The following is a 57671-nucleotide window of genomic DNA, read 5'->3' as shown; positions in this document are numbered from 1 at the left end:
GCTGGGACCACATCTGGAACGCGTACGTGGAGAAGAACCCCTTCCCCGCCGGCACCCCGGGCCTGCTCATCGAGCACACGCTGACGACGCCCGTCATCGAGGTGGCCGGTGACGGCCTGACCGCCAAGGGGGTGTGGATCTCCCCGGGGCACGAGACCTTCCCGGTGCCGGATGGCCTTCCCGCCGCCCACTGGTCATGGGGCCGCTACGGCGTCGACTTCCTCAAGGAGGGCGGCGCCTGGCGGATCTGGCACCTCCACGTCTACACCACTTTTCGCACCCCGTACGAGCAGGACTGGGTCGAGACCTCGGTCAACCGCCCCGCCCATCTCCCGGAGGAGGGAGAGGTCGTTCCCGGCATGCCGGTGGTGGACCGGGCGGTGACCTTCAACCAGCCGTACACGCTCGGCGCGGTCCCCGTTCTGCAGCCCCCGCCGCCCGCACCGTACGGGACCTGGCACGAGACCACCGGCTACACCGACCCGCCGAAGGAGGCCTGAGGTGACGACATCGACCGGGACCCCGACGACCCTGACCAAGGCCCAGCGGCTGCACCGGATCAGGGCGGTGCACGAGATCCACAACCTCATCGGCCGCCACGCCTACTTCAACGCGGCCGGCCACTACGACGACCTCATCGGCGCCTTCGCCTGCCACACCCCCGGCGTGACGGTCGAGCTGGCCGACTGGGGTGTGTACGAGGGACTGGACGGAGCCCGCGCCGCGCTGGTCGGGCCGCTGCTGGAGATGGCCCGCCGCAACGGGGAGGGCATGCGAGCCGAGTACCCGGAGCTGGACATCCAGGACGACCGCGCGGGGATGCTGCTGGAGAGCGCGTTCACGACCCCAGTCATCCAGGTCGCCGAGGACGGCGGCTCGGCCCGCGGCGTGTGGATGGTGATGGCCGCGCAGACGGGCTTCAACCCCGACGCGGGACGGCCCGAGGCCGGCTGGGCGTGGGTGCACTACGCCGTCGACTTCGTCCACGAGGAGGACGGGGAGGACGGCGCCTGGCGGATCCTGCGTCTGCGGGTCGTGCCGCGCTTCCGTACCGCCTACGGCGTCAGCTGGGTCGAGAGCTCGCCGCGCGAGCAGGCGCCGCCGCCGCTGACCACGACGTCCGACCGGCCGTCCACCGCGCCCCTCAACGACTACTCCGTCACCCGCGTGGCGACGTACGACCCCGTCCCCCCGGAGCCGTACCGCACCTTCGACGACCTCCCGCCCCTGTAAAGGACCGCCACATGGCACAGGACCAGGACGACTTCGACAGGCGGCTGCGACGCCTGGAGGACATCCACGAGATCAACAACCTCATGGGCATGCACGAGTACCTGCACGCCGCGGGGCGCAACGGCGAGGAGTTCGAGAAGCTCTTCGCCAAGGACGCACCCGGCCTGACCTTCGACCCCGAGGACTGGGGCGTCTTCGAGGGCGCGGAGACCGTCAAGGGCTGCTACGTCGACGGCGCCCCGCCGGAGATGCCGGGGCTCATGACCGAGCACGCCGCCACCACCCCCGTGATCGAGATCGCCGAGGACGGCCTGACCGCCAAGGGCGTGTGGATCTCCCCGGGCCACGAGACCTTTCCCCTGCCGGACGGTCCGCCCATCGCCCACTGGTCGTGGGGCCGCTACGGCATCGACTTCGTCAAGGAGAGCGGCGCGTGGAAGTTCTGGCACTTCCACATCTACACCACCTTCCGCACGCCCTATCACCAGAGCTGGGTCGAGTCCTCGATCCACCGGCCGCCCTACTTCCCCGAACCCGGGCAGCTCATGGAGGGCATGACGCCCCCGTCGCGCCCGGTCAGCTTCAACCAGCCCTACCGCGTCGACACGGCCCAGGAGCCGGCGCCGGTCCCGCCCGTGCCGTACCGGACGTTCGGCGAGACCTGGTCGTACACCGACCAGCCCATCTGAGCCCCCGTCAGCGAGTCCCATCAACGAGGAGCCGTACATGAGCGACACCGCGGAACTGACCGCCGACCAGAAGATCCAGAAGGTCCTGGACATCCACGAGGTCCAGAACGTGATGAGCCGGCACGCCTACTACCACGGGCTCGGCAAGAACGCCGAGGAGCTCGAGGCGATCTGGGTCAAGGAGACCCCGGAGCCCACCTTCGCCCAGAACCAGGGCTACTACGTCGGATACGAGTCGATCGCCTACTACTACGGCGAGCTGAACCGCATCATGCAGCGGGCCAACCTCAAGCTGCTGCGTCAGCACTACCCCGAGCTGGCGGAGTCCGACGACAACCTGGGCGCCGGCAACTTGATCATGCACCCGTTGACCACCCCGATCATCGAGATCGCCGACGACGGAGAGACCGCCAAGGGCATGTGGTACTCCCCGGGCCAGGTCACCGAGGTCATGCCGCCTGATTACAAGCCCGTCGCGAACTGGATCTGGGAGAAGTACGGCGTCGACCTCGTCCGCGAGAGGGGCCACTGGAAGATCTGGCACCTGCACGTCTACACGGACTTCTTCACGCCGGTCGGCGCGAGCTGGGCGGACCTGACCGCCGATGCGCCGATGGGTGTCGGCGGCCCCGCGGTGGAACTGCCGCGCCCGGACGTCGAGGAGGAGACCTACAAGGTCTACAGCCACACCCAGCTGCCGCAGGACCTGCCGCGCATGCCCGAGCCCTACCGCACCTTCAGCGAGACCTTCAGTTACTGACGAGGTGTCTGACGCCTACTGACCGCCCGCCGCTCCGGTGACCGCCGCCCAGGACGCGGCTTCCTGGGCGGCCGTCCGCGGGACGCCATCCCGCCTCGCTCTTTTCCCCGACGTGCTGGAGGCCTTCGTGTCCCATTTGCCTGCCACGCAGAACCGCCGTGCCCCGCTCGCCTGCAGCGGGCCAGGAGGACAGCTATGACCTCGCGCATCACCTCAGGAACCGTCCCGCGTCCTCCCGTGCCCTTGGAGCGCGTCGTCATCCGCTTCGCCGGCGACTCCGGCGACGGTATGCAGCTCGCGGGCGACCGGCTGTCCGCCGACAGCGCCGCATTCGGCAACGACCTGGCGACCCGCCCGGACTTCCCGGCCGAGATCCGCGCCCCGCAGGGCACGGTGCCGGGTGTCTCCTCGTTCCAGGTGCACTTCGCCGACTACGACATCCTCACCCCCGGCGACCGCCCCGACGTGCTCGTCGCGATGAACCCGGCGGCCCTCAAGGCCAACGCCACTGACCTGCCGCCGGGCGCGACCGTGATCGTCAACACCGATGAGTTCACCCGCCGCAACCTGCAGCGCGCGAACTATGCGACGTCACCGCTTCAGGACGCGACCCTGAGCGGGCACGTCGTCCACCAGGTGCCCATGAGCAGCCTGACGCGTGCTGCGCTCGCCGACAGCGGCTTGTCCCGCAAGGACGCGGAGCGGGCGAAGAACATGTTCGCCCTCGGTCTGATCGCCTGGATGTACGGCCGCCCCACCGCCGGCACGGAGACCTTCCTGCGGCGGAAGTTCGCCGGCCGCCCGGAGGTGGCCGAGGCCAACGTCACCGCCTTCTGGACGGGCTGGAACTACGGCGAGACCACGGAGGCGTTCGCCACCACGTACGAGATCGCCCCCGCCAATCTGCCGCCCGGCACGTATCGGCAGATCACCGGCAACACCGCGCTCGCTCTCGGGCTGACTGCCGCCGGGCAGCGAGCGGGCCTTCCCGTGCTGCTCGGCAGCTACCCGATCACCCCGGCCTCCGACATCCTCCACGAACTCGCCCGGCACAAGGAGTTCGGCGTCCTCACCCTCCAGGCGGAGGACGAGATCGCCGGGATCGGCGCCGCCCTCGGAGCGGCCTTCGGCGGGGCGCTGGGAGTCACCTCCACCTCCGGGCCGGGGCTCGCCCTGAAGAGCGAGATCCTCGGTCTGGCGGTGATGACCGAGCTGCCACTGGTCGTGATCGACGTCCAGCGCGGCGGCCCGTCCACCGGGCTGCCCACCAAGACCGAGCAGTCCGACCTGCTGCAGGCCATGCACGGCCGCAATGGTGAGGCCCCGCTGCCCGTCATCGCTCCGCGCTCGCCCGGCGACTGCTTCGACGCCGCCCTGGAAGCGGCCCGGATCGCGCTCGCCTACCGCACCCCGGTCCTGCTCCTGTCGGACGGAGCGCTGGCGAACGGCTCCGAACCGTGGCGGATCCCGGATCCTGACGACCTGCCGGACCTGCGTGTGGAATTCGCGACCGAGCCCAACGCCCCCGACGGGTCGGGGGCGTTCTGGCCGTATCTGCGCGACCGGACCACCCTTGCCCGACCGTGGGCGATCCCGGGCACGCCAGGCCTGGAGCATCGCATCGGCGGCCTGGAGAAGTCCGACGGCCCAGGAACGATCTCCTACGACTCGGCCAACCACGAGCGCATGGTCCACCTGCGCCAGGCGAAGATCGACGGCATAGACGTGCCCGACGTCGAGATCGAGGACCCCGACGGGCGGGCGGACGTACTGGTGCTCGGCTGGGGTTCGACGTACGGGCCGATCGGCGCGGCCTGCCGCCGGGTGCGGGCCCGCGGACTGCCCGTGGCCCAGACCCATCTGCGGCATCTACGGCCCTTCCCGGGCAATCTCGGCGCGGTTCTGCGTGCCTACCGGCAGGTGGTGGTGCCCGAGATGAACCTCGGCCAGCTCGCCGGGCTGCTGCGTGCCGCGTACGGAGTGGACGTGGTCAGCCGTTCGAAGGTCACCGGCCAGCCCTTCGGAGCCGAGGAGCTCGCCGACGCCCTCGTATCCGTGATCAAAGGAGAATCGGCATGACCACGAAGCAGCTCGGCATGCCGGGCAGGCACGGCCTGGACGGCGTGCCACCGGCCGACGGTCCGCAGTCCGCCAAGGACTACCGCTCGGACCAGGAAGTCCGCTGGTGCCCCGGCTGCGGGGACTATGCCGTACTGGCTGCGGTCCAGTCCTTCCTGCCCGATCTCGGACTGCGCCGCGAGAACATCGTCTTCATCTCGGGCATCGGTTGCTCGTCCCGCTTCCCGTACTACCTCGACACCTACGGAATGCACTCCGTGCACGGGCGTGCCCCCACCCTCGCCACCGGCCTCGCCGTCACCCGCCCGGATCTCAGCGTCTGGGTGGTCACCGGTGACGGCGACGCGCTGTCCATCGGGGGAAACCACCTCATCCACGCCCTGCGGCGCAACGTCAACCTGAAGATCCTGCTCTTCAACAACCGGATCTACGGACTGACCAAGGGCCAGTACTCTCCCACCTCGGAACCCGGGAAGGTCACCAAGTCGACCCCACTGGGCTCGGTCGACCACCCTTTCAACCCGGTCTCGCTCGCCCTCGGTGCGGAGGCGACCTTCGTGGCCCGAGCCCTGGACTCCGACCGCGCGCAACTCACCGAGGTGCTACGGGCGGCGGCCGAGCACAGGGGCACGGCCTTGGTCGAGATCTACCAGAACTGCCCGGTCTTCAACGACGGCGCCTTCGACGCTGTGAAGGATCCCGGGGAGCGTGTCCAACGGATCATCCCCCTGCGCGACGGAGAGCCGGTGCGCTTCGGGGCCGAGGGAGAGTACGGCGTCGCGCGCGACCCCCGCACCGGAGGACTGCGTGTGGCCCCGGTCGCCGAGACGGGCGAGGACGCTCTGATCGTGCACGACGCCGCGGCCGGCGACCCCACGCAGGCGTTCGCCCTGTCCCGGCTGGACAGCGGAGACCACGGCCCGGTCGTGCCCGTCGGGGTATTCCAGGCGGCTCGGCGTCCCACCTACGACGACCTGGTACGGCAGCAGGCGGGCAGGAGCGGGGGCGGCGGCACTCTGCGGGACCTGCTGCGAGGCCGCGACGCCTGGACCGTCGAACCGCATCGGAGGAATACCCCATGACGTACGTCATCGCCCAGCCCTGCGTGGACGTGAAGGACCGGGCATGCGTGGAGGAATGCCCCGTGGACTGCATCTACGAGGGCGAGCGCATGCTCTATATCCACCCGGAGGAATGCGTCGACTGCGGCGCCTGCGAACCCGTGTGCCCGGTCGAGGCGATCTTCTATTCCGAGGATGTGCCGCCGGAATGGGCCGCCTTCGCCAACGCCGGCGAGGTCTTCTTCACCAGCCTCGGCTCTCCAGGAGGCGCCTCCGGGACCGGCCCGATATCGGCGGACGCCCCGCTCGTCGCCGAATTTCCAGCACCCGCCCATTGACCGTCGGCGAATCCCGTTTCTCCGAGAAGCCAGAATCAGGGGCATCGCATTACGTGATGCCCGGGGGAACCGAAGGACGGAGCCGGAATTGCGCATCAATGAGAAGGCCGGGATTCCCCCCATCGTTTCCAGGAATGGCAGCCATCAACACGAAGCCGATGCCGATGCGTTCTCACCGTGTCGTACGGAGTGTTGAATTCGAGGCCACCACATATCTCATTCAGTCAGCGTCGACGTTGAGGAGTTCAGGGTGTTGAGGCGTACAGCGTTGTCACTTATCGGGTCATCCGTCCTGGTGGCCGCCACCGGCTGTGCCGGATCGGGCACGGCGAAGTCCGGACAGAAGACCTTCACGATGTCCGCGTTTCCGACCGGAAACTCGATGGACCCATGGAAGACGCAGCTGAGCCAGTACGTGGCAGCCGCGACGTACGACACGCTCACCCATATCGACGCCGACGGCACCGTGGTCCCGTGGCTGGCCACCTCATGGGATTACAGCGACGCCACGACCTTGGTGATGGAGCTGCGTACCGATGTGGTCTTCACCGATGGCGCGAGCTTCGACGCGGAGGCTGTCAAGTCCAATATCGAGTACGCCAAGTCGGTCACCCCGTCGAACGTGGCGGCGCAGCCCTACCTTTCATACATCCAGTCGGTCGACGTGGTGTCCAAGAGCAAGGTGCGCTTCAACCTGAGGGCTCCCCAGCCCGACCTGCCCTACGGGTTCTCCCAGCAGGCCGGCTGGATGGTGAGTCCCACCGCGCTCAAGAACCCCAAGACGCTCGCCGACACACCGGTCGGGTCCGGCCCCTACGTCCTCGACAAGAGCGGCACGACGACGAACAAGACCTACGCGTTCACCCAGAACAAGAACTACTGGGCGGCGGCCAAGTGGTCCCGCTTCGAAAAACTGGTGGTGCAGTTGATAACGGATCCCACCGCCTCCAACAACGCGGCGCGCAGCGGCCAGCTCGACTACACGATCGTGTCGGCGGGAACGGAAATCAACGGGTGGAAGATCGCCCAGGGCTCCGCATCCGCCTTCTTCGGCTTCACGATCTTCGACACCTCCGGCAAGATCAGCAAGCCGCTGGGTGATGCGCGCGTCCGGCAGGCCATGAACTACGCGGTCGACAGAGAGGCGCTCCTCAAGTCCGTGCTCGACGGCCAAGGAGTCACCAACGCCTCGACGCCGTTCGGACCGGACAGCCTCGGCTACAGCCGGAACATCGACAGCTACTACACCTACGACGTCGCCAAGGCCAAGCGGCTCCTGCGCCAGGCCGGCTACCCGAACGGGTTCTCGGTCAAGGTGCTGAACAACCCGCAGTGGGACCAGATGGCCCAGGCTCTCGCCGGCTATCTCCGCAAGGTCGGCATCGACGTGCAGCTCAGCAACCACGGTGACGACTTCGTGCAGCAGGTCAACTCCGGCAAGTGGGCGATGGCCACGGGTCTCCTGTCGGTGACCGGGCTCCCCTACAGCGACTTCACCTTCACGATGACGAAGAGTTCCTCGATGAACCCGCTCGGCAACAGCAACCCGAAGGTGAATGCCATGCTGGCCAAGGCCGTGGCAGCCAGTGGAGCCGAGCAGAAGCGGTTGTATGCACAGCTGGCCGAGTACGCCGCGGAGCAGGCGTGGTACGTGATCCCGGCGCTGAGCAGCCAGTTGCACGCCTACAACCCGCAAGTCGTCAAGGTGGTCGAGCCCGCCAGGGCCGGTGCACCGATGCTGTACCACCTGCGGCCGGTCGGAGCTGAGTGACCATGCTCCGATTGTGCTTGCGGCGGCTGGCGTCTGTGGTGCCCATCATGGCGATCGTCGCTACGTTGACGTTTCTGCTGGTTCAGCTGGTTCCTGGGGACCCGGCGTCGTTCCTGCTCGGTTCGGGTGCCACGGCGGACGAGGTGGCCCGGCTCCGGTCCTCGATGGGGCTGGACCGGCCGGCGCTCGTCCAGTACGGCGACTGGCTCGGCGGCCTGTTCCACGGCGACCTGGGCGTGTCGCTGGTGTCGAATCAGAAGGTGGCCGCCTCCCTGGGCAGCGCGGTGCCGGTCACGGTGTCGGTCGCCCTGCTCGCCACGGTGTTCACTCTTCTGATCGGCGTCACCCTCGGGACGGTCGCGGCCGTGCGGGGCGGCCTGGTGGACCGTGCGGTCATGTGGGGGGCCAGCATCGGCATGGCGGTTCCGAGCTTCTGGCTCGCGGGCCTGCTCGTGTTCGTCTTCGCCATCCGGCTTCCGGTGTTTCCGGCCACCGGGTACGTGGCTTTCACCGTCTCACCGGGGCAATGGCTGTCGCATCTGATCCTGCCGATGGTCGCCGTGGGGCTGGCGGGGGTGGGACCGGTGGCGTTCCAGACGCGCGTGGGCGTTGTCGAGCAGCTCTCACGCGACTACGTTCGCACGCTTGCGGCCAACGGGCTGTCCCGCAGAAGGATCGTGTGCAGGCACGTGCTGCGCAACGCCAGCGGCCCGGTGGTGACCGTGGCCAGCCTCGGATTCGTGTTCGCGCTCGGCGGGGTCATGGTGATCGAGGCGATCTTCAACCTGCCCGGCGTGGGCACGCTGATGCTCAGCGCGATCCGCCAGCATGATCTTCCGATCGTGCAGGGCGCGGTGCTGGCGTTCAGCCTCATCATCGTCGTCGTCAACCTGCTGTCCGATGTGGTGGCCGCGGCCCTCAACCCAAGGATCCGGTTCTCATGACCTCGTCCATCACAGCCCTGCGCAGGGCGCTCGCCCGCCCGGCGGTCTGGGTGAGCCTCATCTGGCTGATCGGGATCAGTGCGGCATGCGCGATGGCGTCGGTGCTCGCGCCCATCGACCCACTGGAGCAGGACCTGTCCAACAGCTTCAGCGGGCCCGGCGCGCGGCACTGGCTGGGCTCGGACGAGCTCGGTCGCGACATCTTCTCGCGGCTGCTGCACGGCGGAGGCGGACTGCTGCTGACCGCGCTCATCCCGGTGGGTGTCTCCTTGCTGCTCGCCGTACCCGGCGGGCTGCTCGCGGGCTATCTGTCGGGGTGGGTCGACACCGCCTCCACCTTCGTCGTCGACATCCTGTTCGCGCTGCCGGGTCTGGTGGTGGTGCTGGCCATCGCCGCGGTGACCGACAACAACCTGACCGTGATGGCCATCTCCTTCGGTGTGTTGACCAGCGGCGCCGTCTTCCGAGTGGTGCGCACCTCGACGGCCGCCGCACGCGAACTGCCGTACGTCGACGCCGCGCTGGTCTCCCGGCTGTCACGTCCGCGGATCCTGGCCCGGCACATCCTGCCCAACGTCACCGGTCCCCTCATCGCCCAGGCGGTCGTGCAGTACAGCGGCACGTTCCTGTTTCTCACCTCCCTGTCCTTCCTCGGCCTCGGCTTTTCACCGGAGACCCCGAGCTGGGGTCAGATGACCCTGGACGCCGCGAACAACCTGGATCAGCACCCGTGGCTGATGGTGCCGGTCGGCTTCGCCCTGACCGCGACCGTGCTGGCCCTCAATCTCGTCGGCAACGCCCTGCTGGAGGCGGTGAGCGGGCACCGGCGTCCCTCGCAACTGCCTGACCCGCGACGGCCGGTGCCGGATGTGCCCGCGGACGGGGTGGCCCAGCCCGGGCCGGCGTCGGCGTCGGACGCGGTGCTGACGGTCGATCGGCTTCACGTGTGCTACCCGGGACAGGACGGCAGCGAGCGAGCCGTGGTCCGGGACGTCAGCTTCCAGCTGCAGCGCGGAGAGGTGTTCGGCCTGGTCGGCGAGTCCGGATCCGGAAAGACAACGACCGCGCTGTCCATCCTCGGGCTGGTGCCACAGCCCGGGCGGGTCACCTCCGGCCGCGTGCTGCTCCACGGCGAGGACCTGCTCCGCCTGAACGAGGCGCAACTGCGCAAGGTCCGCGGATCCCGGATCGGCCTTGTCGCCCAGGAGCCGATGGCCGCGCTCGACCCCTCCTTCACCGTCGGCTCGCAACTGGACGAGATGATCTGCCTGCATCGGCGTGTCCGTCGGCGGGAGGCTCGGCGGATCGCGCTGAGTCTGCTCACCCGCGTCGGCATGCCCGATCCGGTAGCGGTCGCCGGCCGCTATCCGCACCAGCTCTCCGGGGGCATCGCACAGCGGGTGGCGATCGCGCTCGCCCTCAGCGGCGAGCCCGATGTGCTGGTCGCCGACGAACCCACCGCGGCGCTCGACGTCACCGTCCAGGCAGAAATCATCGATCTCCTGCTGCACCTGCGGGAGGAGTCCTCACTGACGCTTCTGTTGGTCACACACGATCTGGGTGTGGTCGCCGACATCTGCGACCGGGTCGCGGTCATGTCGGACGGACGTCTGATCGAGGAGGGCACCACGGAGGCGGTGCTCCTGTCGCCCGCCCAGGAGTACACCCGCACGCTGGTCGCGGCAACACCCCGGCTTCCGGTCGACGCGGGCCAGGAAAGGAGCTGGGGATGAGTACACCCTTGCTGGACGTCAATGATCTCGGTGTGGAGTACAGGAGCGGGTGGCGCTCCAGTCCCACCAAGGCGGTCGACGACGTGAGCCTCACGGTCGGTCACGGGGAAATCGTGGGCCTGGTGGGCGAGTCGGGCTCGGGCAAGTCGACGGTGGGCAGGGCGATTCTCGGCCTGATGGCCGCGGCGCGGGGCACCATCCACCTGGGCGGCCAGGACATCACCCACCAGCGGGCCGCCGAACGGCGGGATCTGCCCACCGGGCTCCAGGTCGTCTTCCAGGACCCCTACGCCTCGCTCAATCCGGCACGCACCATCGGCAGGACGCTGGGTGAACCCCTCGAAGTCCACGGCAAGTTCAGTGCCGCGGACGCCCGAACGCGGATCGAGGAACTGCTGACCCGGGTCGGCCTGCCCGCCGACGCGATCGACCGCTACCCGAGCGCGTTTTCCGGCGGCCAGCGTCAGCGCATCGCCATCGCCAGGGCGATCTCCACCGATCCGGCGCTTGTCATCTGCGACGAACCGACCAGCGCCCTCGACGTGATCACCCAGGCACGGATGCTCGACCTGATGAGCGACCTCAGCCGCGAGCGGGGGACAGCGATGTTGTTCATCGCGCACAACCTCGCGGTGGTCGCAGTCATCGCCCAACGAGTGGTCGTGCTCTACCGCGGGCGCGTCATGGAAACCGGAACCACGCAGGACGTCCTGTGCCGGCCGCTGCACCCCTACACCCAGGCGTTGATCGCCAGCTCTCCCGTGGCCGACCCGCTCCGCCAACGCAAACGGCGGGCAGCCCGGCAGCAGGCCGATCCGGTCGCCGGCGGTGAGGGGACAGGAACCGCACCGCAAGGCTGTCCCTTCGCACCACGCTGCCCGCACGCCACGTCAACGTGCCGGATCCAGCGTCCGGCCGTCACCCTCGTCGACGGCCGGTCGGTCGCCTGCCACCTCTTCACCGCCGACACCCCCACACCTGAGGGAGCGACCGCATGAGCGATACGGCCCTGGAACGCCGCGCCCAGCGGTTGGAGGACATCGGACCCGACGACAGCTTCGACGGGACGACGAGCTACACGGACAAGCCCGCGCGCGTGCAGCGCGTGATCAACAACGGAAGTGAGGACCAGTGAGCGAGCTCAGCGGCGAACTGAAGGCGGACCTGGTGGTGATCGGGGCCGGTGGTGCCGGGCTGCCGGCAGCGATCACCGCACAGGAGCACGGACTGGAACGGGTCGTGGTGCTGGAAAAGCGCCCGCTCGTGGGCGGCAACGCCGGTATGTCCGGCGGGTTCCTGTTCTCGGTGCAGAGCAGGTCCCAGCGTGAGGCCGGCCTCGGGAACTCGCCCGACGCCGTCTTCCGGGACACGATGGCGTACCACCATTACGACGGCGTGGATCCCCGGCTTGTCCGGCTGTGGGTGGACGAGGCCGACGAGACGGTGAACTGGCTGGAGGACCGCGGTATCGGCTACCGGCCCATGACGGGAGTCGACCTGGGCGTGGAGCCCAGCGGATGGTCCAACCACCCTGGCAGCTTCCAGCGGGTGATGGAGGAGCTCAGCCGGCGCTTCACCGCCAACGGCGGCCAGATTCTCACCAGGGCCGCAGCGGCCGAGATCATCGGCTCGCCGGAGACCGGGGTGAGCGCGGTGGTGGCCGACACCAAGGACGGCAGGATCACGATCGAGACCCCGCGGGTCGTGCTCGCCACCGGGGGCTTCACCGGAAACGTCGACCTGCTGCACGAGAAATTCCCCGGTGTCTACGACGAGGACGTCTACTGGACCGACACCAAGCGACTGGCCGGTGACGGAATCGCCCTCGCCGGCGCGGTCGGGGCCGACACAGGCGGCCGTTCGTTCCTCATCAAGGAGAACTGCTACAGCTTCAAGACCAAGAAGAACAAGCCGAACCGCGCGGGCATGGAGCCTCGTTGCCTGTGGGTGAACGCACACGGCGACCGGTTCCTCGACGAATCGAGCGGCAGGGTCAACGCCACCACCAACGCGCTGATCGTCCAGCCCGGCATGGCAGGGTTCGCGCTGTTCGACGACGACTTGGTGCAGTACGTCATCGACCAGCCGGACCCGTTCGCCGGAGAGGCGCGTCCCGGCGAGGAAGATCCGGGCACCTGGATCGCCGGGGGCTACCGCACCACGCTGCGTGACACTCTGGCCGATCCGGCCAACAAGGAGTGGTGCGTCTCGGCCGATGACTGGTCGGAGATCGCGCGCTGGATCGGTGCCGACCCGGAGGCGCTGGACGCGACCGTGCAGGAATACAACGGCTACTGCGACGCCGGGCGTGACGCGCTGTGGGCAAAGGACCCCGAGCACCTGGTCCCGCTGCGCAAGCCGCCGTTCTACGCACTGCGGTTCCGGCCACTCATGATCGACACCGCCGGGCCGCTGCGCATCGACCAGAACCTGCGGGTGCTCGACCCGCAGTCCCGCCCCATCCCCGGACTGTTCGGGGCCGGCTCGGTCGTCGGCGGCTGGATTGGCCTGGACGAGCACCGGTTCGGCACTCCGCTGTCCTGGGCCATCAGTTCGGGTCGTATCGCCGGGATCCGCGCCGCCGCGGAGTGACGGGGAGCAGGCCCGTCCACTTCTTCGTAGATCCCGGCTCGAGTTCGTGGCCTCCAGGGTCGGTAGAACTCTTCGCCCCTGGCGCTGACCGCCTCCCGGTGCCGCGTCCTCGGCGCAGTGGCCTTCGCCCGCGAGAGTGCGCACGCCGGCCAAGGGGGTGATGGCCCTCAACGAGAGCGTCGCCGAGGTCGACAGGCTCGTCGAAAGCCGGTTTCGCGGGCACGAACTCGCCGAGGCGATCGAGAGCATGCCCGGCATCGGCCACTCGCCAGCCCGTCGGATGCAGCAGGACGACTGCCCATCCGACGGGCTGCGCATTCGCGCGACACCCAGGTTTTGGCCGCGCTCCGAGGCCGTCGAGGTACAGCCCGGTCGTCCGGTTCTGCAGTTTGACGTACGACGTGCCCCCGCCGCTGACGGCCGGAGCGACCTGGATCCTGTCGATGTTGGGGGCGTACGCGGAGCTGTTGCCGAACTTGATTCGCTGCCGCCGTCACCCCGGTTGCCGCCGTTGGCGTAGGCCACGACCAGGCGGTGCGGGCCCGCGGCCTGGGTCGTGACGCCGTTGAACTGCAGCGTGTTGCTCGCGGTGCGCGAACGGCCTCTCGGACGATGACGGCGAGACTATAAGTCTAAGCCTTATAAGGATAGAACATTTGCAAGGGTGGTGATATCAAGAAGACGTGAGCAGCGTTGACGTCGATGGCGTGCGGCGTGCGCCCCGGCGACCGCGTGGCGGCCCTGCCTGCCCAACGACCCCTGGACTCGTCGCGGCCTTCCACGGCGCCCGGCGGATCGGGGCCGTCTGGGCGGGGATCGGGGCGAGTTCGGCTTCCACGACCACCTGGAAACCAAGGGCATTCTCGGTTACGCACCGGACCGAGCCACCTCATAGGCAGGGGTAGGGAGACCGAAATGGACGTCGTCCCGGAGGAACTGAAGACCCTGCTCGCACGCGAGAAGATCCGCGCGTGCATCGCCCTCGTGGCGCGGGGTGAAGACCGCCGCGACGCCGATCTGCTCAAGGCAGGCTACTGGCCGGATTCGACCGTTGATTTCGGTGTGTTCCAGGGGGATTTCGACGAGTATCTGGCCTGGGTGGTGCCGGGATCATCCGCAGTGCCGGTGACTCAGCATTTCCTCGGGCAGAGCGTGATCAACTCGCAGGGCACTGCGGCGCTCGTGGAAACCCACGTCATGTCCTACCACCGGATCGTCATGGGTGACGAAGAGCGCGATGTCACCATCGGCGGTCGCTATCTCGACCGGATGGAAGAGCGCGGCGGCGACTGGCGCATCGCGGAACGAACGATGCTCTACGACTGGTTCCAGGATTTCGGCCGGTCGGCCGACTGGTCAAACGGTCTGATGGGTGCGCCTTTCAGCGCCGGGCACTATGCCGGCCGGGCAGTCGGCGATTACAGCGCGACCTTCTTCGGCAAGTGACCGCCCCGTCACCCGGCAGGTCTCCGTTCCCTGACGATGCGCAAGACGAGGACGACAGAATGGGTTTGCTGACAGGCAAGGTCGCCGTGGTGACGGGCGCCAGCCGTGGAATAGGCAAGGGGGTCGCGCTGGCGCTCGGGGCGGAAGGGGCCACCGTCTACGTCACTGGGCGCACGGTCACGCCGGGTTCCTGTCCCCTGCCCGGCACGGTGGGTGAAACTGCCGCGGAAGTCGACCGCAGGGGCGGCAAGGGCATTGCCGTCCAGGTCGACCACGCCGAGGACGATCAGGTCGCGGCGCTTTTCGCACAGGTCGGGCGGGAGCAGGGCCGGCTCGACATCCTCGTCAACAATGCCTTCGCTCTGCCCGAGGATCTCACCGAGCCGCGACCGTTCTGGGAAAAGCCGCTGACCAACTGGGACATGGTGGACGTGGGTGTGCGTTCCAACTTCGTCGCGGCCTGGCATGCGGCCCAGATCATGGCGCCGCAGAAGTCGGGCCTGATCGTCGCCATCTCCGGATACGTCGGTGTGACGTACACCTACGGCGTCGTCTTCGGCACCTGCAAGTCCGCGGTCGACCGGATGGCCCACGACATGGCGATCGAGCTGCAGCCGCACAACGTCGCCTCGCTGTCGTTGTGGCAGGGCCTCACCTTCACCGAACGGGCCCACCGCAATCTTGAACACAACCCCGCGATGAAGAAGTTGACGGTCACGAATCCTGTGATCGGCTGCACTCCGGAACATCCGGGACGGGTGATCGCGGCGCTCGCCGCCGACCCAGCGGTCATGAGGCGGTCGGGCGGCACCTTCATCACCGCCGAAGTGGCGCAGGACTACGGCATCACCGACATCGACGGCAAAGTCATTCCCTCGCTGCGGGCCGAGCGGGGTTCGCCCATCTGGCACCCGATCGCGGAGGCACGTCATGGACGCTGAACGCATGGCCCGCATGGAAAGCCTGCTCGACCGGCATGACATCCTCGACTGCCTCGGCCGGTTCAGCCGCGGGATGGACCGCTTCGACCGGGACCTGTTCCTGTCGGCCTTCCACCCGGATGCCACCATCGCGGCGGGTGTCTTCGTCGGCGGCCCGAAGGCGCTCTACGACTGGGCCTCGGCCATGCATGAGCAGGGTCAGGTGGCGACGCATCACAACCTGCTGAACCACACCTGCGAGATCGTCGGCGACACCGCGCACACGGAGACGTATTACGTCTTCGTCGGCCGCAACCGCGATGAATCCAACTGGATTGCCGGTGGGCGCTACATCGACCGGCTGGAGCGCCGCGACGGCGCATGGCGGATGGTCCTGCGCACGAACGTGATCGAGTGGTCGGGCCTGGTTCCGACCATGCCGCTGCCGTTCGCCGACGTGCCGGACGTCCATGGCAACGGCGCACCGGTGCGCGGCAAGGACGACCCCTCCTACCGGCGCCCGCTGGTCAACCTGCGCGCGGAGCATATTCCGCCGGGCTCAGACGGCTGAGCCCTTTCGCACCAGGTCGCAGTCTGGGCGGACACCGAGGTCACCGTGGGCAAGACGGCAGGCAGGACAGCCGGGCTGTCACCCGGTCACGCGTTTGTGGCTTCGGCAAGGCGGCGGATGGTCGAATAGTCAGGTCTCCGGCTCCGGTTCGCCTCCGCTCGCGGTCGGCGGGCAAGCTGCCCGCCGGCCGGGGCGTACGACGCGACCGGAAACGTATCCTGACGGCGTTCGCCCCGTCAGGCCCGCGCGGCACCCTCTCAGGCGGCCGCACACGTGACGAAAGTTGGTCTCCACACCACGTGAGCAGTCGTCTCCCGCAGCGCCAGAGCACCAGGCCGACGATGCGCGATGTCGCAGAGCGGGCCGGCGTCGCCCTTGTCACCGTCTCCCGCGTCGTCAACGGCGTCGGGACCGTCCGTGAGGAGACGGCCGACCGTGTGAACGCGGCGATCAGCGAGATCGGGTACCAGCGCAACGAGATCGCGCGTTCCCTGCGCCCCGGGCAGACGTCGATGACCATCGGCCTGCTGCTCGGCGACCTGACCAACCCGTTCTACGCGTCCCTGGCGAAGGCGGCCGTGGAGGTGGCGGCCCACGCCGGTTACGCCGTTCTCCTCAGCACCGCCGACGAGGACCCGGAGGTCGAACGCCGTGCCGTGGGCGAGCTGATCGGGCGACGAGTGGCCGGGCTCATCATCGTGCCCGACCAGGGCGATCACGCCTTTCTGCAGGAGGTCAACGGCCACGACCAGGTGCCCATCGTGTTCGTGGACCGGCCCGCCACCGGAGCCGAGGCCGATGTCGTCCTCGTCGACAACGAGGGCGGGGGACGCACGGCGACACAGCACCTCATCGACCACGGCCACCGCCGGATCGCGATCCTCGTCGCCCCCTCGTACTACACCACCGGCCGCCGACTGCGCGGATACCGCAAGGCCCTGCGGCAGAGCGGCATCGACGCCGACGAAGCACTGGTGGTCACCCTGCGGCGCGGCACCATGGAGGAGGCCGCCGCCGCCACCCACGCCCTGCTCACCTCTCCGCACCCGCCGACGGCGATCTTCTCGACGACGGGCTTCCTCACCGAGGGCGTCCTGCGGGCGAGCCGGCAACTGCACGCCCGTATCGCCGTCGTGGGCTTCGACGACTTCAAGCTCGCCGACATGCTCCCCACCCCGGTCACGGTGGTGACCTCGGACATCGAGGAGCTCGGCCGCCGCGCCGCCCATCTGCTGATCGACCGCATCGACGGTGCGGACGCCCCCTTCCGCAGGACCGTGCTGCCGTCGCGGTTGATCGCCCGCGGCACGGGGGAGGTGGCTCCCGGGTAGCGCCTCGGCGATCCGCTCGGCCTGGCGCAGATACCTGCTGTCGCGGGTCGCCTTGCGGAGGAGGACGTTGAGTACGGCGAATGGAAACGTTGCCACTGCCTTTCAGAGACGTCAACGACCCGAGCAACCCCAGTAGTTCTCTGCGGTTGCCCTCAACGGCCGTTCTGGTACGGACCATTGACGTCCGATCGGGGTGGTGGGACCTTCACCATGGTTACGTTTCCATAGCTCCGGATGGCCGGGTCTGTCCGGCCCCCCCCACAGCGAAGCAGGAGACACAGACATGACCGTCCCCTTGTTCCGGCTGAGACCCCTGAGCGAAGTGCTCACCATGGTGCTGCTCCTCGTTCTCGCCCCGCCCCTGCTCCTCATGAGCGCGGCCCCGCGCGCCCACGCTCTCGACAACGGCCTGGCCCGGACACCCCCGATGGGCTGGAACGACTGGAACGCCTTCGGCTGCAACGTCAGCGAGACGCTGGTCAAGCAGACCGCCGACTATCTCGTCTCCTCCGGTCTGAAGGACGCGGGGTACCAGTACGTCAACATCGACGACTGCTGGATGGCCTCGGCCCGGAACTCCGCCGGCCAACTCGTCCCCGACCCCGCGAAGTTCCCCGACGGCATCAGCGGCACCGCCGCCTACATCCACTCCAAGGGTCTCAAGCTCGGCATCTACGAGAGCGCCGGCACCGCCACCTGCCAGGGCTTCCCCGGCAGCCTCGGCCACGAGCAGACGGATGCCGACAGCTTCGCCTCCTGGGGCGTGGACTACCTGAAGTACGACAACTGCAACCACCAGAACGTGCCCGACCAGCAGCGGTACACCGCCATGCGCGACGCCCTCGCGAACACCGGGCGTCCCATCGTCTACAGCCTCTGCAACTGGGGCCTGGCCGACGTGTGGACCTGGGGCGCGGGGGTCGGCAACAGCTGGCGCACCACCGGCGACATCAACGTCAACTTCTCCACAGTGGTGTCGATCTACAAGTCCAACGTGAAGCTCGCCGCGTACGCCAAGCCCGGCGCCTGGAACGACCCCGACATGCTCGAAGTCGGCAACGGCATGTCGTTCACCGAGGACCGTTCCCACTTCAGCCTGTGGGCCGAGATGGCCGCGCCGCTGATCGCCGGGAACGACATGCGCAGCGCCTCGGCGGCCACCCTCTCGCTCTACGGCAACAAGGACGTCATCGCCATCGACCAGGACTCCCTGGGCAAGCAGGGCACCGAGATCTCCTCGTCGGGCGGTCTGCACGTGCTGACCAAACCCCTCGCGAACGGTGACGTGTCGGTGGTCCTGTTCAACGAGAACGCGAGCGCGGCCACGATCACCACCTCGGCCTCCGCGGTGGGCCTCCCGGCGGCGTCCTCGTACCGGGTGAACAACCTCTGGTCGCATGTGATCAGCAGTACGAGCGGCAGCATCGCGGCCAACGTCCCGGGGCACGGCTCGGTCATGTACCGGGTGTCCGTCGGGAGCGGCACCAGTATCGGGACCACGCATCCGCTGATCGGCGCCTCGTCCAACCGGTGCCTCGACGCGTACGACGCCCAGACCACCCCCGGCACCAAGATCGAGATCTGGGACTGCGGCGGCGGCTCCAACCAGGCCGTGACCCTCACCGCCGCCGGTGAACTCCGGCTCTACGGCGGTACCCAGTGCCTGGACGCCGTCGGCGGCGGGACCACCTCCGGCACGAAGGTGCAGCTCTGGACCTGCAACGGCGGCGCGAATCAACAGTGGCGCTTCAACGGGAACGGCACCATCACCGGCACCCAGTCCGGGCTCTGCCTCGATGTCACCGGAGGCGACAAGCCCGCCGGGAACGTCAACGGCACTCAGGTCGAGCTGTGGACCTGCAACGGCGGCGCCAACCAGCAGTGGCGTCTGGGCTGACGGCCCTCACCTCCCCACGTCCATGGAGCCGGCATGAACTCAACGGCAAGACGCATCCGGAGAATCGGCACCGGCCTGATCGCGGCCCTGGCCCTCCTGATCCCGGTCACCACCGGCGTCGCGACCGCCGCCCCCGAGGCGACGATCTGCAACAAGTACTGCGACACCCGCGACCCGGCCCTGTCCCCGGGGGACCGGCAGCCTGTCACCGCCACCATCTACGCCCGCACCCTCACCCTGCACTTCGACGACACCGACGCGATGGGCTGGGCCTCGATCACCAACGGCAGTCCGGGGGACGAGGTCTGGCTCGACCGCTCCTTCGACGGCGGCCGGACCTGGAGCTCGGGCAGCAAGCTCGGCGACACCACCATCCCTTCGGGGCAAAGGGGTTGGCGCACCCTGATGTACAACGTCGACGACTGGAACAACAACGGCGTCGGAGCGCTGCGCGCCTGCGGCAAGGCGGGGGACCGGGCCGAGATCGCCTGCACGGCATGGGCCCGTACCACCTGGAACGCGTACAGCCGGCCCACCGCGGCGGCCACCGCGCTGATGCAGTCGTACAACAACTCCACCGGCCTGTTCGACACCACCGGCTGGTGGAACTCCGCCAACGCCCTGACCGCGATCATCGACAACATCCGCGTCACCGGAATGCCCAGCTACAAGTACGCCGTCGCCAACACCTACGACCGCCAACTGAGCGCCCAGGGCGGCCAGTTCCGCAACGACTACATCGACGACACGGGGTGGTGGGGGCTCGCCTGGGTCGCCGCGTACGACCTGACCGGAGACAGCCGCTATCTGAACACCGCCCGCGCCGACGCGGACTACATGGCGCGGTACTGGGACTCGACGTGCGGCGGCGGGGTGTGGTGGAGCACGGCGAAGACGTACAAGAACGCGATCGCCAATTCCCTCTACCTGGAGCTGAACGCGGCGCTGCACAACCGGATCTCCGGCGACACGGTCTATCTCGGCCGGGCGAACGCGGAGTGGTCGTGGTTCAAGGGCACCGGCATGATCAACGGCTCCCATCTGGTCAACGACGGCATCGACCTGTCGACCTGCGGCAACAACGGGTCCACGGCATGGTCGTACAACCAGGGTGTGCTCCTCGGCGGACTGGCCGAGCTGTACCGCGCGACGGGGGACTCGGCCCTGCTGACCACCGGCCGCCAGATCGGTGACGCCTCGACCACTTCCACATCGCTGAACTCCGGCGGAATCCTGCGCGAGCCGTGCGAGACGAACGGCTGCGGGGGCGACGGGCCCTCCTTCAAGGGCGCCTACGTCCGCGGGCTGAGCGTCTTCAACGCCCAACTGTCCGACCGCCCCTACACCTCGTACATCACACGGCAGGCGAACTCCGCCTACGCCAACGACCGCAACGCCCTCGACGCGTACGGACTGCACTGGGCAGGGCCGATCGACTCGACGGACGCCGCCCGCCAGCAGAGCGCACTCGACCTGATGAACGCGGCGAACTGACCGGTCATCGCCGACCGCCGCCGCCCTCCCCCGGCCTAGGAGATCCGACACCATGCTGTCCCGCAGAAGTCTTCTCAGAGCCTCCACGGCCGCACTGGCCACCCCCGCGATCCTCACCGGCGTGGCCGGCCGTGCCTCCGCCACCGCGTCGACCCTCAGCATCGACCTGCAGAACAACACCGGCTCCAACACGGTCTACGCGTACGTCACCGGCCTGGCGATCGACAACGGCAACGCCTGGTACCTGCTGCGGGCCGACGGCCAGACCCCCTACTACCCCTCGTCCCCGTCCTCGACCGGCACCCCGCTCGCGGTGGACTGTGCCATCCCGCTGAACGCCTCGGGCGCCGGCCCCAAGCGGATCACCATCCCGCGCATAGCCGGCGGCCGGCTGTGGTTCTCCGTCGACAGGAAGCTGACGTTCCTGCTCAACCCCGGCCCGGCGCTCGTCGAGCCGTCGGTGACCAACTCGTCCGACCCGAACATCGACATCCAGTGGGATTTCTGCGAGTTCACCTTCAACAGCTCGGTCCTGTACGCCAACGTCAGCGCCGTCGACTTCGCCGCCATGCCCATCGCGCTCAAGCTCACCACCGGCTCGGGCGGAACACAGAGCGTGCCGGGCCTGGCCGCCGGCGGACTCGACTCCATCTGCGCCGGGCTGACCGCGCAACACGCCGCCGACGGCCAGGGCTGGGACCAGCTGATCGTCACCTCCGGCGGCCAGAACCTGCGGGCCCTGAGTCCCACCGCCGGCATCGTGCGCAACTCCTCGCTGTTCTCCGGGTATTACTCCTCCTACGTCGACCAGGTGTGGGCCAAGTACGCGTCCACCCCGCTGACCGTCGACACCCAGGCGTCCTGGGGCACCCTCACCGGAACCGTGTCCGGCGGCCTGCTCACCTTCCCGGGGGCAGGGTCCTTCGCGAAGCCGTCGGCCCCCGACATCTTCAGCTGCAACTCGGGCCCCTTCAACGTGTCTTCGGCCATCATGGGCGCCCTCACCGCCCGTATCAGCGCGGCCCTCAACCGCAGCACCCTGCTGTCCGACGCCAACCAGCCGGACGGGGAGAACCCCGCCACCTACTACACGACTTCACCCACCAACCACTACGCACGCCTGGTGCACGCCACCTCCACCGACGGACGCGGCTACGCCTTCCCCTACGACGACGTCACCCCGAACGGGGGCACCGACCAGTCCGGCTTCGTCACCGCCGGCGACCCCACTCTGCTGACCGTCACGTTGAGCGCCGTCCACGGCGGCGGAGGAACCACCCCGCCCTCCGGTGGGACCAGCGCCTTCTCCACCATCCAGGCGTCCTCGTACACCGGCCAGTCCGGCACCACCACCGAGACCACCAGCGACACCGGCGGCGGCTACGACGTGGGATACATCGCCGGCGGGGACTGGCTCGGCTACGCGAACATCGACTTCGGCAGTGGCGGCGCGACACAGTTCATCGCCCGGGTGGCCTCCGGGGCCGCCAATGGGGTTAGCGGGCTGGTGCAGGTCGCGCTGGACAGCCCCACGGCCACCCCGGTCGGCAGCTTCTCCCTGGGCAGCACGGGCGGCTGGCAGAGCTGGGTGACGATCCCCGCGAACATCAGCAGGGTGACCGGCGTGCACACGGTCTATCTGACCTTCGCCAGCGGGCAGCCCGCCGACTTCGTCAACGTCCACTGGTTCACCTTCGCGGCCTGACCCGACAGCTCCGGAGCTTCAGCTCAGGCAGGCGGCCACCTAGGTGGCCGCCTGCCTGAACAGCTGTGCACGCGGGCGGCCGCCTGGGCGACAGCCGCGGCCCGGTCGTCAGCCCGCGGCGGCCGTGAGCGCTCCGAGGGCGCTGGCCTGGGTACGCCAGTCGGTCTGGTTGGGGCTGGTGCCGGCCCAGCGTTCACCGAGGGCGTTGACGGAGGTGCGGTCCTGCGCCCACAGGGTGTCCGCCTGCTTCTGGACGTAACTCCGGTAGGTACTGGAGCCGGTGGCCTTCGCGAGGTCGGCGAAGTTCCGCATGAAGATGCCCTTGAACTGCTTCTGGTTGTCGTCGCAGGACGCCGAGCCGACGTCGCAGGACTCGGTGAGCACGCCGCCGGTGGTCAGCGTCGGGTTGCTGACGGCGGCGTCGGCCAGGGTTCGCGCGGTGGCCAGCAGCGAACTGTCCCCGGTCGTCCTCCACAGCTCGGTGAAGCCGCCGATGGCCAGCCCCTGGTTGTAACTCCACACGGTGGAGCCGTTGTTGGCGCAGGCGGAGGAGAGCCCGTCGTTCACCAGCCCCAAGGAGTTGATCATCCCGCTGGCCTTGTACCAGGCGGCGGAGGTCTTCGCCCGCTGGAGCCACACGGTGTCGCCCGGGATGCGCTGGTGCAGCGCCGTGGTCAGCCACAGGTACTGCCCGTTCGTCACCGCGTTCTTGTAGGTGCGCTCACGGTCCCACCACACGCCACCGCCGCAGGTGCTGGGATCCCAGTACTGCTGGACGTAGTTGGCGATGGTGACGGCCTCGTCGAGGTAGCGGGAGTCGCCGGTGTAGTCGTACGCGTCCAGCCAGGCGATGGCCCACCAGCCCGAGTCGTCGATGGAACGGCTGATGAAGTCGCCCTCGAGCGCGTCCGAACTGCGCACGCCGGCGGCGAAGGTGCCCTTGTTCCGGTCGAAGGTGCGCGCGATGACCCAGTCGTAGTCGTGCGTGCCGGTGGTCTTCGCGAAGTCGATGAGGGAGGTGAGGGTGGCGGCCGAGTTCCACCAACTGCTGGGCCACCAGCCGTTGTAGGGGTCGTACGACGTCATCAGCGCGTCCGCCGCCGCGCGCGCCCTGGTCGGCACGGGCCTGAACCACGTGGTGCAGCTGCCCTCGTTGTGGCTCGCCTCCCGGCCGCAGGCGCGGACCGCGCCGCCGTAGAGGAGGCCGCGCGGGTCTCGGGTGGCGTACATGGCGGTACGGGTGCCGGTGGCCCCGGACGGGGTGCTGGTGCGGCCGAGGGAGGAGCCGTCCGGCCAGGTCGAGCCGCCGTCCCAGGAGCGGTCGAGCCAGATCTCGTCGCCGGCGCCGCCGGTGTCGATGCTCGCCCAGGCCATGGAGTTCTTCTGGTCGACGTGCAGCCGGATCGTGCGGCCGTAGAGGGTGGTGGACGGCACCGGCTGGTCGTCGCCGGCCGCCTGGCCGGCGCCGGTACTGTCGCAGAGGGTGTCGCAGACGGTGGGGTAGACCCAGTTCGTGCAGCCGACGCCTGCGGCGTCGCCGCAGGCCCGCACGAGCCCGCGTCGGTGGTTGCGGGGATCGGTGATGTTGTACATCAGCGTCCTGGTGCCGGTCCAGGTGCTCGGGATGCTCGCCTTGCCGAGCAGTCCCTCCCAGGTGGTGCCGCCGTCCCAGGAGCGGTCCAGCCACACCGAGTCGCCGGTCACGCCGCTGTCGATGCTGGCCCAGGCCATGTCGTCCGCGTCGGACACGTGCAGTTCGAGGCGACGGCCGTTGAGGTCCTTGTTCGGTACTGGAAACGTTTCCTGTCGTGCCTGTGAGGGATCCAGCGTGTCACAGGCCAGTACGCACACCTGGGTGGCGGCGGCTGCGGGTGTCGCGGCCGGGAGCAGTGCCGCGAACGCGAGGGCGGCCGTCAGCAGGAAGCTGAGAAGCCGTGATCTGACAACGATGTCGGAGATTCGTAAGGGCACCGGAACTCGCCTCGATTTCACGATGGGGGACGCCGGTTGGCGGGCGTGGCTGGGGCCGACGGCTCTCACCGAGCCGGGCGGGAATCGAGCACTGGTCCATACCTTTCTCGGAGGCAGTGAACCGGCTTGGCGAGGTCCTGTCAATGCCCTCAACGGGAGTCCTTTCAGGGGTGATTCGGGGTGGCCGTGACGGGTTGACACCCTGTTTTCGGGCGCCCATCATCGGTGGAACTTCGGCGAGGCTCCTCGTGCATCCAGCTGTCCAATCGGTCGCTGGGCTTCGTAGGCCACAGTTTTGAATCGTTTCAGAAATTGCGTTTTCTGTATTCGCGCACCCGATCCGGGAGGTTTCCATGCGTCGTCGTCCCCCGCTGAGCAGATCGCCAGGTCGACACCACTTGCTCGGCCTCGCCGTGATCGCGGCCACCGTCCTGTCCGCGGGACCCGCGCCGTACGCCGGCGCCGCGCCGTTCGCGACGACCGCAACGGGCGTCCACAAGGCGGCCCTTGACGCCCTGAACTACTCGCCGACCTCACGCACCCTGAAGCCGACCGCCGTCTACCGCACATCCGGCAGCGTCGCGAACCCGCAGAACGTCCTCAGCGGGCAGGCGACACGGATCTCCGGCTCCCAGTCGGCCGTCACTCTCGACTTCGGCAAGGAGGTCGGCGGTCTGGCAACGTTGTCTTTCGGCAGTGCCAGCGACAGCGGCCAACGGGTCGGCCTTGCCTTCAGCGAGTCGTCGCTGTACGTGGGCAACAACAGCGACCGCAGCAGCGGCCGCGACGGCGAGGACGGGGCCCTCTACGCCACAGCCTCCGCCAACGGCACCTACACGATGCCCACGGCGCAACTGCGCGGCGGCTTCCGCTACCTGACCGTCTTCCTCGACACCTCGGGCTGGGTGGACCTCACAGGCGTCAGCCTCAACTTCACCGCGGCTCCCGGGAAAGCCAACCCGGCCGACTACGCCAACTACTTCTCCTCCAGCGACGACCTGCTCAACAGCATCTGGTACGCCGGGGCCTACACCGTGCAGCTCAACACGATCGCCTCCGGCCAGGGCCGCGCCTGGCCCCCGCCGGCCTCGGCGTGGGACAACAGTGCCACCGTCGGTGTCGGTGACTCGGTCCTGGTCGACGGGGCCAAGCGCGACCGTACGGTGTGGCCCGGCGACATGGGCATCGCCGTACCCACGCAGTACGCGTACTCGGGCGACCTCACCTCGACCCGCAACGCGCTCACCACGATGTACGACGCACAGTCGGCGGAGGGCGAAATCCCCTGGTCGGGCCCGCCGTTCAACCTCACCGGCTCGGACACCTACCACACCTGGACGCTGCTGGGCACGTCCACGTACTACACCTACTCGGCCGACCGGACATGGCTGGACTCCGAATGGGCCGACTACAAGCGCGGGATGGCCTTCATCACCAACAAGATCGACGGCAACAACCTGCTCAATGTGACCCGCACCCAGGACTGGGCCCGGGTCGGCCAGGGCGGCGAGAACATCTCCGCCAACGCGCTGCTGTACGCCGCGCTCAAGGGCGGCGCCGCCCTGGCCACGGTCGAGGGCGACAGCGCACTCGCCGCGAGCTGGACCGGCAAGGCGGCCGCCATCAAGACCGCCGCCAACTCCCACCTGTGGGACGCTTCGAAGGGCATGTACAAGGACAACCCGACCAGCGGCCTGTATCCGCAGGACGGCAACTCGCTCGCCGTCTGGTACGGGCTCACCGACTCCACGGCGAAGTCGCGGAGCATCATCACCCAGCTCGGCACCCGCTGGGGCGCGTATGGGCCCACCACCCCCGAGTGGGGCGGCAACGTGTCGCCCTTCGTGGGCGGCGTGGAGCTGAACGCCCGCTTCACCGCGAATGACGACTACACCGCCCTGGATCAGATCCGCCGCACCTGGGGCCACATGCTGACCAGCGACATCGGCACCAAGAGCACCTTCTGGGAGGGCATCAAGGCCGACGGCGGCCTCGCCTACGGCGGTTCGTTCATGAGTCTGGCCCACGGCTGGTCCAGCGCGCCCACCTCGACGCTCACCTTCGACGTGCTCGGCACCGCACCGGAGTCGGCGACCGGCACTTACCGCTTCGTCCCGCACCCCGGCGACCTGACCAGCGCCGAGGGCCGCATCACCATGCCCCAGGGTGCCATCAACGCGTCCTGGTCCCGCGACCCCGCCGCCGGCACCTACTCGGCGCACCTCACCAGCCCGTCCGGCACCACCGGCCGCATCGGCGTCCCGAAGTTCGGCGGCGGCAACATCTCGGTGTCCGTGAACGGCACCGTCGTATGGAGCAACGGAAGCTTCACGCCCACCTCCGGCATCACCGGCGCGAGCCAGGACGACACCTACGTCTACCTCACCGGCGTCGCCCCCGGCAGTTACACCGTGACCGCCAGCGGACTGGGCAATCCGTCGGCACCCGCCGATCCCGGAACCGGTGCGCTGCGGGCGGGTTTCACCCGGTGCGCGGGCGAGGGCGGTACGTGCTCCTTCAGCGGCACGCGTGCGGTGGCCTACGGGGCCGGGACGTACACGTACAAGACAGCGACCAGTAGCACCGCCTGCACCAACGCCTCCTTCGAAGGCGACCCCGCGCCGAACCTCGTCAAGTCCTGCTACGTCGCCGACGCGGGCGGCCCGCCCGGATACACCTCCTGCGCGGCGGAGGGCGGCACCTGCGCCGTCCCCGGCTACAACCGTGACGTCGCCTACGGCGCCAACGGCAACTTCGCCCACCAGGTCACCAACGGCTCCGTCGCCTGCACCAACGCCCACTTCGGCGATCCCATCGACGGCGTCGCCAAGTCCTGCTACCTGCCACCCGACGGAGCGCCGGCCGGCGGTTGGACCAAGTGCGCGTCCCAGAACGGCACCTGCTCGGCCGCCGCGGGACAGCCGGTGATGTACGGCGCCTTCGGAGCGTTCACCACGCTCACGGCCACCGGCGACACCCCGTGCACCGACGCCACGTTCGGCGACCCGATCCCCGGCGAGTCGAAAGCCTGCTACACCGCCACCGGCGGCCCGGCAGGCTACGCCACCTCCTGCGCCGCCGAAGGCGGCACGTGCGCCTTCAGCGGACAGCAGACCATCGCCTACGGCGCCCGGGGCCGCTTCCTCTACAAGGCGTTCACCGGCGGCACCGGCTGCACGACGGCGGCGTTCGGCACCGATCCGCTGCCCGGCGTGAGCAAGACCTGCTACCTCACATCCTGAGCGGCGCAACGCCTCCGGCAGCCTCCGCCTCCCCGCGTGTTCGGGGGCTGCCGGATCACTCCGGATGGGCCACGGCCGCCTTCTGCAGTTGCACCGCCGCCAGCAGGCTCAGTTTCGGTTCCGCCTGGCGCAGCGACTTCACCGCCGCGACCGAGGCGATGTCCCCCGTGAAACCGACGGCGGCCAGCCGGGAGCGGACCCAGCGGGCGCGCAGCTGGGTTTCGGTGGCGGCGGCGGTGGACTCGACGAGAGCGGCAGCGCGTTCCAGGCCCGGGCGCTCCTCCGGTGAGGCCTCGGCCAGCGCCTGACGCAGGGCCGCGGCGACCACGTCCGCGTCCCGGATGGCCAGCACGAAGTTGTTCTTTTTGCTCAGTCCCGCGATTCCAGTCATGTGGATCAGCGTGACCTTCATCTTCCATTCCTGCCCAGTGACTTGAGGAGGTTCAGAGGATCGGCTACCGGCTACCGGCCGTCGGCCTGTGCGGTCAGGGCGAAGGCCAGCAGTGCCGTCGTGGTGAAGTCCAGCGAGGGCTCCACGGTCTGCCAGGCGCCCACGTCGTCCACGTACCGCGCGCCCTTGCCGTCGAAGTCGGCCCAGGCTCCTGCCGGGGGAGCGGCCGTGCACTTCTTCATGGTCGGGAAGCCGTTCAACTCCTCCAGCTTCGATGCGGCGTTGGGGCCGTTGACCACGGCGCCCCGCAGGATGGCGCCCTTTCCGCTTCCGCCGCACGGAAGACATCCACCACGCTGACATTCCCGAGTGGGCCCTCGTGTCACCTTCGCCAGAACAGGTGGTGCGTCACGCCGCTCGGGCTGGGCACGACCTCGAGGTGGAACCGGTCAAGCAGTTCATCGGGTGACTCCCAGAGTCGTACCCCGGATCCGAGCCGCACCTGCGAGACCGCCACATGCAGGGTGTCGACGAGGCCGGCGTCAAGGAACTGTCGGATGGTGGTCACCCCACCGCCGAGTCGGACGTCCTTGCCCTGCGCCGCCTCCCGGGCCCGTTCGAGGACCGTGGCCGGGTCGCCGTCGACGAAGTGGAACGTGGTGTCGGAGAGCGTGAACGAAGGACGCTTGTGGTGGGTCATGACGAACACCGGGGTGTGAAACGGGGGTTCGGCACCCCACCAGCCGCGCCAGTCATGGTCGTGCCAGGGCCCGCGCTGGGGCCCGAACTTGTTGCGGCCCATGATCTCGGCGCCGATGTTGCGTGCGAAATCTCGTGTGAAGTAGTCGTCGAGTCCGCGGCTCCCCCCGGGGTCGGTGCGCATGGGCCAGCTCGCCGTGGCGCCGGCCCAGGCGAACAGCCTCTCGGGATCGGCGTGGCCGAACGGACTCTCGAGGCTCTGGTGCTCACCGGCACCGAATCCGTCGCGTGAGACGTTGAAGTTCTGGACCCTCAGCAGCTGAGCCACGTGTTCCTCCTGCGTTGTCGACAACGGTGAGACTGCCAGGGCCGGGCAAACTCATCGCAGCCGCCGTGACCGGCCAGTAGTTGGGGTCGGGGCGCCGTCCGGGCGTGCGGCGCTGATCGACTTCAGTGCTGCCGGGGTGGGGACGCCTGTGAACGAGGCTGAACGCAACCCGAACGGCAATCCTCTTGCCGGGGCCGGCCTCTCGCTGGACGCGGCGGTGGTCAGGCGGTTCCCGCCAGAGGAAGTCGGCGCAGCGCTCGCCGACGGTCAACGGTCAGCAGTGGACTGCCGAGCACGGGCTGCACGAAGGCGGTCCAGGCACTGACCCGCCTGCCGTCGCGGATGTTGAGGTGCGGGAGGTTCACGCCGAGGATCTCCTCGCCGTCGCAGTCGTCGTTGTGCGGGATCCCGTACTGCTCGCAGGCTTCCACGAAGGCGACGGAGACCGGGTTGGGAGCATGATTGCGGGTGACCGGCATCGGTCCGCCCGCCCCGTGGTGGTGCGACGGGCCGTCCTCGAAGTCCTCGGAGCGTTTTGGGCGGCCGGGGCACCGTGAAGTCGGTGACCTCGCTGGCGCCGCCACCCTGACAAGCGGGAGTCGGGGCGACGGCGCCCGGAGCGGGCCGGGGCTTACAGGGACGGCTTACAGGGACTGGCGCATGATCCAGTCACGGATGCCGGGGATGGTGTAGGCGACCTGCCAGGTGGCCATGTGCGCGCTGGTGGTGGAGCCGGACGGTACGACCGTGCCGGTCTCGAAGGCGGCGAAGTTCACCGGGGTCCGCTGTGCCTTCATGCTCCGGACGTCCGCGGCGAACTCCGCGGCCGTGGACTGGCCGTCCCACAGGGCGGTGCTGACCTGCGTGCCCTGCTCCTGGATGACCTCGGTGATGGCCTGCTCACCCGGGTATGCCTTGGTGTCGTCCGCGGAGACGAGGATCCACAGCTTCTTCTGGGCCAGGGGCGCGGCCTGGGTTTCCGGCCACTGCCCGGCGACGATGAACGCGGCCGCGAACAGGTCGGGGTACTTGATGTTCAGCCCGAGCGACATCATCGCTCCCATCGACTGCCCGGTCGTGTAGAGCCGGTTCCGGTCGATGCTGTACTGCTGCGTCACCGACTCGACGAGGTTGGCGGTGGCGTCGAACAGCGTCGACGGCTCGTAGTTGTCGTCGATCACCACGGAGCCGTACTCAGGGGCCAGGACGAAGGACTCGTGCCGGGCCTGGTCCTCCGGGCTCGCCCAGCACACGGCGCCGAGGCCCTGGACCAGGGGGCCTTCCGTCGCCACGTTGACCACACTCGCGTCGTGCATGAACAGGACGAGCGGATAGCGCCTGCGGGGGTCATAGTCCTTCGGGACGAACAGGTTGTACTTCAGGGTCTGCCCGGTCGCCGGGTCGGCGAACGAGAACTGCTGGAAGTCGTCGACGATCAGGTTCACCACCGCGTCGGTGGTCAGCTCCGTGCTGTCCGCGGCGTAGCGGGTGCCGCGGGTCGTGGTGACGGTGTCCGTCTGGGTCAGCGTGGCCTTCGCCGCGACGATGGTTCCGCCCGGCGTGGTGTCGCCGACCTTCGGGCCCCCCGCCCCGACCCCGCCGCCGGAATCGCCCGACCCGCTGCCGGAACCGTCGGTGGGAGGCGTGCCGGAACCCTGCTGTGTCACCCACAGGGCCGCCGCCGTGTCGTCCGGCGACAGCTCCACGATGACGTAGCGGCCGGCCCTGCCCCGCTGCGCGAGGTCGGCCGTCCTGTTCGCGTAGACCTTGGTCACGGTGCGATCGGTGACCGCGAACGTCGACGTCGACAGCATCGAACCGTCGATGTCCCTGTCGTACTCGACCGCCACCGCGACGAGCTTCTGCCCGGCGCCGAAGACCTGCGTGATGGCGGTGACGCTCCGCACGTGGTCACCCCCCGAGCCCGTCCCGCGCGCCTCTTCGGCTGAGCTGGGGGTCGCGCTGCCGAACACCGCCAGGGCGCCGGCTGTCGCAGTTGCGGATCCGGCCATGAACGTACGCCTGTCCATGAAGGTGAGCTCCTTCGAGAGTGGGTTGCGGGGCTGCCGGGTTCCACTGTCCCGCCCAATTCTGTGAAGCGATTCAAGAAAAAGCCCTGATTTCACAGGTTACGCAGAAGTTTCCTGGTCGTGTGCATGCATTCGCGGCGTGCAATCTTAGATAACGCGCCGCAATTGTTGACGACGTCGAATTGCGGTGTGACGATCCTGGCGCCGCCTGATCCGTCCGTCGCTTGCCCGCGGTCCGGCGGATGTGGCCTGATCAGGCATTTCTCTCGCTTTGTCGATGGCGGAAATTCGATGTCGGAAATTCGCCGAAGTCTGACTATGTGTTCTTGAATCCGAAGGAGAAATCTGTGGTTCCCAAGAATGAGAACGAGAACATTCGGCTCGGCAGCCCGCTGCACCGGCGCTCGTTCCTGGGTGGCTCGATTGCGGCGGCGGTGGCGGCGACGTCCCTCGGGGGTGCCACGACGGCGGACGCCGCCACGAGTACGGGGCTGAAGGCGGGGGCCGGCCGGGCGGCGATCGACATCCCGTCCTCGCTCCTGCCGCTCGACGGCTTCACCACGGTCCACGACGACCTCTACGTACGGATCCTCCTGCTGGAGAACGGCTCGCGCCGCGTCGCTCTCGCCGTGCTGGACCTGACGTCGATCAGCGCGGAGGCGATCGCCGCGATGCGGACGACCATCGCGAAGGCGTCCGGCGTGGCGGCGGCCGACATCGTCGTGACCGTGACGCACACGTTCTCCGCCCCGCACGTGCAGGCGGTCGGCTCCTCGACGGCGGCGGCGCAGTACGTGCAGCAGATCACGCAGGCCACATCGACCGCGATCACGGCGGCGGTCGCGGGACTGCAACCGGCGCGGGTCGGGTTCGGGACCGGCGAGTGCGATGTGAACGTCAACCGGGACGTCCTCACGGCCGACGGCTGGTGGCTCGGCACCGGCGAGAGGGGCTCGTCGGACAAGAGCGTGGGAGTGACCCGCTTCGACGACCTCGACGGCAACCCGATCGCCATCCTCATGAACTACAGCGTCCAGTCCTCGGTCATGATGGAGTCGGTCATGGCCAACGGCGACCTGCCCATCACCGCAGACCTGGCGGGCGCGGCGGTGCAGCACCTGGAGAAGCAGTACGACGGCGATGTCGTCGGCTTCTTTCTGGTCGGCTCCTGCGGCGACCAGTCACCGGCGTTCAGGTCGAAGCGCTACACCATCGACAAGGACAAGAAGTGGTCCCAGGTCGATGCCCAGGACGCCGGCTGGCTGCTTCTCACGGTGCAGGGCGAGCGCCTCGGGACCGAAGCCGTCCGGGTCAGCGAGACCATCAAGACCTCCGGCGGCGATTCGGGCTCGACGGTGCGCCTCCTCACCGACTCCGTCACGGTCGCCACGATGACGAGTGGACACCCGACGGGACCGACGAAGACGTACGACTTCACCCCGACCGGCACGACCGACGTACCCATCTGGATCCTCCAGGTCGGAAACGGCGCGTTCGTGGGGGTGGAACCGGAGCTGTCCACCGACACCGCGCTGGCCATCAAGAAGCACTCGCCGTTCCCGCACACCGCCGTCATGTCGATGCTCGAGGGCGGCTCGAAGAACATGGCCGAGGCGCAGAGCTATGCCCGGATCACCTACGAGGCGATGGACTCGTCGTACGCCCAGGGCGCGGCCGAGACCGTCGCGGCGAAGATCGGCACCATGCTGCACTCCCTGCGCGGCTGAACTTGCCTGCCCTGTCCGCCCCGTCGGACAGGGCAGGGCGGCACTACCAGGGAAGGATCGGCTCCCGGCCTCGGCTGAACGAACGTGAGAGGGGGAGCACCCGTGGGTTCCACTCCCGTCCAGGGCCCCCGTATCGCCGTACTCGGCCTGGGAGAGGCGGGCGGCGCCATCGCGGGCGATCTGGTGGCCGCGGGCGCACGCGTACGCGGCTACGACCCGAAGGTCCCGGCGCCCCCTGGTGTGATGGACACGGTCAGCGAGGCGGAGGCGGCCCGGGGCAGTGACCTCGTGCTGAGCGTCAACAGCGCCTCGGCCGCCGTGGACGCCCTCCGAGCGGCCCTCGCCGGAACGCCTCCCGGCTGTCTCTGGGCCGACCTCAACACCGCCTCTCCCGGAGTGAAGCGCCGGCTCGGCGTGATCGACGGGGAGGCCGGGATCGACTTCGTCGACGTGTCCTTGATGGCGACCGTGCCCGGAAGGGGCCTGTGGACGCCGATGCTCGTCTCCGGACCCGGAGCCCGCCGCTACGCCGAGATGCTCCGCCCGCTCGGCGCGCGAGCCGACGTCCTCGACGGACCGGCAGGGCCGGCCGCCGAACGCAAGCTGCTGCGCAGTGTGTTCTACAAGGGCCTGGCGGCGGCCGTCGTCGAGGCTCTCGAAGCGGCCCGGGCCGCGGGCTGCGAGGACTGGCTGCGCGAGAACATCGCCGACGAACTGACCCGCGCGAGCGCCGCGACCCTGGACCGGCTGGTCGAGGGCAGTCACCGGCACGCCCTACGCCGGACCGTGGAAATGCAGGCTGCCGCCGACATGCTCGACGACCTCGACGTGCCCCCGCTGATCGCCATGGCCAGCAGGGACCTGCTGCGTCGACTGGCCGAGTCGCGATCGACGCCCCAGGTGTATTGATCACCAGCGGGACTGCTTCGGACGGGCGTACGGCGGCCCGGGCGGTGAAGTCGCCCTGGCCGCCGCCGTGACGGGCCGCGCGGAGCGGGACGGGCTCAGCTCTTGCCTGGGCGAGTCACCCACTTGCCGTCGACCCAGCCGCTGACCGTCTCGTATCCGGAGCGGAAAGAACCGAGGTAGTCGACGGTCAGGTTCTGCTCGGCGGTGGACAGCCGGGCCGTGTAGCTGGATGCGTCGTCGTCCGAACCGCCGGTGGTGTTCACCGCGATGTACGGGAACGGATAGACGGGCCGGGAGGCGGTGACCTTGCCGCCGCCGACGCTGTCGATGGCCTGGCTGAGGAGGCTGTCCGGGGCCTGGCCGGCCGTGGCCCAGTCGACGATTGCCGACAGCGCGTCGATGCCGTCCGGACCCTGGCCGCCGCCGCAGTGGGCGACACCCGGCAGCAGGAACAGACGGGCGAAGCCGGACGGATCGCGGCGACCTCCCAGGTCTCGCCGGAGGCGACGGTCTTCCTCCGCCGGGCCGCCGCGGCCGGTGTCGCTGCGTGGGCGGTGGCCGGTGCGAGCAGCGAGGGTGCCGCGACGACGCTCGCGACGGCGATCAGCGCGCGAACCCGCGACCGCATCGTCACGCCGCGCTCCGCGAGGGCCTGCTTCATGGCGTGGTTGGTGACTTCGGGCATGCATAACTCCCTTGCGCCCCATGGCTGTTCATGGGGCGATCGGCTTCGAGCGGTGTGCGAGGGAGTGAAGCAGCGACCGTGGAGCCGTAGAAGTGCGTGGCTCCTGTGAATCCGCCTACGGGGCATGGCCATTGGGGATACAAGCCATTACCCGGCCAGACCGACACGGGTCCACCCGGCTCGCCCGACCTGCTGCCCGCCGGTTATCCGCAATAGCAAGGAAATCTATTCACGCGATAAGAGCAGCCTGTCAAATCCATAAGTGAATTCCGTGAATTTGCGCCATTTTCCTGTGTGTGGATCAAGAATATTTTGTTCACCTGACGAGGCGTTGAGATTTGGATAAGAGTGTCGATAATCTTGTCAACAATCGCATGAAGCGCTCGACCGGGTGCCTGTCGTGCCTTTCAATCATGCGAAATGTCCGCTATCTGTACGGATGTGGCGTCCCTGAAGTCGGCTGATGGGTGCTTCCCATGGGGCCGGGACGTCATTCCAGTATTGAAGGAGTGGTTCGTGAGTAGAGAAAGAACCCGTCGAGTACGTACACGACGGACTTGGCGGGGCGTAGCCGGTGCCGCCACGGCAATTGTGCTGGTCGGCGGCGGCTTTGCCGTGGCAAATGCCTCGACGGATACGCAGACAGGTGCATCGGCGGCAGGTGTCAAGCGCCCGGTCGACAAGGACGCCACCGGCGTCGGAGCCGTGGTCAGTGCCGCCAACGCGTTCCTGAACACGCTGGACGCCGACCAGCAGGCGGAGGTCCTGCTGGACTTCTCCGAGGAGAACGCCACGGCGTGGTCGAACCTGCCGTGTGGCTCGACCTGCCGTCCCGGCATCCAGCTCAGCACCCTGACGGACACTCAGCTGGCCGCCGCCATGAAGGTGGTGAAGCTGGCCACGGGGTCCGGCAAGGGCACCGGGTACGACCAGATCACGCAGATCATCAAGGCCGACGACGTGCTCAACTCGGCACAGAGCACCAGTACCGAGTCCGCGGGGCCGGCGCCCTCGGACGGCGCGTCGAGCTCGGCCTCGGCGGACCCGTCCGCCACGGCGACCCCCAGCTCGACGGCCACCGACGCCCCGACCGACGTCCCGACCGGCACCCCGCCGTCCGGCGGCACCGGAGGCGGCGGCATGGGCGGCTACGGCAGCGGCGTCTACTTCCTGGCGTTCCTGGGCACCCCCTCGGCGGACGGAACCTGGCAGCTGCACTTCGGCGGCCACCACCTCGCCGTCAACGAGACGTACAAGAAGGGCAAGGTGGCCGGCGCCAGCCCGTTCTTCATCGGAGTCGAGCCGACCACCTGGACCGACGACGACGGCACCACGTACTCGCCGCTGGAGAAGCAGCGCAACGGCCTGCTCGCGCTGACCAGCAGCCTGAGCACGGAACAGCTGGCCACCGCCAAGCTGTCCGAGTCGTTCAGCGACGTGCTCCTCGGCCCGGGTGAGGACGGCCAGTTCCCGGAGACCAAGGAAGGCATCAAGGCCAGCTCGCTGTCGCCCCAGCAGAAGAAGCTGGTCCTGAAGGCGATCCACCCCTGGGTCGCCAACGTGGACGACGCCACCGCGAAGAAGCTCATGAAGACGTACGAGCGTGAGCTGAACGAGACCTACATCGCCTACTCCGGCGGCACCGGCCTGGACACCCAGGGCGACTACGTGCGCATCGACGGCCCCGGCGTGTGGATCGAGTTCGTCTGCCAGAACGGCGTCGTGTACCGGGACCAGATCCACTACCACACCGTGTACCGCGACCACACCCGCGACTACGGCAGCGAGTTCTCCTTCTCATGACCCGACCGCGAAACTGGCTGACCACCGCACTTCGCCTGGTGGCCGGGATCGCGATCGCGGTACCGGCGGCGCTCCTTCTCGGGGCGTCGCCGGCCGCCGCGCATCCGATGCCGCACTCAGTGGTCCAGCTCGACGTGTACAAGGCCTCCGTCACCGCGAGGCTGGAACTGCCGGTCGGCGACTTCGCCACGGCCAGCGGGATCGATCTGGCCGACACCGAAGCTTCGGCCCTGCCCGCCAAGGCCACGGCCATCCGCACCTACCTCGGCAAGCACATCCGCCCGACCACGCTCAAGGGCGAGGCGTGGCAGGTCAGCATCGGCGCGCTGAGCCTCAGCCGGACCCAGCAGACCTCCACCGGCCCGTACCGCGAGCTGGTCGCCAAGGCCGTGCTCACCCCGCCGGCCGGCGCCGACGTACGGCACTTCACGCTCGACTACGACGTGATCGTCCATCAGGTCGTCACCCACGTCACGCTGGTGTCGGTACGACAGGACTGGGCGGCCGGCCGGGTCACCGGCGACGGCGCCACCCAGGTCGGCACCATCCGTCTCGACATCCGGCACATGACCGTCCCGCCGCTGACCGTCGACCTCGGCAAGGGCAGCGCCTGGCGCGGTTTCGTCGCCATGGTCGAACTCGGCGGCGACCACATCCTCACCGGCACCGACCATCTGCTGTTCCTGCTCATCCTGCTACTGCCCGCACCGCTGCTGGCCACCGGGCGACGCTGGGAAGGCCTGGTCGGCGCCCGCACCGCGCTCGGGCGCATCGGTCGTATCACGCTCGCCTTCACCGTCGGCCACTCCGTCGCGCTGGCCGCCACCGCCCTCGGCCGCCTGGAGATCCCCGGCCGGCCGGTCGAGGCGTTCATCGCCGCCAGCATCCTCGTCGGAGCCGTACACGCCATCCGCCCCCTGTTCCCGGGCCGGGAAGCGGTCGTGGCCGGAGTCTTCGGCCTCGGCCACGGCATGGCGTTCTCCTTCGTGCTGGCCGAGATGCATCTGTCCACCGGACAGCTCGTGTCCAGCCTCCTCGGCTTCAACCTGGGCATCGAACTGGTCCAGCTCCTGCTGGTCTGTCTGGCCCTGCCCACCCTGCTGGTGATCGCGCGGCTGCGGATACAGCCCGCGCTGCGGGTGGGCGGCGCGCTGCTCACCGGCACGGCGGCCGTCGGCTGGCTGGCCGACCGGCTCGGCGCGCCCAACCCGGTCGCCCGGGCGGCCGACAGCGCCGGATCCCACACCACGCTGATGCTGGCCACCCTCGCGTCGGCCGCGGTCGTCGCCGTCGGCTGGACACTGGCCGCGCGCCGGCGCGCAGGGTCCGAACAGGGCGGTGGTCTCCGCCTCCGGCCGCGGTCGCGACAGGTGGCCGAGACGGAGGCGGCGTCCGGATAGGTGCTCTCACACAGCCCGCGCGAGCGCGCCGGTCATGCGCCGACCTGGTGGGAACCGGAGCTGTCCACCGACAGGGCCCCAACGGGAACGCGGATTCCAGGGTGCGAACGGGGCGCGCGCTCGCCCGGGGCAGGCCCGTAGCCCTTCCGATCGGCCGTCGGCTGACGATCCGTCCGAAACCGTTCGTCTCACGTACCGCCGAGTTTCACATGGGGGCCACAGGACCCTTCCCTGACGTTTGGTGCTCTTGGAACACTCCAACCGCGCACGTTCCCTCACCATCCGGCCGACCGGGCCCGTCAGGACAAGAGGTCACTCACCCATGCCTCAAGTGAATCGGCGCCGATTCCTCCAACTCGCCGGCGGCACCGCGGCGTTCACCGCACTGGCCAACAGCATCGAGCGCGCCGCCGCGCTCCCGGCCAACCACCGTTCCGGCACCATCGACGACGTCGAGCACATCGTCGTCCTGATGCAGGAGAACCGTTCCTTCGATCACTACTTCGGCTCGCTGAGAGGCGTCCGCGGCTTCGGCGACCCGCGTCCGGCCACGACGTCGGGCGACAAGTCGGTCTGGTACCAGTCGGACGGCACCAAGGACGTGCTCCCCTTCCGGCCCGAGGCGGACAACCTGGGCATGCAGTTCATCCAGGACCTCCCGCACGGCTGGAGCGACGGACACACCGCCTTCAACAAGGGTAAGTATGACAAATGGGTGCCCGCCAAGTCGTCGACGACGATGGCGTACCTGACGCGCGAGGACATCCCGTTCCACTACGCGCTCGCCGACGCCTTCACCATCTGCGACGCCTACCACTGCTCGTTCATCGGCTCCACCGACCCGAACCGCTACTACATGTGGACGGGCTACACGGGCAACGACGGCAAGGGTGGTGGGCCCGTCCTCGGCAACGACGAGGTGGGCTACGACTGGACGACGTACCCGGAGCGGCTGGAGGCGGCCGGGGTCTCCTGGAAGATCTACCAGGACGTCGGCGACGGGCTCGACGCGAACGGCTCCTGGGGCTGGATCTCGGACGCGTACCGCGGCAACTACGGCGACAACTCGCTGCTGTACTTCAACCAGTACCGCAACGCCAAGCCGGGCGACCCGCTGTACGACAAGGCCCGCACCGGCACCGACGCCCGCAAGGGTGAGGGCTTCTTCGACCAGCTGAAGGCCGATGTGCAGGGCAGGAAGCTGCCCAAGGTCTCCTGGGTCGTCGCACCCGAGGCGTTCACCGAGCACCCCAACTGGCCCGCCAACTACGGCGCCTGGTACATCGCCCAGGTCCTGGACGCGCTGACCTCCGACCCCGAGGTGTGGAGCAAGACGGCGCTGTTCATCACGTACGACGAGAACGACGGCTTCTTCGACCACCTTGTGCCGCCGTTCCCGCCGCAGTCCGCCGCGCAGGGCAAGTCCACCGTCGACGTCGGCCCGGACCTCTACCAGGGCGACGCGAGCCGCGCGGCCGGACCGTACGGGCTCGGCCAGCGGGTGCCGATGCTTGTCGTCTCGCCCTGGAGCAAGGGTGGTTACGTCTGCTCCGAGACGCTCGACCACACCTCGATCATCCGGTTCATGGAGCGCCGCTTCGGCGTGCACGAGCCCAACATCTCGCCCTGGCGGCGCGCGATCAGCGGCGACCTCAGCTCGGCCTTCGACTTCGCGCGCAAGGACACCAAGCCGGTCGCGCTGCCGGACACCGACGGCTATCAGCCGCCGGACCACGACCGCCACCCCAGCTATGTGCCGACCCCGCCGGCCAACCCCGTCCTGCCCAAGCAGGAGCGCGGCTCGCGCCCGGCCCGCCCGCTGAAGTACGCGCCCCTGGTGGACGGTTCGGCGGACACCGCCGCCGGTACGTTCACGCTCACCTTCGGCTCCGGCGCCAAGGCGGGTGCCGCGTTCCTCGTCACCTCCGGCAACCGCACCGACGGGCCCTGGACATACACCACCGAGGCGGGCAAAACGGTCTCGGACACCTGGAACTCGGCGTACTCGAACGGCTCGTACGACCTCACCGTGCACGGACCGAACGGCTTCCTGCGCACCTTCAAGGGCCCCGGCAAGGCGGCCGGCCCCGAGGTCACCGCGCGGCACGTCGGGAGCGATGTGGAGCTGACCTTCACCAACAAGGGCTCCGGCACGGTCCACCTCAAGCTCACCGACGGCTATGGCGCAAAGCCGCAGTCGTTCAAGGTGCGGGCGGGCGCGACCGTGCGGCACACGGTCGAACTGCGGGCGAGCAGGCGCTGGTACGACCTGACCGTCGTGTCCGACGCGGATGCGGGCTTCTTGCGCCGGTTCGCCGGACATGTCGAGAACGGTCTGCCCGGTGTGAGCGACCCGGCGATCGTCAGCGCCTGATGGTTACCCAACTACCGGTTGTTTTCCAGCCATCTCACGGTAGTGTGCCCCGGTGACCACGCATTCGAACACTCCTGCAGGTTGGTACCCGGATCCGCACGGGGCGCCCCAGACGTTGCGCTACTGGGACGGATCTCAGTGGACCGACCACACGAATGCGGACCAGCAGGCCCAGGGCGCGCCGCAGGTACCGCACCAGGCCCAGCAGCCCCAGCAGGCGTACGCCCAGCAGCCCGCCCCGGCCCCCGACCAGCGCGTGCAGCGTCAGGTGCAGCAGCAGGCCGGGGTCGCGCCCAGTGGCGTCGGCGGCGGCACTCTGTTCACCGAGCCGGTCCTGGTGGTGAACCAGAAGGCCAAGCTGATCGAGGTGACCAACGAGTACAAGGTCATGGATCAGAACGGCAACCAGCTCGGCTCGGTCACCGAGGTCGGGCAGGGTGTGTTCAAGAAGATCCTGCGCTTCGTCTCCAGCCTCGACCAGTTCATGACCCACAAGCTGGAGATCCGGGACGCCCACGGCCAGCCGCAGCTGCTGCTGACCCGCCCCGCGAAGTTCCTCAAGTCGCGGGTCATCGTGTCGCGTCCGGACGGATCGCCCGTCGGCGAGATCGTCCAGCAGAACATGATCGGCAAGATCAACTTCGCCATGAACGTCAACGGCCAGCAGGTCGGCGCGATCAAGGCGGAGAACTGGCGGGCGTGGAACTTCGCGATCGTCGACCACGCGGACAACGAGGTCGCCCGGATCACCAAGACCTGGGAAGGCCTCGCCAAGACGATGTTCACCACTGCGGACAACTACGTTCTGCAGATCCACTTCCAGCTCCCCGAGCCCCTGCTGAGCCTCGTCGTGGCGACGGCGCTGACCGTCGACACGGCGCTCAAGCAGGACTCCCGCGGACTGGGATGACGGTGACATGAGGAAGGGCGGTCGCGGATCTCCGCGGCCGCCCTTCTTGCTTTCTCCCCGGCGGGACGCCGGCCGCTTGCCCTAGAGGGACGTCAGGTGCCCCGAGTTGGGCTGCTTGGGCACCAACGAGGGTTCGTACGTCGCCGATCCCGCGTCCAGTGCCAGCACCGCGGCGACCGGGTGGTCGTCGTCCACCAGGGTCTGGGGCATGGCCAGGGGTAGAGGGTCGGGATCGGGCGTCGACCGTGACAGCGTCACCACGCCCCACGCGGCGATCCCCGCTCCCACGAGCGCCAGCAGCACGCCCGCCGCGCCGCCCTGAAGGCGTTCGCCGAGCAGCGACAGGCCGATCACCACGGCGGCGACCGGGTTGGCGAGCGTCACGACGGCGAGCGGGGCGCCGAGCCCGCCCTGGTACGCGGTCTGCGACAGCAGCAGTCCGCCGGCCGCGAAGGCCGCCACGAGCAGTGCCACCACGACCACTTGGGCGCTCAGCAGCGAATCCGAGCGGTCCGTCGCGGCCACCGTCACGGTCTGTGTGAGTGCCGAGGCGACCCCCGAGGCGAACCCGGAGGCGGTCGCGTGCCGCAGTCCCGGCCGCGTTCCCGGCCGGGACAGGCCGCCGATCAGCATGGCGGTCGTGCCGGCGACGGCGAGCGCCTGCGGCACCGTCAGCACGTCGTCGGGCGCGGGCCCGGACGCCGTGACGAGCAGTGCGGCGAGGCCGATCAGTGTGAGCGCCGTCCCGCGCCACTCGACCGCGCTGACCCGCCGTCCGGCGACTCGCGCGCCCAGGGGCACGGCGGCGACCAGGGTGAGCGCGCCGAGCGGCTGCACCAGCGTGAGCGTGCCGTACTTGAGCGCGGCGACATGCAGCAGCGCGGCGGACGCGTTCAGCGCGACCGACCACCACCAGGCCCCCCTGGCCAGCATCGCCAGCGTGCCCGAGCCGGGCGACCGGGAGGCGAGCCGTTCCTGCGCGACGGCCGCGGCGGCGTACGCGACGGCCGAGAACAGTGACAGGACGACGGCGGCGAGAGTGGCGCTCATCGTCCCGCCCCCACGAGTTCCGGCACTTCCTGCACGGGGATCTCGGCGCGCTCCTGGACCCGGCCCGCGGTCGTCACCGTCCGGTGCGGCAGGTGGATCACGGCGAGCGCGATGCCGAGCAGGGCGGTCGCGACGATCGCGTCGAGCCAGTAGTGGTTCGCGGTGCCGACGATCACCACCAGGGTGAGCAGTGGATGCAGCAGCCACAGCCGGCGCCACCGGGACTTCGTCGCCGCGATCAGGCCGATCGCGACCATCAGCGCCCAGCCGAAGTGCAGCGACGGCATCGCGGCGAACTGGTTCGCCATCGAGTCGGTCGCCGGGTGCGCCCCGTACACCGTGGGCCCGTACACCTGTCCGGTGTCGATGAGACCCGCCTCGGCGAGCAGCCGCGGTGGTGCGAGCGGGAAGGTGAGGTGGCCCACCAGGGCGGCGGCGGTGACCACGGCGAGGACCCGGCGGGCCCAGACGTAGTGGGCCGGGCGCCGCAGGTACAGCCAGATCAGGAAGGCCGCGGTGGCCGGGAAGTGAACGGTCGCGTAGTAGGTGTTCGCGATGTGCACCAGGGTGTCGCTGTGCAGCAGCGCGGTCTGCACGGCGCCCTCGCCCGGCAGGTGCACGGCCCGCTCCAGGTCCCACACCTTGTGCGCGTTGCCGAAGGCCTCGGCGGTGTGGCCGGTGGCCAGTTGCCGGCCGACCTTGTAGACGGCGAAGAGCCCGACGACGAGCAGAAGCTCCCGCACGAGCGGCGGGCGTGCCGTGGTGTCCGACGTGTGCGTTTTCGCGGCGGCGTCGCGAGACGCCGCCGCTTGTATGGCCGCGTCGGGCGGCTCCGGTTCTGAAGCGGACTCTGACGCGGATTCTGCAGGCTCGGTTCGGGAATCCATCCCCCGGCCCCCTTGCTGACGGTCTTGCGTGGGGTGATGCGCGGTGAGCCCAGGACAGGATCCACTCGACAGAAACGTAGATCCTGTCCAAGGCTCATCGATACGACAGTGTACCGATACGCCAGTGTACCGATACGGATCCGTACCGGTACACTGGCGTATCGATTAGACTGTGTGAAGCAGGCCACCACACGAGCCGGATTCAGCGAGGAGAAGAGCCATGACGTCGCAGGCTGCGGACGGACCGGAGACGGTCGTCGCCTCGCGCCGCTCCAAAATCACGCCTGAGCGTGAGCAGGAGTTCTACGACGCCGTGCTCGCACAGATCCGCGAATGCGGTTACGAGGCGCTGACCATGGAGGGCGTGGCCACGAGCACGCGCTGCAGCAAGTCCACGCTCTACCGCCAGTGGAAGACGAAACCCCAGTTCGTGGCCGCCGCGCTGCGCGCCAACCGCTGTCCGCGGTTCGCGGGGATCGACACCGGCTCGCTCGCCGGGGACCTGCGCGCGGCGGCGCGGGCCGCGGGCGACTGGTCGGGCCGCGACACCCAGCTCCTCCAGGCGCTCGGCCATGCCGTGATGCAGGACAGGGAACTCCAGGAGGCGCTGCGCGACGCGCTCGTCGAGCCCGAGATCGCCGCGGTCAAGGAGATCATCGCCCGCGCCGTCGACCGAGGTGAGATCGCCGCCGACCATCCGGCGCTGGAGTTCATCCCCGCGCAGCTGTTCGGCGTAGTGCGCGTGCGCCCCGTGCTGGAGGGCCAGTACGCGGATGCGGCGTATCTCACACAGTTCGTGGAGGCGGTCGTGCTGCCGGCACTGGGCCTGAAATGAGACTGCTCGGCCTGACTTAAGACTCAGGTCGCCGTCCGCGGGATGACCGGACGTCGGCCTGTAACGCGCCGCACCGTGGGGACGGGGGCGGCGCGCACCCCCCGGCCGGGTGGGGTTCCCCTTGAGCGGAGGGGCGCCCCACCCGGCCGATTTATGTCCGGGCTCCCTGTGCCGGTCCGGGGTCTCCGGACCGGATGTGTGGACGGGCTACACGTTCTGCCCGTTGCCGCTGGCTCCCGACGCGACCTTGATGCCCTTGGTGATCGTGTCGATCACCGACTGCTTGGGCGCCTTGGAGCTGACGTCGACACCGAAGCGGACGACGACGAGCGTCTTGGAGTCGGCGGGGGAGGGGAAGACGAGCGATTCGACGTAGCCGTCGTCGCCCTTGCTCGTCACGACCTTCCAGCGCACCAGGTAGCCCTTCTCACCTGCCACGGTGACCGCCTTGGAGGCGAGCTCGGTGTGCGAGGAGATCGTGCCGTAGCCCTTGCCGTACGACTCCGTGGCGTTCTTGGAGATGTCCTCCTTGGCCGCCGCCTCCGCCGTGGTGGACTTCAGGCCCTGCAACGTCGCGGGGGCCGAGTAGGCGCCGCCCCGCTGGCACTTCTCCGACGTGTCACCGGGGCACTTGTAGGTGTCCTTGGTGGCGATCACGGCGCCGGTCGTGCCGTCCTGGCCGGTCCAGCCGTCGGGCACCGGGATGCTGACGCCGCTGAGCGCGTCGGTGGCGTAACCCTCCTCGGCCTGCGGCTGTGCCGACTGACCGGGCGCCGGGGTCTGCCCGTCGGAGCCGCCGGAGCCACCCGAGCCGCCGGGAGCGCCGCTCGGTGCACCGCTCGGTGCGCCGCTCGGTGCACCTGAGCCGCCCTGTCCGCCACCCGGTCCGCCCTGGCCGTTGAAGCCGCCGGGGCTCTGCGCGTTGGCGCTGTTGCCGCCGTTGCCGTCGTCCTTGGTCAGCGCGTACACACCGCCGCCGATGCCCGCGAGGACCGCGATCGCCGCGGCGACGGCTATGCCGGTGCGCAGTCCGCGCCGCGGCGAGCCCGGGGGAAGGGCCGGATACGGTCCGGCGGCCGGCGCGTGCGCCGGGGGACCCCATGGGGCGGCCGACCCGACGGGGCGGGTCTGGTCCGTCCATGCCTTACCGTCCCACCAGCGTTCGGTGGCGGGAGCGTCATCTGTCTGCCCGGGGTCGGGATACCAGCCGGGAGGAGTCACCTGCGTCATGGTGCCCACCGTATGAGCCCTGGGTGAAAGGCGGATGAGAGGGTTCCCCGGCGGTCCACTTCAGCTCACTTCAGCACGAGCCGTACGGGTGCCCGGTCCGCCCGCGGTGGCACCCGCAGCCCGTCCCGGCCCGGGGTGATCGACCCGAGCACGCTGGGATGCCGGGCCCCGGTGCTCGCCGGATCGGTGCCCGCGAGGCCGTGCAGCGTCAGAAAACCCAGCACGGCGAAGGCGTACGCCTCCTTGGCGTCCGAGGGCAGCCCCAACGCGTCGGAGGTGCGCAGCGCCACCCCGGGAAGCTCCGCGCCCAGCATCGCCATGAGGACGGGATTGCGGGTGCCGCCACCGGAGGCGATCACCTCCGTGGCCCGCACCGCGCGTACGGCGTCCGCGACCGTCCGGGCGGTGAGCCGGGTGAGGGTCGCGATGACGTCCTCGGCGGTCAGCGTCCCGAAACCCGCCAACGCGTCCCGCAGATAGCCGAGATGGAACAGCTCCTTGCCGGTCGTCTTGGGCGCGGGCAGCGCGTAGTACGGCTCCGCGAGCAGGCGCTGCAGCAACGGCTCGTGCACCGTGCCGCGGGCGGCCAGGGCCCCGTCCACGTCGTAGTGCAGGCGTCCTCCGCTCAGTCCCCGCGTCGCCGCGTCGAGCAGCGCGCACGCGGGCCCGGTGTCGAAGGCGGTACCGTCCGGCGCGGTGAGGTTGGCGATGCCGCCGAGGTTCAGCGCCACCGGCGTCCCCGGCCTGCCGCGCAGCCACAGCAGGTCGACCAGGCTCACCAGCGGTGCTCCCTGGCCGCCCGCGGCGATGTCCCGCGGGCGGAAGTCGGCGACCACCGGCAGCCCGGTCGCCTCGGCGATCCAGGCGGGCTGCCCGAGCTGGAGGGTTCCGCGCACCTGCCCGTCCTGCGCCCAGTGGTAGACCGTCTGGCCGTGCGAGGCGACCAACTCGCCCTGTCCGTCGCACAGTTCGCGGTCGGCCCGGACGGCGGCCGCCGCGAAGGCCTGTCCGATGAGGGTGTCCAGGCGGCACACCTCGGCCAGGCTCGTCAGGGCCGGGGGCAGTGCCGCCGCGAGCGTGTCACGCAGTCCGTCGTCGTACGTCTCGCTGACGAGCCCGAGCGGCCGCAGCACGAGGCTGTCGCCGTCGAGGGCCAGCTCGGCGGCCGCCGCGTCGATGGCGTCGTACGACGTGCCGGACATCAGGCCGATCACCCGCACCTTCTCAACTCCCTTTCTCCGTACGGAGCGTGGACAGTGCCAGCGCGCTCACCGCGCACGTCGCCGCCGCGTAGTACGCGGGGATGTCCACGCTCCCGGTCCGCTTGATGGTCTCCGTGATGATGAGCCCCGCGCAGCCCGAGAACACGGCATTGGACAGGGCGTAGGCGAGTCCCAGGCCCGTGTACCGGACACTCGTCGGGAACATCTCGGAGAGCATCGCCGGACCGGGCCCCGCCATCAGTCCGACGACGGCACCCGCCACGAAGACGGCGACGCCCTTCACGGCGTTCGAAGTTCCGCTGTCCTGAAGGAGATTGAGCAGCGGGACCGCCAGCAGGGTGACGAGAACGGCTCCCGTGAGCATCACGGGACGCCGCCCGATCCGGTCGCTGAGCAGTCCCGCCGGGATGATGGTTGCCGCGAAGCCGAGGTTGGCGAGGACCGTGGCGAGCAGCGCCTGCTGGAAGGAGGCGTCGAGCGTGCTCTGGAGGTACGCGGGGAGCACGACCAGGAACGTGTAACCGGCCGCCGCCCAGCCCATGACGCGCCCGGCACCGAGAGCGATCGCCCTGGCCAGCTCGCGGCCGGGCGGACGCTCGCGCTCGAACTCGCTGGTGAAAGCGGGCGTCTCCGCCAGTCTCAGGCGCAGCCACAGCGCACCGAGGCCGAGCGGCAGCGTCAGCAGGAACGGCACTCGCCACCCCCACGCTTCGAGCTCCTGGGGGCTGAGCAGCGTGGCCAGCAGTGCGGCGACCCCCGCACCGCCGAGCAGTCCCAGCGCCACCGTGAACGACTGCCACGACCCGTACAGTCCGCGCCTGCCCGGCGGCGCGAACTCCGTCATCACCGAGACCGCACCCCCGAACTCCCCGCCCGCGGACAGCCCTTGGAGCACCCGGAGGAAGGTGAGCAGCCAGGGGGCGAGGGCGCCGGCGGTGGCGTAGGTGGGCAGTGCGCCGATCAGAGTCGTCGCGGCCGTCATCAGGACGATGACCAGGATCAGCACCGGACGCCGCCCGATCCGGTCGCCGAGCCGGCCGAACAGCGCGGCACCCACGGGCCGGAAGAAGAACGCCAGTGCGAAGGACGCGTACGTCTTCACCAGGCCCTCGACCTCGCTGCCGCCCTCCGGGGTGAAGAAGCGCGCCGCGATGACCGTCGCGAAGTAGCCGTAGACCCCGAACTCGTACCACTCGATGAGGTTGCCCACGGAGCCCGCGAGCAGGGCTCTTCGGGAGTGCCCGGACCGGGCGGCGCGCAGGTCCGTGTCGTGCGCGGGGGCGCTCATGCCGGTTCCTCCCGGGGTGTGCCGGGGCCGGGCGGTCCCGGCCGGCGGCGGAGACTGATGGGGGAAAGTTAGCTTCATTTCGAGGGTTGTTGACTGTCAATAACTTTCACACGGGCTGGTCGGCGCCTCGCCGCGTCGCCTCCGCGACCTCACTGTCACTCATCTCGGCAACTGCTGCCCGGAGCGGCCTCCACTGTGCCTTCCCGGGGGCTACGCTCGTTTCCAGTACGTCGTTTGGGCGACCTGGGGAGGTAGCGGGATGACGGAGGTACGGCCCGGGGTGGTCGCCTCGGCTTCCCTGTGGGAGCGCGACGAGGAAGTCGCCACACTCAAGGAGGCGATCGCCGCGCTGCGCGCGGACTCCGCGTCCTCGGGAAGCCTGCTGGTACTCAGTGGCGAGGCGGGCCTCGGCAAGACCGCGCTCCTGGCCGAGGCACGCCGGATCGCGGAGAGCAGCGGCTGCGCCGTGTGGTCGGCACGCGGAGGTGAGACCGTCACGTCCGTCCCCTTCAATGTCGTACGGCAGCTGCTGCAGCCCGCGCTCGTCTCGCTGCTGCCTGAGGAAGCACGCGAATACCTGGGCGACTGGTACGACATCGCCGGCCCCGCCCTCGGTATAACGGAACCGGGTGACCGGCAACCCGACCCGCAGGGCGTCTGTGACGGGCTGGTCGCCGCGGTGCGGCGGCTCGCCAAGCGGGACTGGCCGCTCGTGCTGCTCATCGACGACGCACACTGGGCCGACCAGGAGACCCTGCGCTGGCTCGCCGCGTTCGCCGAGCGTCTCGACGATTTGTCCGTCCTCGTCGTGGTGGCCCGCCGCCCCGGCGGGGTCAGCGGCGACAGCGCCCGGCTGCTCGACGCGGTCGCCGCCACGGCCCGCCCGGTCGCCACGCTGAACGCGCTCACACCGGCCGCGGCCGCCGGGCTGACCCGCGCCACGCTCGGGGAGCACGCCGACGCGCCGTTCTGCCGCGAGGTGTGGGCGGTCACCGGCGGCAATCCGTACGAGACCGTCGAGCTGCTCGCCAAGGTGCAGGACAGCGAGCTGGAGCCGGGCGAGGGATCGGCCGCCGAACTGCGCGCGCTCAACCGCTCGGCCCGCGGTCGCGGACTCGTCGCCCGCCTCGAAGGACTCGGCATCGATGCCACCAGGTTCGCCTGGGCGGCCGCGATCCTCGGTACCGGCATCTCCCTCGACGTGGCCGCTCAACTCGCCGGCATGCAGGACGACGAGGCCCAGCGCTGCGCCGAACTGCTGGGCGCCGCCCGCATCCTGACCAGGTCCGAGCCCGTGAACGGTCAAGTGCCCGACGGCGACCTGGAGTTCGTGCACCCGCTGATCGCCACCGCGGTCTACCGTTCGATCCCGGACGCCCTGCGCACCGCGATGCACGGCCAGGCCGCGTGGGCGGTCACCGAGTCCGGGCGCGGCTCCGCCGCGGCCTCCCGCCATCTCCTCGAAGTCCATCCGGACGACGACCCCGAGCTCGTCGAGCAGATGCGCGAGGCCGCCCGCGAACACCTCGCCGTCGGCGCCCCCGACGCGGCCAGGCGCTGCCTGGAGCGGGCACTGGCCGAGCCCCCGCTGCCCGAGGTCCACGCCCGCGTGCTCTACGAACTGGGCTGCGCCACGCTCCTGACCGCGCCCTCCACGACGATCGGCCATCTGCGCGCCGCGCTCGAAAGGCCCGGCCTGGATGACGCCACGCGCGTGGACGCCGTGTTCCGGCTCTCCCAGGCGCTGCTCCACAACGACCAGGTGGACGAGGCCGTCCGCACCGTCGACGCGGAGGTCGCCCGGCTCGAACCGGGTCCCGCCCGGATGCGGCTGCAGGCCGTGCACTACATGTGGGAGGCCATCCACGCGGGCGAGGAGCGCTCCGGCAACTCCCGTGGTCTCGCCGAACTCGCCAGGACCTGTACCGGACGGGACAACTCCGAGCGCGCGCTGCTCATACTGCGCGGCTTCGACGCGATGACACGCGGTGAGAACGCCGAGGAGGTCGTCGAGCTCTGCGACCGCGCCCTCGTCAACGGCCGTCTCGCACCCGGACTCGGCTGGACCGACACCGAGTGGGGCGTCGAACTCCTGCTGATGCTCGGCAGCGCGTACGCCTACGCCGACCGGCTCGACCGGGCCGAGAGCCTGTTCAGCGAGGGCCTGCACGCCTATGTGAAGGCCGGCTGGAGCGGCGGCCATCTCTCCCTGGCCAACGCCTACCTCGGCCTCGCGCACCGCAGACGGGGCCGCCTCATCGATGCGGAGAGCTACCAGCGCGAATCGCTGCGCCTCGCCGAGCGGGTCGGGCGCGGACTGCCCCTGTACTGGTCCGCGACCTGCGGTCTCATCGACACGCTGCTCGCCCGCGGCCATGTCCAGGAGGCCGCGGAGATCGCCGAACGCTACGGCTTCGCACCGCCGTATCCGTCCACGATCGTCCTCCCGGACACCCGTTCCGTACGCGGCCGTCTGCTGATCGCCGCCGGCCGCACGAAGGACGGCATCAACGAACTGGAGGCAGCCGAGAAGGCCGCCACCGCCCGCGGTCACCACAACACGGTGCTCGCCCCCTGGTCGGTCGACCTCGCCCGGGCCCTCGCCACGGAGGACCCGGCGCGCGCGGCCGCCCTGGCCGCCGATGCCCGCCGCCAGGCCGAGCGCTTCGGGACCGACACGGCCATCGGCGAGGCTCTCCGCTGCGCAGCGGCCCTCGAATCGGGCCAGCGCGCGGTACGGCTGGCCGCCCAGGCGGTCACCTACCTGGAAGCCTCCCCCTGTCAGTACGAACACGCGGCGGCCCGCATCGAGCACGGCATCGTCTCCCGCTCGGCGTCGGAGCTCAACAAGGGCCTGACGCTGGCGCGTTCGTGCGGGGCCGACGGGCTGGTGGTACAGGCGAGGGAGGCGCTGGCGAACCTCTAGCCGGGCGGCTGGGTCCAGGAGCTCAGGAGCTGATCCGTCGTCGCCTCCAGCCGCTTGCGGACATCGCGGTCGTACGCCTCCGTGTGCGCCCTCGCGGGACTCGTGCCGTCGAAGTACCCGCCGGTGCCCGACTCCTGTGTCACCAGGGCGAGTACAGCGGCGGCGCCGTCCGCGACGGTGGACCAGGGGCTGACACCGGCCTCGCGGACCATCGCCGTGTCCATGTAGGTCGCGGGGTGCAGGACGTTCACCGAGACACCGCTCCCCGCCAACTCCTCGGCCAGCGCGAACGTATGTGCCGCCAGCGCGAACTTGCTGCGGCAGTACGCCGATACGCCGCCGTAGCCCCGGATGAGTTCCGGGTCGTCGAAGTCCAGGGGCTCCTGGCCGGCCGAGCCGACGTTGACGACGCGGGAGGGGGCGCTCGCGCGGAGCGTGGGCAGGAGCGCCCGGGTGAGGGCCACCGGCGCGAGATAGTTCACCGCGAGCCGCAGTTCGTGACCGTCGGCGCTCACCTCACGCCCCGCACCACGCGGCCCCGCGCCCACTCCCGCGTTGTTGACCAGCACGTCGAGACGGGGGTGCGCGGCGGCGACCTCCTCGGCGAGCCGCCGCACCCGCGCCAGCGAGGCCAGATCGGCGACGAACCCGTGGGCCTCGCCGCCCTCCGCCCGCAGCTCCGCCACCAGCCGGTCCGTCCGCCCGCGGTCGCGCCCGTGCGCGAGGACGACGTATCCGGAGCGGACCAGCTCGAAGGCGATGTGACGGCCGAGGCCGGAGGTGGCGCCGGTGATCAGGACAGTGGGCACGGGAGCTCCGTTCGCAGGGTTCGCAGAGGATCTCCTGCCACCGCAGAGGATCTCCTGCCACCCTAGGCACGCCGTGACCGCTCGTACGAGGTGCTGTTGTCACTACCTCTGGCAGGGTCACCCTCACGGTCGGGCCGTGGTCAGGCCCCCTGTGCCTCCTCCTCGGCCAGTACCCGCTGGGCCACCGCGAAGGCCGAATTGGCCGCCGGGACACCGCAGTACACGGCCGTCTGCAGCAGCACCGCGCCGATCTCCTCGGGCGTGAGACCGTTGCGCCGTGCCGCGCGGACGTGCATCGCCAACTCGTCGTAGTGGCCGTGCGCCACCAGTGCCGTCAGCGTGATCATGCTGCGCTCACGGCGCGCCAGGGTCGGATCCGTCCAGATCTCGCCCCACGCGTAGCGCGAGATGAAGTCCTGGAAACGGGAGGTGAAGGGGGACTGGCGAGCCTGCGCGCGGTCCACGTGCTCGTCGCCCAGCACCTGACGGCGTACCTCCATACCCCGCAGCGCGTACCCGTCGAAATGCCCGCGCAGCGCGGCGAGTACGGCCTCCGGGCGCTCCGCCGGCGCCAGGTGCGAGGCGCCCGCGATCTCGGTGAGCGAGGCGCCGGGCACCGCGTCCGCGATCTCGCGCAGATGCGCGGGCGGCGTCGCGGGGTCCTCGCGGCCCGCGATCAGCAGGGTCGGCGCGCTGATCGACGACAGCCGGTCCCGGAGGTCGAAGGCGGCGAGAGCGTCGCAGCAGGCGGCGTACGCCCCGGGGTCCGTGGTGCGGTGGTCCTCGACCAGCCGCGGCACGGTGAAACCGGGTGTGAACCAACGGGCGTTCGCGTTCTCGGCGAGCGCGGCCAGTCCCTCGCGGCGGACCAGCGCGGCCCGCTCCTCCCACGGCTTCGAGCCGTTGAAGTGGGCCGACGAGCAGACGACGGCCAGGGACGACACCCGCTCCGGGTGGTGCGCGGCGAGATGCAGACCCACCGCACCGCCGAGCGAGACTCCCGCGTACGCGAACCGCTCGATGCCCAGGTAGTCGGCGAGTTCGAGCACCAGCTCGCCGAGGTCGGCGACGGTCGCACCGGGACCGATCAGGTCCGGCGGGGTGCCGCCGTGCCCCGGCAGGTCCCAGCGGATCACCTGGTGGGTCACGGACAGTTCGGGCGCGACCTTGTCCCACAGGGCGTACGACGTGCCGAGCGAGGGCCCGAGGAGCAGCGGGGCAGCGGCGGCGGAACCCTCGGCGCGGTGATTGAGCAGTTTCTGGGTCAACGTCGCTCCAGAGCACGGTCGGTGAGGACTCCTGCGGAGCCCGTGTAGCGGGTGGGATCGGTGAGGTCCGCGAGGTCGAGCTCCTTGAGCTCCGGCTCCTCACCGAGCACCTCCACGAGGGGCCGGTTCCCGGCGACGGCGCGCCGCGCGGCCCGCGTCAGCAACTCCTTGGCACGGGCCCGGCCGAGCACGGGAGCCAGCTCGGCGGCCAGCCGCTCGGAGACGATCAGCCCATGGGTGAGGCCGAGGTGTTCCCGCATGGTGTCCGCGTTCACCTGAAGGCCCTCCGTCAGCTCGGCGGCGTCGCGCGCCGCGCCGCCGACCAGCCTCAGCAGGTCGCGCAGCGGCTCCCACTCGGCGTGCCAGGCACCGGCCGGACGCTCGTCCTCGGCCGCCATCGCTCCGTACAGCGTGGCCGCGAGCTGTGGCGCCCGCCGGGCCGCGGCGGCCACGAGGGTGGCCCGCACCGGATTCGCCTTGTGCGGCATCGCGGACGATCCGCCACCGGAGCCTTCGGCCACCTCCGCGATCTCGGTGCGGGCGAGGGTGAGCACGTCGACGGCGGTCCTGCCCAGCGCTCCGGCGGTGAACGCCAGTGCTCCGGCCAGGTCGGCGATCGGTGTACGGAGGGTGTGCCAGGGCAACACCGGCTCGGCGAGGCCCAGTTCACGGGCGTACGCGGCGGTCAGGGCCTGGGGGTCGGTCGCCCCGAAGACGGTGAAGGCCGCCAACGTGCCTGCGGCCCCGCCGAGTTGGGCGGGCAGCGAGCCGCGCACGGCGGACACTCGGTCGCGGGCGTCCAGGACGAGCGACCGCCATCCCGCCGCCTTCAGCCCGAAGGTCGTCGGCACGGCGTGCTGGGTCAGCGTCCGGCCCGGCATCACCGTGTCCCGGTGGTCCGCCGCGAGCCGGGCCAGTGCCCGCTCCGTGCGGTCGAGGTCCGCCAGGACCAGATCGAGCGTGCTCGCGGCGACCAGCATGGCCGCCGAGTCCATGATGTCCTGGCTCGTCGCGCCCCGGTGGACGTACGGGCCGTACTCCGTGCCGACCGCGGCCGTCAGATCCGCGACCAGCGGAATCACGGGGTTGCCGCCGCCTCGCGCACGCAGCGCGATCGCCGCGACGTCGAAGCCGGCGACGTCGGCCGCCGAGGTCACCGCCGACGCGGCCTCGGCAGGGGCCAGCCCCAGCGACGCCTGGGCGCGGGTCAGCGCGGCCTCGGCGTCGAGCAGCGCCCGCAGATACGCGGCGTCGCTCGTCGCGGACGACGCCGGGGAACCGGCCCACCCGGGGGCGAGCAGGCCGGCGTCACAACCGATGGGGTCGACAGCTGTCACTGGAACTCCAGGAAGACCGTTTCGCCTTCGCCCTGAAGGCGGATGTCGAAACGGTACGTGCGGTTCGCCCCCTCGGCCGCGATCAGCGTGGCGCGCCGGTCGGCCGGAAGTGAGTCGAGCAGCGGGTCGGCGCCGTCGGCGAGGTAGGCGCGGGTGAAGAGGTGGTGCACCAGACCGCGCGCGAACACACACACGCTGATGTACGGCAGCCCGGCGTTGCCCGGCGGCAGGGTGTGCAGCGCGTAGTGCCCGTCGGCGTCGGTGGCGACCCGCCCGAAGCCGGTGAAGTCGACGCCGTTGCGGCCGATGAAGCCGCCGGTCGACGGGTCACGGCGCATCGAGCCGGGGGCGCCCTTCAGTGAGCCGTCGGGCGCCGCCTGCCAGAAGTCCAGCAGGGCGTCGGGGATCGGTGTGCCCGCGCCGTCGAACACGTATCCGTGCAGGGTGATTGTGTCGGTGCGGCCCTGCGGCGCGACCTCGCCGCCTCCGGGGAAGGGGAGCGCGTGGCCGTAGAAGGGGCCGATGGTGTGGGACGGGGTGGGCAGCAACCGCTCGGTCATGCTCAACGGCCTTCCTCGATCCAGGTGGCGGAGGGACCGTCGAGAACGATGTCCCATTCGTAGCCCATGGAGAACTCGGGCTGGGAGAGGTCGTGGTGGTAGGTGGCGATCAGCCGGTCGCGTGCCGCCCGGTCCGTCACGGACTGCAGAATCGGGTCGTACTGGAAAAGCGGGTCGCTGGGGAAGTACATCTGCGTGATCAGCCGCTGCGTGAACGCCGTGCCGAAGACCGAGAAGTGGATGTGCGCGGGCCGCCACGCGTTGGTGTGGTTGCCCCACGGGTACGGGCCCGGCTTGATCGTGGTGAACGTGTACCGGCCATGATCATCCGTCAGGGTGCGTCCCACGCCGGTGAAGTTGGGGTCGAGCGGCGCCGGGTGCTGTTCGCGCAGATGGGCGTAGCGGCCGGCGGCGTTGGCCTGCCAGATCTCGACGAGCTGGCCGCGCACGGGACGGCCGTCGCGGTCGAGCAGCCTGCCGGAGACGGTCATGCGCTCGCCGATCGGCTCGCCCCGGTGCTGGAGCGTCAGGTTGTTGTCGTGCTCGGTGATGTCGGTGACACCGAACACCGGACCCGACAGCTCGACCGTCTCCGGGTCTCCGCCGCTCACCGCGATCAGCGGCTGCTTGGGGTGGCGCAGCAGCGAGCTGCGGTACGGGGCGTAGTCGCGCGCGGGGTGGTGCTGGACCGGCGCGCCGCCGGCGACCGCCTTGTCGTAGGCGTCCTGGAGATCCTTGATCTCGACGTCGATGTCCGACTGAGTGAGAGCCATGGTCGACTTCCTATCGTTCGAGGACGAGGGCGAGGCCCTGGCCCACACCGATGCAGAGGGTGGCGACACCAACTCCGGAACCCTTGCGGGCGAGTTGGTGGGCGACGGTTCCGGCGAGCCGGGCGCCGGACGCGCCGAGGGGGTGGCCGAGGGCGATGGCGCCGCCCTGCGGGTTGAGGATCGCGGGGTCGAACTCGGGCCATTCGGCGACGCAGCCGAGGACCTGTGCGGCGAAGGCCTCGTTCAGCTCCAGCGTTGACAGGTCGTCAAATCCCTTGCCTGCCTTGGCGAGTGCGCGATGGACGGCCTCGACGGGGGCGAGTCCGAAGTAGTGCGGGTCGATCGCGGACACGCCGGAGGCGCTGACGCGGGCGAGGGGCTCGCGGCCGGTGGCCTTCAGGCCCTCCTCGTCGACCAGGAGCAGGGCGGCGGCGCCGTCGTTGAGCGGGGAGGCGTTGCCCGCCGTCACCGTGCCGTTCTGCTCGCGGAAGGACGGCTTGAGCCTGGCCATGGCCGCCAGGGACGCGTCGGCTCGTACGCACTCGTCGGCGCCGAAGACGACCGGGTCGCCCTTGCGCTGCGGAAGGGAGACGGGCGCGATCTCGCCGTCGAACAGACCGTCCGCCTGTGCCCGGGCCGCCTTGCGGTGGCTGGCGAGGGCGAACTCGTCCTGCTGCTCACGGGTGATCTTGTGCTTCTCGGCGATGAGTTCGGCCGACTCGCCCAGCGGGACGGTCCACTGCGGGTCCATCTTGGGGTTGACCATGCGCCAGCCGAGCGTGGTGGAGTACAGCTCGGCGTGTCCGGCCGGGAAGGGCCTGTCGCTCTTCGGCAGGACATAGGGGGCGCGGGTCATCGACTCGACGCCGCCGGCCAGCGCGATGGAGGCGTCGCCGAGCGCGATGGCCCGCGCGGCCTGGATGACGGCTTCGAGGCCGGAGGCGCACAGCCGGTTGACGGTCACGCCGGGCACCGAGGTGGGCAGACCGGCGAGGAGGGCGGCCATGCGGCCCACGTTGCGGTTCTCCTCACCGGCGCCGTTGGCGTTGCCGAAGTACACGTCCTCGATCTGGGACGGGTCCAGGTCCGGCGTACGGGCGAGGAGCTCACGGATGGCGTGGGCGGCGAGGTCGTCCGGGCGGACGGCGGCCAGCGAGCCGCTGTACTTGCCGATCGGCGTCCGTACGGCATCGACGATGTAGACGTCCTTCACGACGGGATCTCCTCGGTTTCCTCTGCGGTGCGGACCGTGGCCGCGGTCTTGGCGATGATCTCCTCGACGGTGACGCCCGGAGCGGTCTCGACGAGCACCAGGCCCTCCTCGGTGACGTCGAGAACACCGAGATCGGTGATGACCCGGTTCACACACGCCTTGCCGGTGAGCGGCAGCGCGCACTCCTGAAGGATCTTCGGGGAGCCGTCCTTGGCGGTGTGCGTCATCACGACGATCACGGTGCGGGCGCCGTGGACGAGGTCCATCGCGCCACCGATGCCGGTGATCATCTTGCCGGGGATCGCCCAGTTGGCGAGGTCACCGCCCGCGGACACCTGCATCGCGCCGAGCACCGCGACATCGATGTGCCCGCCGCGGATCATCCCGAAGGACAGCGACGAGTCGAAGTAGGAGGCGCCGGGCAGGACGGTGACGGTCTCCTTGCCGGCGTTGATGAGGTCCGGGTCGACCTGGTCCTCGGTCGGGTAGGGGCCGGTGCCGAGGATGCCGTTCTCCGACTCCAGGATCACCTCGACGTCGGCGGGCAGGTAGTTGGGGATCAGCGTCGGCAGACCGATACCGAGGTTCACGTACTGGCCGTCCTGAAGCTCGCGCGCGGCGCGGGCGGCCATCTCTTCCCTGCTCCAGGCCATTACTCGCTCACCGTTCCATCCGCCGCGGGCGCCGAAACCGTCCGCTGCTCGATCATCTTGGCGTTCGCCTGCTCCGGGGTGAGCGCCACGACGCGCTGCACGAAGATGCCCGGCAGATGCACCGCGTCCGGGTCGATCTCGCCCGGCTCCACGAGCTCCTCCACCTCGGCGATCGTCACCCGGCCGGCCATCGCTGCCAGCGGGTTGAAGTTCCGGGTGGACTTGTTGAAGACCAGGTTGCCGTGCCGGTCGCCCTTGGCGGCCCGGACGAGCGCGAAGTCGGTGCGGATGCCGTGCTCCAGCACGTACTCCGTGCCGTCGAACTCGCGCACCTCCTTCGGCGGGGAGGCGAGCGCGACGCCGCCCTGGCCGTCGTACCGCCACGGCAGCCCGCCGTCCGCGACCTGGGTGCCGACCCCGGCCGGGGTGTAGAACGCGGGGATCCCGGCGCCGCCCGCGCGCAGCCGCTCGGCGAGCGTGCCCTGCGGGATCATCTCGACCTCCAGCTCACCGGCCAGGTACTGCCGCGCGAACTCCTTGTTCGCCCCGATGTACGAGCCGGTGACGCGGGCGATCCGCCCGGCCG

At 69.7% G+C, this 57671-nt stretch carries 50 protein-coding genes (2 of these 50 running past the window's edge); 30 read left to right on the top strand and 20 right to left on the bottom strand.

From position 1 onward, the window contains the following. The 21 genes from OIC96_RS06090 to OIC96_RS05990 form a co-directional block, all read left to right on the top strand. Positions 1-500 carry the 3' portion of a nuclear transport factor 2 family protein gene (locus OIC96_RS06090; RefSeq protein ID WP_330308897.1) on the top strand. 199 nt of this gene lie to the left of the window's left edge, so the window shows 500 of its 699 coding nt (coding positions 200-699); its start codon lies off the left edge, out of view; it ends in the stop codon at positions 498-500. Between the two features lies 1 nt (position 501). Further along, positions 502-1233: a nuclear transport factor 2 family protein gene (locus tag OIC96_RS06085; RefSeq protein ID WP_330308898.1), complete on the top strand. Its 732-nt coding sequence runs from the start codon at positions 502-504 to the stop codon at positions 1231-1233. Positions 1234-1244: 11 nt separating this feature from the next. After that, positions 1245-1922, top strand: a complete 678-nt coding sequence (locus tag OIC96_RS06080; protein WP_330308899.1) for a nuclear transport factor 2 family protein — start codon at positions 1245-1247, stop codon at positions 1920-1922. Between the two features lie 37 nt (positions 1923-1959). Beyond that, complete coding sequence (locus tag OIC96_RS06075) at positions 1960-2682, top strand: nuclear transport factor 2 family protein (protein WP_330308900.1); 723 nt, start codon at positions 1960-1962, stop codon at positions 2680-2682. 195 nt (positions 2683-2877) lie between these two features. Beyond that, complete coding sequence (locus OIC96_RS06070; RefSeq protein WP_330308901.1) at positions 2878-4761, top strand: 2-oxoacid:acceptor oxidoreductase subunit alpha; 1884 nt, start codon at positions 2878-2880, stop codon at positions 4759-4761. Next, positions 4758-5843, top strand: a complete 1086-nt coding sequence (locus tag OIC96_RS06065) for a 2-oxoacid:ferredoxin oxidoreductase subunit beta (protein ID WP_330308902.1) — start codon at positions 4758-4760, stop codon at positions 5841-5843. The genes OIC96_RS06070 and OIC96_RS06065 overlap by 4 nt, the downstream gene beginning before the upstream one ends. After that, positions 5840-6160, top strand: coding sequence for a ferredoxin (gene fdxA / locus OIC96_RS06060; RefSeq protein ID WP_330308903.1), 321 nt, complete (start codon positions 5840-5842; stop codon positions 6158-6160). The genes OIC96_RS06065 and fdxA overlap by 4 nt, the downstream gene beginning before the upstream one ends. 382 nt (positions 6161-6542) lie before the next feature. Continuing rightward, entirely contained in the window at positions 6543-7931 is a 1389-nt protein-coding gene (locus OIC96_RS06055; protein WP_330308904.1) for an ABC transporter substrate-binding protein, read from the top strand. Between the two features lie 2 nt (positions 7932-7933). Then, entirely contained in the window at positions 7934-8875 is a 942-nt protein-coding gene (locus tag OIC96_RS06050; protein WP_330310369.1) for an ABC transporter permease, read from the top strand. Further along, positions 8872-10608: a dipeptide/oligopeptide/nickel ABC transporter permease/ATP-binding protein gene (locus tag OIC96_RS06045; protein ID WP_330308905.1), complete on the top strand. Its 1737-nt coding sequence runs from the start codon at positions 8872-8874 to the stop codon at positions 10606-10608. The genes OIC96_RS06050 and OIC96_RS06045 overlap by 4 nt, the downstream gene beginning before the upstream one ends. Continuing rightward, entirely contained in the window at positions 10605-11606 is a 1002-nt protein-coding gene (locus OIC96_RS06040; protein ID WP_330308906.1) for an ABC transporter ATP-binding protein, read from the top strand. The genes OIC96_RS06045 and OIC96_RS06040 overlap by 4 nt, the downstream gene beginning before the upstream one ends. After that, positions 11603-11743 carry a hypothetical protein gene (locus OIC96_RS06035; RefSeq protein ID WP_330308907.1) on the top strand — a complete coding sequence of 47 codons (141 nt, stop codon included), beginning with the start codon at positions 11603-11605 and terminating at the stop codon, positions 11741-11743. Before OIC96_RS06040 ends, OIC96_RS06035 begins: the two co-directional genes overlap by 4 nt. Next, entirely contained in the window at positions 11740-13200 is a 1461-nt protein-coding gene (locus OIC96_RS06030) for an FAD-dependent oxidoreductase (protein WP_330308908.1), read from the top strand. The genes OIC96_RS06035 and OIC96_RS06030 overlap by 4 nt, the downstream gene beginning before the upstream one ends. Before the next feature lie 160 nt (positions 13201-13360). After that, positions 13361-13720: a hypothetical protein gene (locus OIC96_RS49815; RefSeq protein ID WP_406502200.1), complete on the top strand. Its 360-nt coding sequence runs from the start codon at positions 13361-13363 to the stop codon at positions 13718-13720. A 395-nt stretch (positions 13721-14115) separates the two neighbouring features. After that, positions 14116-14646: a nuclear transport factor 2 family protein gene (locus tag OIC96_RS06020; RefSeq protein ID WP_330308909.1), complete on the top strand. Its 531-nt coding sequence runs from the start codon at positions 14116-14118 to the stop codon at positions 14644-14646. Beyond that, positions 14643-15587 (top strand): SDR family NAD(P)-dependent oxidoreductase, encoded by a 945-nt coding sequence (locus OIC96_RS06015; protein ID WP_330308910.1) that lies wholly within the window; start codon positions 14643-14645, stop codon positions 15585-15587. Before OIC96_RS06020 ends, OIC96_RS06015 begins: the two co-directional genes overlap by 4 nt. Continuing rightward, entirely contained in the window at positions 15577-16137 is a 561-nt protein-coding gene (locus OIC96_RS06010; protein WP_330308911.1) for a nuclear transport factor 2 family protein, read from the top strand. Before OIC96_RS06015 ends, OIC96_RS06010 begins: the two co-directional genes overlap by 11 nt. 341 nt (positions 16138-16478) lie before the next feature. Next, the gene (locus OIC96_RS06005) at positions 16479-17468 is read left to right on the top strand and encodes a LacI family DNA-binding transcriptional regulator (RefSeq protein ID WP_330308912.1); all 990 of its coding nucleotides are present in this window, start codon (positions 16479-16481) and stop codon (positions 17466-17468) included. Between the two features lie 283 nt (positions 17469-17751). Beyond that, positions 17752-19365: a glycoside hydrolase family 27 protein gene (locus tag OIC96_RS06000; protein ID WP_330308913.1), complete on the top strand. Its 1614-nt coding sequence runs from the start codon at positions 17752-17754 to the stop codon at positions 19363-19365. Positions 19366-19398: 33 nt separating this feature from the next. Further along, positions 19399-20859, top strand: a complete 1461-nt coding sequence (locus OIC96_RS05995; protein ID WP_330308914.1) for a glycoside hydrolase family 76 protein — start codon at positions 19399-19401, stop codon at positions 20857-20859. A gap of 52 nt (positions 20860-20911) precedes the next feature. Further along, positions 20912-22564 (top strand): beta-1,3-glucanase family protein, encoded by a 1653-nt coding sequence (locus tag OIC96_RS05990; RefSeq protein ID WP_330308915.1) that lies wholly within the window; start codon positions 20912-20914, stop codon positions 22562-22564. Between the two features lie 108 nt (positions 22565-22672). Here the strand turns inward: OIC96_RS05990 and OIC96_RS05985 are convergent, their stop codons facing one another. Continuing rightward, positions 22673-24295, bottom strand: a complete 1623-nt coding sequence (locus OIC96_RS05985) for a glycoside hydrolase family 76 protein (protein WP_330310370.1) — start codon at positions 24293-24295, stop codon at positions 22673-22675. 593 nt (positions 24296-24888) lie between these two features. Here OIC96_RS05985 and OIC96_RS05980 point away from each other — a divergent pair. Then, complete coding sequence (locus OIC96_RS05980) at positions 24889-27777, top strand: alpha-L-rhamnosidase-related protein (protein WP_330308916.1); 2889 nt, start codon at positions 24889-24891, stop codon at positions 27775-27777. Positions 27778-27832: 55 nt separating this feature from the next. On the opposite strand, the gene OIC96_RS05975 is transcribed toward OIC96_RS05980, so the two are convergent. From OIC96_RS05975 to OIC96_RS05955, 5 genes are all read right to left on the bottom strand, one after another. Beyond that, positions 27833-28168: a hypothetical protein gene (locus OIC96_RS05975; RefSeq protein WP_330308917.1), complete on the bottom strand. Its 336-nt coding sequence runs from the start codon at positions 28166-28168 to the stop codon at positions 27833-27835. A gap of 71 nt (positions 28169-28239) precedes the next feature. Next, on the bottom strand, positions 28240-28467 hold the full coding sequence (locus OIC96_RS05970) for a hypothetical protein (RefSeq protein WP_330308918.1): 228 nt from the start codon (positions 28465-28467) through the stop codon (positions 28240-28242). 83 nt (positions 28468-28550) lie between these two features. Continuing rightward, complete coding sequence (locus tag OIC96_RS05965; protein ID WP_330308919.1) at positions 28551-29195, bottom strand: dihydrofolate reductase family protein; 645 nt, start codon at positions 29193-29195, stop codon at positions 28551-28553. Positions 29196-29416: 221 nt separating this feature from the next. Then, positions 29417-29674, bottom strand: a complete 258-nt coding sequence (locus OIC96_RS05960) for a hypothetical protein (RefSeq protein WP_330308920.1) — start codon at positions 29672-29674, stop codon at positions 29417-29419. A gap of 165 nt (positions 29675-29839) precedes the next feature. Further along, entirely contained in the window at positions 29840-31225 is a 1386-nt protein-coding gene (locus tag OIC96_RS05955; protein WP_330308921.1) for an alpha/beta hydrolase-fold protein, read from the bottom strand. Positions 31226-31572: 347 nt separating this feature from the next. On the opposite strand from OIC96_RS05955, the gene OIC96_RS05950 reads away from it, so the two are divergent. Further along, positions 31573-32952, top strand: a complete 1380-nt coding sequence (locus OIC96_RS05950) for a hypothetical protein (protein ID WP_330308922.1) — start codon at positions 31573-31575, stop codon at positions 32950-32952. A gap of 102 nt (positions 32953-33054) precedes the next feature. Further along, positions 33055-33861: an NAD(P)-dependent oxidoreductase gene (locus OIC96_RS05945; protein WP_330308923.1), complete on the top strand. Its 807-nt coding sequence runs from the start codon at positions 33055-33057 to the stop codon at positions 33859-33861. 95 nt (positions 33862-33956) lie between these two features. Here OIC96_RS05945 and OIC96_RS05940 read toward each other — a convergent pair whose 3' ends face one another. Then, positions 33957-34550 carry a tannase/feruloyl esterase family alpha/beta hydrolase gene (locus OIC96_RS05940; protein WP_330308924.1) on the bottom strand — a complete coding sequence of 198 codons (594 nt, stop codon included), beginning with the start codon at positions 34548-34550 and terminating at the stop codon, positions 33957-33959. A gap of 611 nt (positions 34551-35161) precedes the next feature. On the opposite strand from OIC96_RS05940, the gene OIC96_RS05935 reads away from it, so the two are divergent. The 4 genes from OIC96_RS05935 to OIC96_RS05920 all read left to right on the top strand — a co-directional run bounded on the left by OIC96_RS05935 (position 35162) and on the right by OIC96_RS05920 (position 41033). Continuing rightward, positions 35162-36349, top strand: coding sequence for a DUF3500 domain-containing protein (locus OIC96_RS05935; protein ID WP_330308925.1), 1188 nt, complete (start codon positions 35162-35164; stop codon positions 36347-36349). Next, entirely contained in the window at positions 36346-37749 is a 1404-nt protein-coding gene (locus OIC96_RS05930) for a HupE/UreJ family protein (protein ID WP_330308926.1), read from the top strand. The genes OIC96_RS05935 and OIC96_RS05930 overlap by 4 nt, the downstream gene beginning before the upstream one ends. Before the next feature lie 322 nt (positions 37750-38071). Next, entirely contained in the window at positions 38072-40123 is a 2052-nt protein-coding gene (locus OIC96_RS05925; protein ID WP_330308927.1) for a phosphocholine-specific phospholipase C, read from the top strand. Between the two features lie 52 nt (positions 40124-40175). After that, the gene (locus OIC96_RS05920; RefSeq protein ID WP_330308928.1) at positions 40176-41033 is read left to right on the top strand and encodes a phospholipid scramblase-related protein; all 858 of its coding nucleotides are present in this window, start codon (positions 40176-40178) and stop codon (positions 41031-41033) included. Positions 41034-41114: 81 nt separating this feature from the next. On the opposite strand, the gene OIC96_RS05915 is transcribed toward OIC96_RS05920, so the two are convergent. Next, positions 41115-42083, bottom strand: a complete 969-nt coding sequence (locus OIC96_RS05915; protein WP_330308929.1) for a hypothetical protein — start codon at positions 42081-42083, stop codon at positions 41115-41117. Beyond that, positions 42080-42970 (bottom strand): phosphatase PAP2 family protein, encoded by an 891-nt coding sequence (locus OIC96_RS05910; protein WP_406502201.1) that lies wholly within the window; start codon positions 42968-42970, stop codon positions 42080-42082. The genes OIC96_RS05915 and OIC96_RS05910 overlap by 4 nt, the downstream gene beginning before the upstream one ends. Positions 42971-43190: 220 nt before the next feature. Here OIC96_RS05910 and OIC96_RS05905 point away from each other — a divergent pair, with 220 nt between their 5' ends. Further along, complete coding sequence (locus tag OIC96_RS05905; protein WP_330308931.1) at positions 43191-43805, top strand: TetR/AcrR family transcriptional regulator; 615 nt, start codon at positions 43191-43193, stop codon at positions 43803-43805. 207 nt (positions 43806-44012) lie between these two features. Here OIC96_RS05905 and OIC96_RS05900 read toward each other — a convergent pair whose 3' ends face one another. From OIC96_RS05900 to OIC96_RS05890, 3 genes are all read right to left on the bottom strand, one after another. After that, complete coding sequence (locus OIC96_RS05900; RefSeq protein WP_330308932.1) at positions 44013-45035, bottom strand: DUF2510 domain-containing protein; 1023 nt, start codon at positions 45033-45035, stop codon at positions 44013-44015. A 65-nt stretch (positions 45036-45100) separates the two neighbouring features. Continuing rightward, a complete protein-coding gene (locus OIC96_RS05895; protein WP_330308933.1) occupies positions 45101-46255 on the bottom strand; it encodes an anhydro-N-acetylmuramic acid kinase in 1155 nt (384 codons plus the stop codon). A 4-nt stretch (positions 46256-46259) separates the two neighbouring features. Beyond that, positions 46260-47546: an MFS transporter gene (locus OIC96_RS05890; RefSeq protein ID WP_330308934.1), complete on the bottom strand. Its 1287-nt coding sequence runs from the start codon at positions 47544-47546 to the stop codon at positions 46260-46262. Positions 47547-47805: 259 nt separating this feature from the next. Here OIC96_RS05890 and OIC96_RS05885 point away from each other — a divergent pair, with 259 nt between their 5' ends. After that, entirely contained in the window at positions 47806-50472 is a 2667-nt protein-coding gene (locus tag OIC96_RS05885; protein ID WP_330308935.1) for an ATP-binding protein, read from the top strand. On the opposite strand, the gene OIC96_RS05880 is transcribed toward OIC96_RS05885, so the two are convergent. The 8 genes from OIC96_RS05880 to OIC96_RS05845 form a co-directional block, all read right to left on the bottom strand. Beyond that, entirely contained in the window at positions 50469-51281 is an 813-nt protein-coding gene (locus tag OIC96_RS05880) for an SDR family NAD(P)-dependent oxidoreductase (RefSeq protein ID WP_330308936.1), read from the bottom strand. The two genes, OIC96_RS05885 and OIC96_RS05880, sit on opposite strands and share 4 nt — an antisense overlap. Before the next feature lie 140 nt (positions 51282-51421). Further along, positions 51422-52549 (bottom strand): bifunctional 3-oxoadipate enol-lactonase/4-carboxymuconolactone decarboxylase PcaDC, encoded by a 1128-nt coding sequence (gene pcaDC / locus OIC96_RS05875; protein ID WP_330308937.1) that lies wholly within the window; start codon positions 52547-52549, stop codon positions 51422-51424. Next, entirely contained in the window at positions 52546-53886 is a 1341-nt protein-coding gene (pcaB, locus tag OIC96_RS05870; protein ID WP_330308938.1) for a 3-carboxy-cis,cis-muconate cycloisomerase, read from the bottom strand. Before pcaB ends, pcaDC begins: the two co-directional genes overlap by 4 nt. Next, positions 53883-54446: a protocatechuate 3,4-dioxygenase subunit alpha gene (pcaG, locus tag OIC96_RS05865; RefSeq protein WP_330308939.1), complete on the bottom strand. Its 564-nt coding sequence runs from the start codon at positions 54444-54446 to the stop codon at positions 53883-53885. The genes pcaB and pcaG overlap by 4 nt, the downstream gene beginning before the upstream one ends. Positions 54447-54448: 2 nt before the next feature. After that, complete coding sequence (gene pcaH / locus OIC96_RS05860; protein WP_330308940.1) at positions 54449-55219, bottom strand: protocatechuate 3,4-dioxygenase subunit beta; 771 nt, start codon at positions 55217-55219, stop codon at positions 54449-54451. Between the two features lie 10 nt (positions 55220-55229). Further along, positions 55230-56432 carry a thiolase family protein gene (locus OIC96_RS05855; RefSeq protein ID WP_330308941.1) on the bottom strand — a complete coding sequence of 401 codons (1203 nt, stop codon included), beginning with the start codon at positions 56430-56432 and terminating at the stop codon, positions 55230-55232. Then, positions 56429-57085, bottom strand: a complete 657-nt coding sequence (locus OIC96_RS05850) for a CoA transferase subunit B (RefSeq protein WP_330308942.1) — start codon at positions 57083-57085, stop codon at positions 56429-56431. Before OIC96_RS05850 ends, OIC96_RS05855 begins: the two co-directional genes overlap by 4 nt. Then, positions 57085-57671, bottom strand: partial view of a CoA transferase subunit A gene (locus tag OIC96_RS05845; protein WP_330308943.1) — the 3' portion only. Its footprint extends 196 nt past the window's final position; the window shows 587 of its 783 coding nt (coding positions 197-783); the start codon falls outside the window, past its right edge; the stop codon is at positions 57085-57087. The genes OIC96_RS05850 and OIC96_RS05845 overlap by 1 nt, the downstream gene beginning before the upstream one ends.

This window comes from Streptomyces sp. NBC_00775 (assembly GCF_036347135.1).
Lineage (GTDB): Bacteria > Actinomycetota > Actinomycetes > Streptomycetales > Streptomycetaceae > Streptomyces > Streptomyces lutosisoli.
This window is presented reverse-complemented; position numbering and strand designations above follow the sequence as displayed.

What these genes read in the sequence shown, in the direction of transcription:
- OIC96_RS06080 (WP_330308899.1), top strand. Translation starts at nt 1,245, where the DNA reads ATGGCACAGGACCAGGACGACTTCGACAGGCGGCTGCGACGCCTGGAG.
- OIC96_RS06075 (WP_330308900.1), top strand. Translation starts at nt 1,960, where the DNA reads ATGAGCGACACCGCGGAACTGACCGCCGACCAGAAGATCCAGAAGGTC.
- OIC96_RS06070 (WP_330308901.1), top strand. Translation starts at nt 2,878, where the DNA reads ATGACCTCGCGCATCACCTCAGGAACCGTCCCGCGTCCTCCCGTGCCC.
- OIC96_RS06065 (WP_330308902.1), top strand. Translation starts at nt 4,758, where the DNA reads ATGACCACGAAGCAGCTCGGCATGCCGGGCAGGCACGGCCTGGACGGC.
- fdxA (WP_330308903.1), top strand. Translation starts at nt 5,840, where the DNA reads ATGACGTACGTCATCGCCCAGCCCTGCGTGGACGTGAAGGACCGGGCA.
- OIC96_RS06055 (WP_330308904.1), top strand. Translation starts at nt 6,543, where the DNA reads ATGGACCCATGGAAGACGCAGCTGAGCCAGTACGTGGCAGCCGCGACG.
- OIC96_RS06050 (WP_330310369.1), top strand. Translation starts at nt 7,934, where the DNA reads ATGCTCCGATTGTGCTTGCGGCGGCTGGCGTCTGTGGTGCCCATCATG.
- OIC96_RS06045 (WP_330308905.1), top strand. Translation starts at nt 8,872, where the DNA reads ATGACCTCGTCCATCACAGCCCTGCGCAGGGCGCTCGCCCGCCCGGCG.
- OIC96_RS06040 (WP_330308906.1), top strand. Translation starts at nt 10,605, where the DNA reads ATGAGTACACCCTTGCTGGACGTCAATGATCTCGGTGTGGAGTACAGG.
- OIC96_RS06035 (WP_330308907.1), top strand. Translation starts at nt 11,603, where the DNA reads ATGAGCGATACGGCCCTGGAACGCCGCGCCCAGCGGTTGGAGGACATC.
- OIC96_RS49815 (WP_406502200.1), top strand. Translation starts at nt 13,361, where the DNA reads ATGGCCCTCAACGAGAGCGTCGCCGAGGTCGACAGGCTCGTCGAAAGC.
- OIC96_RS06020 (WP_330308909.1), top strand. Translation starts at nt 14,116, where the DNA reads ATGGACGTCGTCCCGGAGGAACTGAAGACCCTGCTCGCACGCGAGAAG.
- OIC96_RS06010 (WP_330308911.1), top strand. Translation starts at nt 15,577, where the DNA reads ATGGACGCTGAACGCATGGCCCGCATGGAAAGCCTGCTCGACCGGCAT.
- OIC96_RS06005 (WP_330308912.1), top strand. Translation starts at nt 16,479, where the DNA reads ATGCGCGATGTCGCAGAGCGGGCCGGCGTCGCCCTTGTCACCGTCTCC.
- OIC96_RS06000 (WP_330308913.1), top strand. Translation starts at nt 17,752, where the DNA reads ATGACCGTCCCCTTGTTCCGGCTGAGACCCCTGAGCGAAGTGCTCACC.
- OIC96_RS05995 (WP_330308914.1), top strand. Translation starts at nt 19,399, where the DNA reads ATGAACTCAACGGCAAGACGCATCCGGAGAATCGGCACCGGCCTGATC.
- OIC96_RS05990 (WP_330308915.1), top strand. Translation starts at nt 20,912, where the DNA reads ATGCTGTCCCGCAGAAGTCTTCTCAGAGCCTCCACGGCCGCACTGGCC.
- OIC96_RS05985 (WP_330310370.1), bottom strand. Translation starts at nt 24,295, where the DNA reads ATGGCCTGGGCCAGCATCGACAGCGGCGTGACCGGCGACTCGGTGTGG.
- OIC96_RS05980 (WP_330308916.1), top strand. Translation starts at nt 24,889, where the DNA reads ATGCGTCGTCGTCCCCCGCTGAGCAGATCGCCAGGTCGACACCACTTG.
- OIC96_RS05975 (WP_330308917.1), bottom strand. Translation starts at nt 28,168, where the DNA reads ATGACTGGAATCGCGGGACTGAGCAAAAAGAACAACTTCGTGCTGGCC.
- OIC96_RS05960 (WP_330308920.1), bottom strand. Translation starts at nt 29,674, where the DNA reads ATGCCGGTCACCCGCAATCATGCTCCCAACCCGGTCTCCGTCGCCTTC.
- OIC96_RS05955 (WP_330308921.1), bottom strand. Translation starts at nt 31,225, where the DNA reads ATGGACAGGCGTACGTTCATGGCCGGATCCGCAACTGCGACAGCCGGC.
- OIC96_RS05940 (WP_330308924.1), bottom strand. Translation starts at nt 34,550, where the DNA reads ATGCATGCCCGAAGTCACCAACCACGCCATGAAGCAGGCCCTCGCGGA.
- OIC96_RS05930 (WP_330308926.1), top strand. Translation starts at nt 36,346, where the DNA reads ATGACCCGACCGCGAAACTGGCTGACCACCGCACTTCGCCTGGTGGCC.
- OIC96_RS05925 (WP_330308927.1), top strand. Translation starts at nt 38,072, where the DNA reads ATGCCTCAAGTGAATCGGCGCCGATTCCTCCAACTCGCCGGCGGCACC.
- OIC96_RS05915 (WP_330308929.1), bottom strand. Translation starts at nt 42,083, where the DNA reads ATGAGCGCCACTCTCGCCGCCGTCGTCCTGTCACTGTTCTCGGCCGTC.
- OIC96_RS05910 (WP_406502201.1), bottom strand. Translation starts at nt 42,970, where the DNA reads ATGGATTCCCGAACCGAGCCTGCAGAATCCGCGTCAGAGTCCGCTTCA.
- OIC96_RS05905 (WP_330308931.1), top strand. Translation starts at nt 43,191, where the DNA reads ATGACGTCGCAGGCTGCGGACGGACCGGAGACGGTCGTCGCCTCGCGC.
- OIC96_RS05900 (WP_330308932.1), bottom strand. Translation starts at nt 45,035, where the DNA reads ATGACGCAGGTGACTCCTCCCGGCTGGTATCCCGACCCCGGGCAGACA.
- OIC96_RS05890 (WP_330308934.1), bottom strand. Translation starts at nt 47,546, where the DNA reads ATGAGCGCCCCCGCGCACGACACGGACCTGCGCGCCGCCCGGTCCGGG.
- OIC96_RS05885 (WP_330308935.1), top strand. Translation starts at nt 47,806, where the DNA reads ATGACGGAGGTACGGCCCGGGGTGGTCGCCTCGGCTTCCCTGTGGGAG.
- pcaG (WP_330308939.1), bottom strand. Translation starts at nt 54,446, where the DNA reads ATGACCGAGCGGTTGCTGCCCACCCCGTCCCACACCATCGGCCCCTTC.
- pcaH (WP_330308940.1), bottom strand. Translation starts at nt 55,219, where the DNA reads ATGGCTCTCACTCAGTCGGACATCGACGTCGAGATCAAGGATCTCCAG.
- OIC96_RS05850 (WP_330308942.1), bottom strand. Translation starts at nt 57,085, where the DNA reads ATGGCCTGGAGCAGGGAAGAGATGGCCGCCCGCGCCGCGCGCGAGCTT.